This is a genomic window from Cronobacter universalis NCTC 9529 (genome assembly GCF_001277175.1).
Classification (GTDB): Bacteria; Pseudomonadota; Gammaproteobacteria; order Enterobacterales; family Enterobacteriaceae; genus Cronobacter; species Cronobacter universalis.
Map to the genome: position 1 here is coordinate 57,672 of NZ_CP012258.1, position 57,466 is coordinate 115,137.

At 56.9% G+C, this 57,466-nt stretch carries 52 protein-coding genes; 29 read left to right on the top strand and 23 right to left on the bottom strand.

Going from position 1 to position 57,466, the window contains the following annotated elements:
• The first annotated feature begins 174 nt into the window (after positions 1–174).
• The 3 genes from treZ to glgX all read left to right on the top strand — a co-directional run bounded on the left by treZ (position 175) and on the right by glgX (position 6,631).
• On the top strand, positions 175–1,959 hold the full coding sequence (treZ, locus tag AFK65_RS20160) for a malto-oligosyltrehalose trehalohydrolase (RefSeq protein WP_038858819.1): 1,785 nt from the start codon (positions 175–177) through the stop codon (positions 1,957–1,959).
• Complete coding sequence (gene treY / locus AFK65_RS20165; RefSeq protein ID WP_007706011.1) at positions 1,956–4,487, top strand: malto-oligosyltrehalose synthase; 2,532 nt, start codon at positions 1,956–1,958, stop codon at positions 4,485–4,487. The genes treZ and treY overlap by 4 nt, the downstream gene beginning before the upstream one ends.
• A gap of 68 nt (positions 4,488–4,555) precedes the next feature.
• Positions 4,556–6,631: a glycogen debranching protein GlgX gene (glgX, locus tag AFK65_RS20170; protein ID WP_007706008.1), complete on the top strand. Its 2,076-nt coding sequence runs from the start codon at positions 4,556–4,558 to the stop codon at positions 6,629–6,631.
• 61 nt (positions 6,632–6,692) lie between these two features.
• Here glgX and AFK65_RS20175 read toward each other — a convergent pair whose 3' ends face one another.
• The gene (locus tag AFK65_RS20175; protein ID WP_038858820.1) at positions 6,693–9,632 is read right to left on the bottom strand and encodes an autotransporter domain-containing protein; all 2,940 of its coding nucleotides are present in this window, start codon (positions 9,630–9,632) and stop codon (positions 6,693–6,695) included.
• Positions 9,633–9,756: 124 nt separating this feature from the next.
• Positions 9,757–9,924, bottom strand: a complete 168-nt coding sequence (locus AFK65_RS22135) for a hypothetical protein (RefSeq protein WP_007705990.1) — start codon at positions 9,922–9,924, stop codon at positions 9,757–9,759.
• 149 nt (positions 9,925–10,073) lie between these two features.
• Between AFK65_RS22135 and AFK65_RS20180 the strand changes: the two genes are divergently transcribed.
• The 6 genes from AFK65_RS20180 to AFK65_RS20205 all read left to right on the top strand — a co-directional run bounded on the left by AFK65_RS20180 (position 10,074) and on the right by AFK65_RS20205 (position 20,190).
• Entirely contained in the window at positions 10,074–11,195 is a 1,122-nt protein-coding gene (locus AFK65_RS20180; RefSeq protein ID WP_007705973.1) for a ribosomal protein uL16 3-hydroxylase, read from the top strand.
• Between the two features lie 586 nt (positions 11,196–11,781).
• The gene (gene mgtA / locus AFK65_RS20185; protein ID WP_007705968.1) at positions 11,782–14,496 is read left to right on the top strand and encodes a magnesium-translocating P-type ATPase; all 2,715 of its coding nucleotides are present in this window, start codon (positions 11,782–11,784) and stop codon (positions 14,494–14,496) included.
• Positions 14,497–14,702: 206 nt separating this feature from the next.
• On the top strand, positions 14,703–15,959 hold the full coding sequence (locus AFK65_RS20190) for an SLC5/6 family protein (protein ID WP_172461557.1): 1,257 nt from the start codon (positions 14,703–14,705) through the stop codon (positions 15,957–15,959).
• A 566-nt stretch (positions 15,960–16,525) separates the two neighbouring features.
• On the top strand, positions 16,526–17,296 hold the full coding sequence (locus AFK65_RS20195; protein ID WP_007705964.1) for an AAA family ATPase: 771 nt from the start codon (positions 16,526–16,528) through the stop codon (positions 17,294–17,296).
• 370 nt (positions 17,297–17,666) lie between these two features.
• Entirely contained in the window at positions 17,667–19,613 is a 1,947-nt protein-coding gene (locus tag AFK65_RS20200; protein ID WP_038858823.1) for a methyl-accepting chemotaxis protein, read from the top strand.
• Positions 19,614–19,788: 175 nt separating this feature from the next.
• Positions 19,789–20,190, top strand: a complete 402-nt coding sequence (locus AFK65_RS20205; RefSeq protein ID WP_032805197.1) for an Exc2 family lipoprotein — start codon at positions 19,789–19,791, stop codon at positions 20,188–20,190.
• A gap of 67 nt (positions 20,191–20,257) precedes the next feature.
• Here AFK65_RS20205 and AFK65_RS20210 read toward each other — a convergent pair whose 3' ends face one another.
• Both AFK65_RS20210 and AFK65_RS20215 read right to left on the bottom strand, forming a co-directional pair.
• A complete protein-coding gene (locus tag AFK65_RS20210) occupies positions 20,258–20,677 on the bottom strand; it encodes a hypothetical protein (protein ID WP_038858824.1) in 420 nt (139 codons plus the stop codon).
• Between the two features lie 684 nt (positions 20,678–21,361).
• Positions 21,362–22,153 carry an MBL fold hydrolase gene (locus AFK65_RS20215; protein ID WP_007705940.1) on the bottom strand — a complete coding sequence of 264 codons (792 nt, stop codon included), beginning with the start codon at positions 22,151–22,153 and terminating at the stop codon, positions 21,362–21,364.
• 272 nt (positions 22,154–22,425) lie between these two features.
• Here AFK65_RS20215 and AFK65_RS20220 point away from each other — a divergent pair, with 272 nt between their 5' ends.
• The gene (locus tag AFK65_RS20220) at positions 22,426–24,084 is read left to right on the top strand and encodes a methyl-accepting chemotaxis protein (protein ID WP_007705938.1); all 1,659 of its coding nucleotides are present in this window, start codon (positions 22,426–22,428) and stop codon (positions 24,082–24,084) included.
• A gap of 100 nt (positions 24,085–24,184) precedes the next feature.
• Here the strand turns inward: AFK65_RS20220 and AFK65_RS20225 are convergent, their stop codons facing one another.
• Positions 24,185–24,460 (bottom strand): biofilm development regulator YmgB/AriR family protein, encoded by a 276-nt coding sequence (locus AFK65_RS20225; protein ID WP_007705934.1) that lies wholly within the window; start codon positions 24,458–24,460, stop codon positions 24,185–24,187.
• A gap of 210 nt (positions 24,461–24,670) precedes the next feature.
• On the opposite strand from AFK65_RS20225, the gene AFK65_RS20230 reads away from it, so the two are divergent.
• Positions 24,671–25,237, top strand: coding sequence for a YceI family protein (locus tag AFK65_RS20230; RefSeq protein WP_007705932.1), 567 nt, complete (start codon positions 24,671–24,673; stop codon positions 25,235–25,237).
• A gap of 14 nt (positions 25,238–25,251) precedes the next feature.
• Here the strand turns inward: AFK65_RS20230 and AFK65_RS20235 are convergent, their stop codons facing one another.
• The 3 genes from AFK65_RS20235 to AFK65_RS20245 form a co-directional block, all read right to left on the bottom strand.
• On the bottom strand, positions 25,252–26,055 hold the full coding sequence (locus AFK65_RS20235; RefSeq protein ID WP_007705929.1) for an anti-sigma factor family protein: 804 nt from the start codon (positions 26,053–26,055) through the stop codon (positions 25,252–25,254).
• Complete coding sequence (locus tag AFK65_RS20240; RefSeq protein ID WP_236612747.1) at positions 26,052–26,528, bottom strand: RNA polymerase sigma factor; 477 nt, start codon at positions 26,526–26,528, stop codon at positions 26,052–26,054. The genes AFK65_RS20235 and AFK65_RS20240 overlap by 4 nt, the downstream gene beginning before the upstream one ends.
• 63 nt (positions 26,529–26,591) lie before the next feature.
• Complete coding sequence (locus AFK65_RS20245) at positions 26,592–27,176, bottom strand: cytochrome b (RefSeq protein WP_038858839.1); 585 nt, start codon at positions 27,174–27,176, stop codon at positions 26,592–26,594.
• 223 nt (positions 27,177–27,399) lie between these two features.
• On the opposite strand from AFK65_RS20245, the gene AFK65_RS20250 reads away from it, so the two are divergent.
• Genes AFK65_RS20250 through AFK65_RS20260 form a run of 3 tightly spaced genes read left to right on the top strand, consistent with a single transcriptional unit; the run spans position 27,400 to position 28,972 of the window.
• Positions 27,400–27,666 carry a hypothetical protein gene (locus AFK65_RS20250; RefSeq protein WP_007705917.1) on the top strand — a complete coding sequence of 89 codons (267 nt, stop codon included), beginning with the start codon at positions 27,400–27,402 and terminating at the stop codon, positions 27,664–27,666.
• A gap of 25 nt (positions 27,667–27,691) precedes the next feature.
• Positions 27,692–28,252 (top strand): histidine phosphatase family protein, encoded by a 561-nt coding sequence (locus AFK65_RS20255; RefSeq protein ID WP_007705913.1) that lies wholly within the window; start codon positions 27,692–27,694, stop codon positions 28,250–28,252.
• A gap of 45 nt (positions 28,253–28,297) precedes the next feature.
• Positions 28,298–28,972, top strand: coding sequence for an SDR family oxidoreductase (locus AFK65_RS20260; protein WP_038858826.1), 675 nt, complete (start codon positions 28,298–28,300; stop codon positions 28,970–28,972).
• A gap of 29 nt (positions 28,973–29,001) precedes the next feature.
• Here the strand turns inward: AFK65_RS20260 and AFK65_RS20265 are convergent, their stop codons facing one another.
• From AFK65_RS20265 to AFK65_RS20285, 5 genes are all read right to left on the bottom strand, one after another.
• Positions 29,002–29,985, bottom strand: coding sequence for a tyrosine-type recombinase/integrase (locus AFK65_RS20265; RefSeq protein ID WP_032805193.1), 984 nt, complete (start codon positions 29,983–29,985; stop codon positions 29,002–29,004).
• A 1,001-nt stretch (positions 29,986–30,986) separates the two neighbouring features.
• Positions 30,987–32,378: a glycoside hydrolase family 1 protein gene (locus AFK65_RS20270; RefSeq protein WP_007705901.1), complete on the bottom strand. Its 1,392-nt coding sequence runs from the start codon at positions 32,376–32,378 to the stop codon at positions 30,987–30,989.
• Between the two features lie 15 nt (positions 32,379–32,393).
• Positions 32,394–34,232 (bottom strand): PTS beta-glucoside transporter subunit IIABC, encoded by a 1,839-nt coding sequence (gene bglF, locus AFK65_RS20275; protein WP_038858828.1) that lies wholly within the window; start codon positions 34,230–34,232, stop codon positions 32,394–32,396.
• 137 nt (positions 34,233–34,369) lie between these two features.
• A complete protein-coding gene (gene licT, locus AFK65_RS20280) occupies positions 34,370–35,203 on the bottom strand; it encodes a BglG family transcription antiterminator LicT (protein WP_007705894.1) in 834 nt (277 codons plus the stop codon).
• 179 nt (positions 35,204–35,382) lie between these two features.
• Entirely contained in the window at positions 35,383–36,618 is a 1,236-nt protein-coding gene (locus AFK65_RS20285) for an MDR family MFS transporter (RefSeq protein ID WP_038858830.1), read from the bottom strand.
• Positions 36,619–36,858: 240 nt separating this feature from the next.
• Here AFK65_RS20285 and eitA point away from each other — a divergent pair, with 240 nt between their 5' ends.
• Genes eitA through eitC form a run of 3 tightly spaced genes read left to right on the top strand, consistent with a single transcriptional unit; the run spans position 36,859 to position 39,661 of the window.
• Positions 36,859–37,866 (top strand): siderophore ABC transporter substrate-binding protein EitA, encoded by a 1,008-nt coding sequence (gene eitA / locus AFK65_RS20290; protein WP_032805191.1) that lies wholly within the window; start codon positions 36,859–36,861, stop codon positions 37,864–37,866.
• Positions 37,866–38,906 (top strand): FecCD family ABC transporter permease, encoded by a 1,041-nt coding sequence (locus tag AFK65_RS20295; RefSeq protein WP_038858832.1) that lies wholly within the window; start codon positions 37,866–37,868, stop codon positions 38,904–38,906. Before eitA ends, AFK65_RS20295 begins: the two co-directional genes overlap by 1 nt.
• A complete protein-coding gene (gene eitC / locus AFK65_RS20300; RefSeq protein WP_007705877.1) occupies positions 38,903–39,661 on the top strand; it encodes a siderophore ABC transporter ATP-binding protein EitC in 759 nt (252 codons plus the stop codon). Before AFK65_RS20295 ends, eitC begins: the two co-directional genes overlap by 4 nt.
• 66 nt (positions 39,662–39,727) lie before the next feature.
• On the opposite strand, the gene AFK65_RS20305 is transcribed toward eitC, so the two are convergent.
• The 3 genes from AFK65_RS20305 to AFK65_RS20315 form a co-directional block, all read right to left on the bottom strand.
• Positions 39,728–39,973, bottom strand: a complete 246-nt coding sequence (locus tag AFK65_RS20305; RefSeq protein ID WP_007705875.1) for a YmjA family protein — start codon at positions 39,971–39,973, stop codon at positions 39,728–39,730.
• Between the two features lie 116 nt (positions 39,974–40,089).
• Entirely contained in the window at positions 40,090–40,611 is a 522-nt protein-coding gene (locus tag AFK65_RS20310; protein ID WP_007705872.1) for an SMI1/KNR4 family protein, read from the bottom strand.
• A gap of 103 nt (positions 40,612–40,714) precedes the next feature.
• On the bottom strand, positions 40,715–41,104 hold the full coding sequence (locus tag AFK65_RS20315) for a hypothetical protein (RefSeq protein WP_032805190.1): 390 nt from the start codon (positions 41,102–41,104) through the stop codon (positions 40,715–40,717).
• 328 nt (positions 41,105–41,432) lie between these two features.
• On the opposite strand from AFK65_RS20315, the gene AFK65_RS20320 reads away from it, so the two are divergent.
• From AFK65_RS20320 to dsbG, 4 genes are all read left to right on the top strand, one after another.
• Positions 41,433–41,693, top strand: a complete 261-nt coding sequence (locus AFK65_RS20320; protein ID WP_007705870.1) for a DUF2534 family protein — start codon at positions 41,433–41,435, stop codon at positions 41,691–41,693.
• A gap of 113 nt (positions 41,694–41,806) precedes the next feature.
• Positions 41,807–42,196 carry a copper-binding protein gene (locus AFK65_RS20325; protein ID WP_071602587.1) on the top strand — a complete coding sequence of 130 codons (390 nt, stop codon included), beginning with the start codon at positions 41,807–41,809 and terminating at the stop codon, positions 42,194–42,196.
• A gap of 46 nt (positions 42,197–42,242) precedes the next feature.
• Positions 42,243–43,085: a thioredoxin family protein gene (locus AFK65_RS20330; RefSeq protein ID WP_007705866.1), complete on the top strand. Its 843-nt coding sequence runs from the start codon at positions 42,243–42,245 to the stop codon at positions 43,083–43,085.
• On the top strand, positions 43,082–43,831 hold the full coding sequence (dsbG, locus tag AFK65_RS20335; RefSeq protein WP_007705863.1) for a thiol:disulfide interchange protein DsbG: 750 nt from the start codon (positions 43,082–43,084) through the stop codon (positions 43,829–43,831). The genes AFK65_RS20330 and dsbG overlap by 4 nt, the downstream gene beginning before the upstream one ends.
• 61 nt (positions 43,832–43,892) lie before the next feature.
• On the opposite strand, the gene AFK65_RS20340 is transcribed toward dsbG, so the two are convergent.
• Positions 43,893–45,227 carry an aminotransferase-like domain-containing protein gene (locus tag AFK65_RS20340; RefSeq protein ID WP_038858834.1) on the bottom strand — a complete coding sequence of 445 codons (1,335 nt, stop codon included), beginning with the start codon at positions 45,225–45,227 and terminating at the stop codon, positions 43,893–43,895.
• Between the two features lie 92 nt (positions 45,228–45,319).
• Between AFK65_RS20340 and AFK65_RS20345 the strand changes: the two genes are divergently transcribed.
• From AFK65_RS20345 to AFK65_RS21485, 7 genes are all read left to right on the top strand, one after another.
• Complete coding sequence (locus tag AFK65_RS20345; protein ID WP_038858835.1) at positions 45,320–46,198, top strand: DMT family transporter; 879 nt, start codon at positions 45,320–45,322, stop codon at positions 46,196–46,198.
• A gap of 24 nt (positions 46,199–46,222) precedes the next feature.
• Entirely contained in the window at positions 46,223–47,110 is an 888-nt protein-coding gene (locus AFK65_RS20350) for a dihydrodipicolinate synthase family protein (RefSeq protein WP_053531650.1), read from the top strand.
• Positions 47,111–47,199: 89 nt separating this feature from the next.
• The gene (locus AFK65_RS20355) at positions 47,200–47,535 is read left to right on the top strand and encodes a metalloregulator ArsR/SmtB family transcription factor (RefSeq protein WP_007705853.1); all 336 of its coding nucleotides are present in this window, start codon (positions 47,200–47,202) and stop codon (positions 47,533–47,535) included.
• A gap of 86 nt (positions 47,536–47,621) precedes the next feature.
• A complete protein-coding gene (locus AFK65_RS20360) occupies positions 47,622–48,905 on the top strand; it encodes an arsenic transporter (protein ID WP_007705851.1) in 1,284 nt (427 codons plus the stop codon).
• A 44-nt stretch (positions 48,906–48,949) separates the two neighbouring features.
• Positions 48,950–49,363, top strand: coding sequence for an arsenate reductase (glutaredoxin) (gene arsC / locus AFK65_RS20365; protein WP_007705849.1), 414 nt, complete (start codon positions 48,950–48,952; stop codon positions 49,361–49,363).
• A gap of 586 nt (positions 49,364–49,949) precedes the next feature.
• On the top strand, positions 49,950–50,426 hold the full coding sequence (locus AFK65_RS20370) for a porin family protein (RefSeq protein WP_032805189.1): 477 nt from the start codon (positions 49,950–49,952) through the stop codon (positions 50,424–50,426).
• Between the two features lie 39 nt (positions 50,427–50,465).
• A complete protein-coding gene (locus AFK65_RS21485) occupies positions 50,466–51,044 on the top strand; it encodes a response regulator transcription factor (protein WP_071602588.1) in 579 nt (192 codons plus the stop codon).
• 153 nt (positions 51,045–51,197) lie between these two features.
• On the opposite strand, the gene AFK65_RS22465 is transcribed toward AFK65_RS21485, so the two are convergent.
• The 4 genes from AFK65_RS22465 to AFK65_RS20390 form a co-directional block, all read right to left on the bottom strand.
• Positions 51,198–51,386 (bottom strand): helix-turn-helix domain-containing protein, encoded by a 189-nt coding sequence (locus AFK65_RS22465; RefSeq protein WP_081589527.1) that lies wholly within the window; start codon positions 51,384–51,386, stop codon positions 51,198–51,200.
• An 865-nt stretch (positions 51,387–52,251) separates the two neighbouring features.
• Positions 52,252–52,563 (bottom strand): YciI family protein, encoded by a 312-nt coding sequence (locus AFK65_RS20380; protein ID WP_032805187.1) that lies wholly within the window; start codon positions 52,561–52,563, stop codon positions 52,252–52,254.
• A gap of 15 nt (positions 52,564–52,578) precedes the next feature.
• Positions 52,579–53,202: an FMN-dependent NADH-azoreductase gene (locus AFK65_RS20385; protein WP_007705841.1), complete on the bottom strand. Its 624-nt coding sequence runs from the start codon at positions 53,200–53,202 to the stop codon at positions 52,579–52,581.
• Positions 53,183–53,953: an alpha/beta fold hydrolase gene (locus AFK65_RS20390; protein WP_226993492.1), complete on the bottom strand. Its 771-nt coding sequence runs from the start codon at positions 53,951–53,953 to the stop codon at positions 53,183–53,185. The genes AFK65_RS20385 and AFK65_RS20390 overlap by 20 nt, the downstream gene beginning before the upstream one ends.
• A 157-nt stretch (positions 53,954–54,110) precedes the next feature.
• Here AFK65_RS20390 and AFK65_RS20395 point away from each other — a divergent pair, with 157 nt between their 5' ends.
• Positions 54,111–55,109 (top strand): GlxA family transcriptional regulator, encoded by a 999-nt coding sequence (locus tag AFK65_RS20395; RefSeq protein ID WP_007705836.1) that lies wholly within the window; start codon positions 54,111–54,113, stop codon positions 55,107–55,109.
• Positions 55,110–55,499: 390 nt separating this feature from the next.
• Here the strand turns inward: AFK65_RS20395 and AFK65_RS20400 are convergent, their stop codons facing one another.
• Both AFK65_RS20400 and AFK65_RS20405 read right to left on the bottom strand, forming a co-directional pair.
• The gene (locus AFK65_RS20400; RefSeq protein ID WP_007705831.1) at positions 55,500–56,438 is read right to left on the bottom strand and encodes a hypothetical protein; all 939 of its coding nucleotides are present in this window, start codon (positions 56,436–56,438) and stop codon (positions 55,500–55,502) included.
• Between the two features lie 18 nt (positions 56,439–56,456).
• Entirely contained in the window at positions 56,457–56,939 is a 483-nt protein-coding gene (locus AFK65_RS20405) for an Hcp family type VI secretion system effector (RefSeq protein WP_007705829.1), read from the bottom strand.
• Positions 56,940–57,466: the final 527 nt, after the last annotated feature.

The window sequence follows — 57,466 nt, forward strand, 5'->3', positions numbered from 1 at the left end:
GTTATCCATTGTACCCCCCAGCAGAAAACCGCTTTCACACAGGCGGCCTGCGCGCTACCGGCCCGCTGCGGCACCCGGATCATGCTTACACGTTAACGTTCCTCAGGCGCGCCGCAGGAGCGGAAATTGCGCGATCGCGCCACTGCTCACTTCTGGATTAAACGAGGTAACAGAATGGAGTCCACATTCCTGAAAAGTTGGGGTAGCGAATATGTGGCGGACGGCGCCGCTCGCTTCCGTCTCTGGGCGACCGGGCAGAAGCGCGTGACGCTGCGCCTCGCGGGCCAGGATTTGTCCATGACGCCGACAGGCGATGGCTGGTTTGAACTTGAAGTGCCGGGCGTCGCACCCGGAACCGAATACTGTTTTGTGCTGGAAGACGGCATGACCGTGCCGGACCCGGCTTCACGGGCCCAGAAAGCGGACGTCAACGGGCCGTCGCTGGTTGTCGATCCGGCCGCGTATCAGTGGCAAACCACGGACTGGCGCGGCCGCCCGTGGGAAGAGACGGTCGTCTATGAGATGCACATCGGTACGTTCACGCCGGAAGGCACCTTCCGCGCGGCCATTGAAAAGCTGCCGTATCTGGCGCAGCTTGGCGTCACGATGCTGGAAGTGCTGCCGGTGTCGCAGTTCGGCGGTAACCGCGGCTGGGGCTACGACGGCGTGCTGCTTTACGCCCCGCACTCCGCTTACGGCACGCCGGACGATTTTAAAGCGTTTATTGACGCCGCCCACGCGCACGGGCTCTCCGTGGTGCTGGATATCGTGCTCAACCACTTCGGCCCGGAAGGCAACTATCTGCCGCTGCTGGCGCCCGATTTCTTCCACAAAGAGCGCATGACGCCGTGGGGCAACGGCATCGCCTATGACGTCGACGCGGTGCGCCGCTACATCGTTGAAGCGCCGCTCTACTGGCTGAAAGAGTACCGCCTGGACGGCCTGCGTTTTGACGCCATCGACCAGATTGAAGATACCTCGGCGAAACACGCGCTGGTTGAAATCGCCGAGCGCATCCGGGCGGAAATCACCGATCGCCCGGCGCATCTCACCACCGAAGACAGCCGCAACGTCATTTTCCTGCATCCGCGTAACCCGGACGGCAGCGCGCCGCTGTTTACCGGCGAATGGAACGACGATTTTCACAATGCCATCCATGTGTTCGCCACCGGCGAAACGCACGCCTATTACCAGGACTTCGCCGATAAGCCTGAAAAACTCGTCGCCCGCATACTGACGGAAGGTTTTGCCTACCAGGGCGAAGTGTCGCCACAGAGCGGCGAGCCGCGCGGCGTGGACAGCACCGGCCAGCCGCCGGTCGCGTTCGTCGATTTTATCCAGAACCACGATCAGGTCGGCAACCGCGCCTGGGGCGAGCGCCTGATTGAGCTGGCGGGCAGCGGGCGCACCAAAGCGCTGCTCGCCACCCTGCTGCTCTCGCCGCATATTCCGCTGCTGTTTATGGGCGAAGAGTACGGCGAAACCAATCCGTTCCTGTTCTTTACCGATTTCCACGGCGACCTGGCGAAAGCCGTGCGCGAAGGCCGCGCGCGTGAATTTGAAGGCCACGGCGACTGGGACGGCGACAGCGTGCCGGATCCGAACGCGCAGCAGACGTTTGAAATGTCGAAGCTCGACTGGCAGAAGCCGGAGAGCGAAGAGGGGAGGGCATGGCTTGCGCTCACCCGCGAGCTGCTGACGCTGCGCCGTGAGCATATCGTGCCGCTGCTGGCGACGGCGGGCGGCCACAGCGGGCGTGTCGTCGACACCGCGCCGGGCTTTGTGGCGGTGAGCTGGACCTTCCCGAAAGGCACGCTATCGCTGGCGCTCAATATCGGCGAGCGCCCGCAACCGCTGCCGGAAATGCCGGGCGACACGCTGTTCGCCTGGCCGCAGGCAGGCGACGCGCTGCCCCCTGACAGCATTCACGTTCGCCTGGCGAAAGGAGACGCGCAATGAGTATTCCTTCTTCAACGTACCGCATTCAGTTTCGCAACGGCATGACGTTTGACCGCGCGGCGGGCCTGGTGCCTTACCTGAAACGGCTTGGCATCAGCCATCTGTACGCGTCGCCGGTGTTTACCGCCACCACCGGCTCCACACACGGCTATGACGTCACCGACGCCAATGAAATCGAGCCGTCTATCGGCGGGCGCGAAGGCTTTGACCGCATGGTGCAGGCGCTTAAAGCGGCCGGACTGGGGCTGATCCTTGATATCGTGCCCAACCATATGGCGGCGTCGCTGGAAAACCCGTGGTGGCGCGATGTGATTGAACATGGCGAAAAGAGCCGTTACGCCCGCTATTTCGATATCGACTGGACGCGTCGCCTGACGCTGCCGTTTCTGGGCGATACGTTTGAGAACGTGCTGGAGAACGGCGAAATCAGCGTTAAGGCCGATCCGAAAACCGGTAAACCGGCGCTCGCCTATTATGACAGCTACTACCCGCTCAACCCGGAGACCTGGCAGGGACGCGAGGCGGACGTGCTGGCGATAACGGATAAAGGGGCGATTGCGGCGCTGCATGACCGCCAGCCGTACCAGTTAATCTCCTGGCGCGACGCGCCGCGTTCGCTCTCTTACCGCCGCTTTTTTGAGATAACCGGGCTCGCGGGCGTGCGCGTTGAAGATGACGCCGTGTTTGACGACAGCCACCGGCTGATCCTCGAACTGGTGCACTCCGGCGCGGTGGATGGCCTGCGGGTGGATCACGTCGATGGCCTTGCCGATCCGAAAGCGTATCTGGAGCGGCTGCGCGAAAAAGCCGGACCGGATTGCTATATCACCGTCGAAAAAATCCTCGGCAAGGGCGGGCAGATCCCCGACGACTGGCCGATTTCCGGCACGACGGGGTATGAATTTATCGCCGCGCTCTCGGATGTGCTGGTGGATGACGCGAAGCTCGACGATCTCAGCAAGGCGTATCACGACGTGGTCGGCCAGGAAGTGGATATGTCCGCCGAACTGCGCGACGCCAAACTGCTGATGGCCGACCGGAATTTCGAAGGCGAATTTACCACGCTGCTGCGGCTGGCGACCGGCATTGCACAGCAGGAGGGCGTGACCCTGGAAGAGCCGGTACTTCGCGGCGCGCTGCGTGAGCTACTGGTCGCGTTTCCGGTGTATCGCACCTACGGCACTGCGCAGGGGCTGACGCCCGCTGACAGCGCGCTCTTACAAAAAGTGGTCGCGAAAGTGCAGGCTGGCGAACATGCGCCGGATGCGCAGGCGCTCGGGTTTCTCACCGATGTGCTGGCCGGGAAACTTTCCGGCGATTCACACGCCGACGCCGCCACGTTCCGCACCCGTTTTCAGCAGCTTACCGGCCCGCTGATGGCCAAATCGGTGGAAGACACGCTGTTTTTCCGCCAGAACATGCAGCTTGCGCTCAACGAAGTGGGGGCCGAGCCGCTGCCGCGCACCTACTCGGCGGATCGTTTCCATAAAGAGATGAAGCTGCGCCTGGCGCATCAGCCGGACGCGCTCACCAGCACGTCGACGCATGACACCAAACGCGGCGAAGACGCCCGCGCCAGGCTCTATGCGCTCACCGAAGCGCCGCTGTTTTATGCCGAATGCGTCGCGCGCTGGCGTCAGCTCAACCAGACCAAAGTGGTGTTCCTCAATGACGGCACCGCGCCGAAGGGCGCCGATACCTGGATGCTCTATCAGGCGCTGGCGGGCGTCTGGCCCGCCACGCTGAAGCCGGATGACGCCCCAGGCCTGAAGGCGCTCGAAGAGCGCTTCCTCGCCTTTGTGGAGAAAGCGTTGCGTGAAGCGAAGCTGCGTACCGACTGGGCGGACACTAACGACGCCTATGAAAAAGCGGTGCTGGATTACGCAAGCCATATGCTCTCGCCGGACAACCAGGATTTCCTGAAGGATTTCCACGAAGCGTTGCAGCCATTTATCCGCGCGGGGCTGGTCAACAGCCTGACCCAGACGGCGCTTAAACTGACCGCCCCTGGCGTGCCGGATATCTACCAGGGCAGCGAAGCGCTCAACTTCAGCCTGGTGGACCCGGATAACCGCCGCGAGCCGGATTTCATCGCGCTCGACAGTATGCTGGCGCCGCAGGCGAATCTCGCGGCCACGCCGCAGGACTGGATCAGCGGGCGGCTTAAGCAGCACCTGATCGCCCGTGTGCTGCACCTGCGCCAGCAGAATCCGGCGCTGTTCCGCCACGGCGACTATCTGCCGCTTCACGCTGAAGGCGAGTTCGACAGTAACGTCATTGCCTATGCCCGCACGCACGGCGATGACGCCATCATCGTGATAGCGCCGCGGCTGATGTTCACCGCGCTCTATGAAAGCGCGTCGCTACCGGCCCGCGCAGGCTGGCACGACACGCAGATTGTGCTGCCGCCAGCGCTTGCAGCGCGTCGCTGGCGTAACGTGCTGACCGGCGAGACGCTGACGCTCACCGATCGGATAAACCTGGAGACAGCCGACGGCTGCTCGTCTGTGATACTGATAACCGACTGATTCCATGCGAATAAACATCATGAATCGTGGTAGTCCTGACTATGTACGGCCTGGAGGGAGAGGGAGATATGTCAAACGATAAGGCTTTTGAAATCACGGCGGGATGCAGTTATCCCCTCGGCGCAAATTACGACGGCGAGGGGGTAAACTTCGCGATTTTCTCCGCGCACGCCGAGCGCGTGGAGCTGTGTCTCTACGATCCGAGCGGCAAACACGAAATCGCCCGCCTGACGCTGCCGGAATATACGCACGAAGTCTGGCACGGCTATGTGCCGGGCCTGCAACCCGGCGCGCTGTATGGCTACCGCGTACACGGGCCGTACGATCCGGAAAACGGTCATCGCTTTAACCCGAATAAGCTGCTGGTCGACCCGTACGCGCGCGATCTCGTCGGCGATATCGAATGGAACGAGGCGCACTTTGCCTACGACCTGCTGCACGAAGATAAAGATCTCACCTTTGATGAGCGCGACAGCGCGCCGTATATGCCAAAGTGCCGCGTCATCGATCCGAACGAGTTTGACTGGCAGGATCAGAACCGGCCTTCCATCCTCTGGCCGCACGCGGTGGTGTATGAGACGCATGTGAAAGGTTTCACGCAGATGAACCCGGCGGTGCCGCCGGAGCTGCGCGGCACCTATGACGGCATGGCGCATAAAGCGTCGGTGGATTACATCAAAAGCCTTGGCATTACGTCTGTTGAACTGCTGCCGGTGCACTGGTTCCCGGACGATCAGCACCTGCTGGATAAGGGGCTGAAAAACTTCTGGGGCTACAATTCGCTCGGCTTCTTCGCCCCCGCCTCGCGCTACTTCGGGCCGCGCGGTATTCAGGGTTTCCGCGACATGGTGCGCGCCTACCATGACGCCGGTATCGAGGTGATCCTGGATGTGGTCTATAACCACACCGCCGAAGGCAACGAGCTTGGCCCGACGCTCTCGTTCAAGGGCATCGATAACTTCTCTTATTACCGCACCATGCCGGATCAGCACCGCTATTACATTAACGATACCGGCACCGGCAACACGGTGAATACCTCGCACCCGCGCGTGTTGCAGATGGTGATGGATTCGCTGCGCTACTGGGCGGAGTCGATGCATATCGACGGTTTCCGTTTCGATCTCGGCACTATCCTTGGCCGCGAGCCGGAAGGGTTTGACCAGCGCGGCGGCTTCTTTGACGCCATCATGCAGGATCCGGTGCTCTCGAAAGTGAAACTGATTGGCGAACCGTGGGACATCGGCCCTGGCGGCTATCAGGTGGGCGGCTTCCCGCCGGGCTGGGCGGAGTGGAACGACAAATACCGCGATACGGTGCGCGAATACTGGAAGGGCGATAACGTCTCGACCGATTTCGCGGCGCGCCTGCTCGGCTCCGGCGACCTCTACGATCAGCGCGGCCGCCGTCCGTGGGCGAGCGTCAACTTTATTACCGCGCATGACGGCTTCACGCTTAACGATCTCGTCTCCTATAACGGCAAGCACAACGAGGATAACGGCGAGGATAACAACGACGGCCATAACGACAACCGCTCGTACAACTACGGCGCGGAAGGCCCGACCGACGACACAGGCATCAACGCGGTGCGTGAACGCCAGAAACGCAACTTCCTCGCCACGCTCTTTTTCTCCCACGGTACGCCGATGCTGCTGGCAGGCGACGAGTTTGGCCGCAGCCAGATGGGCAATAACAACGGTTACTGCCAGGACAGCGAGATCTCCTGGGTGCACTGGGAAAACCTGCCGGAAAGCGCCGGGGCGCTGCGCGAATTCACCCGTAAGGTGATTAAGCTGCGCGCCGAACAGCCGCTGCTGCGCCGCGAGAACTGGCGCGATGGCATGGTTATCGAGTGGTTCAACGCGGGCGGCGGTTATCAGCAGCCGGAGCAGTGGGACGAAGGCTCAACGCTCGGGGTGTACATCGGCAGGCCCGATCTGGAAACCGAAGAGGGGATCTGGCACGACGTGCTGATGCTGTTCAACCCGTTTGAAGGCAATGTGCCGTTCCGCATTCCGCAGTTTGGCGAAGGCGGCTGGGTGCTGGAGCTGACCACCTCCGATACCGCGAATGAAGGACTGGTGATCACCAAAGAGAAGGATTTCGAGCTGGAAGGGCGCAGCATCGCGCTGTTCAGACGACCATAATGGCTATGCCATAAAACCAACGGCGCAGGGGTTATCTTCTGCGCCGTTTTTTTATGGCAGATTAAAACGCCACGTTCATGCGCGCCATGATGGTCTGAGCGCGTGAGCCTCGGTCATCCAGCCCCAGCGTGCCCTGATACGCAAGACCCGGCGTGACGCCATTCGGTAGTTGCACATCCAGGCCGACGCCGAGCGCCAGCGTCTGCCGGTTCTGCTCATACAGCGACATGCGCCAGGTGTCGTTACCGGTATCGGCATAACCAACGCGCGCGCTGCCGGTATCATTCATCAGGCGTGAATACTCCACGCGGCTTTGCAGACGAATATCGCCCCAGCTGACCGGAACGCGGTGCTCGGCGCGCAGGCCCGCGCTGCCCGTGAGCTGGGAAAAGCGCTGCGGGGCAAACGCCAGGTTATACATGCCCGCGTCCGATTCGGTGTAGCGCTCCAGATGCGTCTGTGAAACCTGCACGCGGCCATAGGGCGAGACGAGACTCTGCGGCAGGCGGAACTCGTAGCCTGAGGTGAGCGCGCCAAAGACCTGGCTTCCGGCGCGGCTGCCGCGCGCATACGCATCCGTTTCGCTCACATGGCGTTTGCTGTCGAAATCAAGGCGGCTGTAGCCTAACAGCCCGTCGATGAAAACCGCGTCCGGGTGGTAGCTCGCATAGAACGCGGCGCTCAGCGAACGGCCATTGCTGCGGGTGCCGGTGTCGCCGATATCGCTGACGTCGCGCCCGAAGCCCATCCCCACACCTGCCGTCACGGTGGGCGTGAAGCGGTAATCCACACCCGTGCTGACGCCCACCAGCGTATGGCTTAAGCGCATCGTCGCATCTTTATCGCGCCCGAAATCGACATAGCCGCCCGTCCAGTACGAGAGCCGCTGGCCGGGCGCCTGCTCGCCGAACGGTAGCGCGGGCGGCAGACTGTTCTGCGCGTCCAGCTGCGCCTGCTGTTGCAGCGCGGCGTTCCAGAGATCGGTGTCCAGCCCGCGCTCCGCGTGGGAAGAGGGCAGGGCGAAATGCACGCCGTTCAGGCTGGACGGCACATTTTCGTTGCCGTGGAGCTGTTCGAGACGATCGTTGAAGTTGCGGATCTGCGCGCGGGCGAAGTTTTGCGCCGCCTGGTACTGCGCGCTGATGGTGCCCGTCACGCTGGCGTCTTTCGACGGATCGGGGCGTGAGGCAATGGAGAACGTAATGGTCGCAGGCGGCGTGATGCCAGAAGCGCTTAACAGTACATAGCGCAGCACAACGGTGCCGCTGGCCTGCGGCGCGGCGGTAAATGTCAGTTCGTAATCGCTACCCTGCGGCTGGATGCTGGCCGTGCCCTGGCGTTTATCCGGGGCTGCCAGCAGACGCGCGCCGGTGAACGGGCCGCCGGTGGCACCACGCGTGAGCGACACGCGAGTCACGCGCCCGGCAGAGAGCGACGCGTTCTGATCCACCGCCTGCGCGGCGGCGGCGTTAATGCGCAGCGTGTAGGCAGTGTGAACCGTGGCGCCGTTCGCATCGGTGGCTGAAAGCGTCAGGGCGCTGTCGCCTGCCAAGCCCGGCGTGCCTTTCAGGATGCCGTCCGAGAAGGTGAGCCCCGCGGGCAGCGAGCCGCTCAGCTGCCAGCGATATGGCGCAACGCCGCCGCTCACCGCGAATGTCTGCGATAAGGCCGTGCCAACGGTGCCGGACGGGAGCGCGCCCGCAGCCGGGGTCATCGCGAGCGTGGCGGCAGGTGGCGCGCCGTTCGATACCACCAGCGTATAGGTTACAGTGGAAGAAACGCCCGCGGCGTCCTGCGCGGTCAGCGAAATGCTGAAACTGCCTGACGTTGTAGGTGTACCGGAGAGCGCGCCGGTCGCGCTGTTGTGCGTGATGCCTGCCGGCAGGCCATGCGCTGTCCAGGTATAAGGTGCCGTGCCGCCGGCAACGGAAACGTTCTGCGACCAGGCGCTGCCCACGGTGGCAGGCGCGAGCGCGCCGCTGGCGGGCGATATCGTCACGGCAGCGGGCGCGGTAATGGTCAGCGATGCTGTGGCGTTCGCCGAGGTGCCCGCACTGTTGCTGGCGTTATACGTGAAGCTGTCGCTGCCGCTATACCCGGCCAGCGGCGTGTACGTAACCGACGTCCCGGAGATAATCAGCGTGCCGTGCTGCGGCGCGGTAACCAGATTCACCGCCGTCGCGGTGCCGCCGGAGAGCGCGAGCGCAATGGGGTTATCCTGACTGTTGGCCGCCACCTGCGCGCTGACGTTGCCCGCCACGGGCGTCTGCTCGTTGCGCTGGATAACAACGCTGTAGTTTTTGGTGGTGCCATCTTCGGCGGTCACGATAATCGTGATGGTATTTACGCCCACGCTCAGGTTGACGGAGGGCGATGCGGAGCCGGAAGACACAACGTTGCCATTCACGGTGACGGTGGCGGCGGCGTGGGTCGTGACCGGCGTCAGCGTCACCGAAGTGACGGCGTAATCGACCGTCGCGTGGTAGCTGGTGGTGCCGGCCGAGAAGCCGGGCGAGAGCGCGCCGCCGGAAAACGAGAGCCCGCTCAGCGTGGCGTCTGAGGAGAGCGTGACTGCGGCGGTACAGGAGACGGTCACCGGGCTGATAAAGCCGTTGGCCGTTGATACTTTTAACCAGAGTCCGCCCGCAGTGAGCTGTGCGCCGGTCACCGTGGTGCTGAAACTCCCCGCATTGCCGTCTGAGCTGTAATGCACCAGATAATGCTGGGATAAGTCACGGGAATGCATGATAACGTTATCCGCATTCATTGGCGGGCCGCCTGCGCCCGCGCCGCTGTCGGTAAACGAGACGGTGAGGGTTTCATCTTCGCTGAAACTGCTGGCGTTGTACGTGCTGAGGCCAGAACTCACCGGGCTCGCCGCGTTCAGGGCCATACACGCCGATGAGAGCGCGCGGGCGGGCGATATCGTTATCGCAAAGAGTACGAGAAGCACAACGAAAAAAGTGACCGCTTTCAGCAGCCCGGAAACGTGACGCGCCATCATTCACCCGCAGTGAAATTATTAAAATGATCTGATTGTTACGCAGCGTAACATTGAGTGGGCGGTAACGATGGGCCGATATAACCAGGTTTTCAGGGACAATTAGCGGCGTAGCGGCAGAGGTTTACTCGGGATCTTTTTTCTGTTCGTCTTTTTTCAGGGGATCGCCTGCCGGCATGCGAAATAGCGGCTTGTGTTTAAGCGAAGGAATGGCGTTTCTTCCCTCAGGGGGCGGATTACGGGACGGCCAGTACAAAATAAGATCGGAAATCAGTTCCAGCAGATAATGCATACGCCCTCCTGCGGTGAATAATGCTTTCCATCATAGCGAAAAACAGGGCGCATTGATAATGCGCGGATACGGCGCTTGACCCATGACAAGGCGGCGCGCCGGTCACCCTTCATATAATCACGCCCTCAATTCTTCACGGATGTGATGCTATGGCTTACCAACTCAACCTCAACTGGCCGGAATTTTTAGAAAAATACTGGCAGAAAAAACCTGTCGTGCTGAAACAGGCGTTTGCGAATTTTATTGACCCGATCACGCCGGATGAGCTGGCCGGGCTGGCGATGGAGCCGGAGGTCGACAGCCGTCTGGTGAGCCACAAAAACGGCAAATGGCACGCCAGCAACGGCCCGTTTGAGCATTTCGACGGGCTGGGTGAAACGGGCTGGTCGCTGCTGGCGCAGGCGGTTAACCACTGGCACGCGCCCTCCGCCGAACTGGTGCGACCGTTTCGCGTACTGCCGGACTGGCGCCTGGACGATTTAATGATTTCATTTTCCGTACCGGGCGGCGGCGTCGGCCCGCATATCGACCAGTACGACGTGTTTATTATTCAGGGCATGGGTAGCCGCCGCTGGCGCGTGGGCGATAAGCTGCCGATGCGTCAGTTCTGCCCGCACCCGGCGCTGCTGCATGTCGACCCGTTCGAGCCGATTATCGATGAAGATCTCGAACCGGGGGATATTCTCTATATTCCACCCGGATTCCCGCATGACGGCTTTACCCACGAAACGGCGCTGAACTACTCCGTCGGTTTTCGTGGGCCAAACGGGCGCGATTTGATCAGCAGCTTTGCGGATTATGCGCTGGAAAACGATCTGGGCGGCGAGCACTACAGCGACCCGGATCTGACCTGCCGCGACCATCCGGGCCGCGTTGAGGCGTATGAGCTTGAGCGCATTCGCCAGATGATGCGGGCGATGATTAACCAGCCGGACGATTTTACCCGCTGGTTTGGCTCGTTCGTCACCACGCCGCGCCACGAGCTGGATATCGCCGCCGCCGAACCGCCTTACACGGCCGAAGAGGTGCGCGAGGCGCTGCTTGGCGGCGAAACGCTGACACGCCTTGCCGGCCTGCGGGTGCTGAACGTCAACGGCCGCTTTTTCATTAACAGCGAGCAGTACGACACCGTCGATCCGCGCGCGGCGGATGCGCTGTGCCGCTATACCGACATCAGCCAGAGTGAGCTTGGCGACGCGCTGCATCATCCGGCATTTATTGATGAGCTGACCGCGCTGATAAACCAGGGCTACTGGTTCTTCGACGAATAATATTTTCCCTCACGGCCTTCGTCTCTCGCGAAGGCCAATTCTGTTTATCAATAAACCGGGCAGTCGTTAATAAAATAGTGACTGGCGATTTGACCTGATCCATACATTGCGGTTTTCACTCTTAAATTAATTTGCCCCTGTAAATTCATCTTCAGTAAACCACGCGCCAGAATCGAAAGCTAAACGCTCTGTAAACTGAATGCCGTTAGGCGTTTACTTTAAGCGGCGCCGTTTTATACTGCGGGAAAATTATTGATGGAGATTCCCCTTCTGAACAGCGATACCGGATTTTATTAACGGGCAAACTCGCGACAACCCCTGCGCTGTTTGCCTCTCATGGCGGGCAGCAATGCTTTATTTCATCTGATTGCACCCCGAGCCTTTATCCTTTTTTATTAAGGAGTGCTTACCTATGTTTTTTATTCACACAGCCCTGTTTCCTCCGCCTCTGCGTTAATTCCTTTCTGTTTTTAACAATATGCTTTAGCACGCCTTTACTTTTTTAAAGGTGAAACTGCGTGCGCGTTTTAAAACCTGCGGTAAGACGCCGGCGCGTTTTGCCGCACCCTGAATAACAGGTGCCGGTATGGCAAAGCTCAATTCCAGAAACATGAATAACGCCGCAAAAAAACAGGCGGCGACGTTTTGCATCGAAACGGCGTCAGCGGAGCGCCACCAGGAGACATTAGCGCGGCTGGAAAGCAGCGAAAAAGGGCTGCTGGAAAAAGAGGCGCAGGCGCGCCTTGCCGCTTACGGCCCGAATGAAGTGGCGCATGACAACGCGCCGCCTGCGCTGGTGCAGCTGCTCCAGGCGTTCAATAACCCGTTTATCTATGTGCTGATGGCGCTGGCGCTGATCAGCTTCTTTACCGATTACTGGTATCCGCTGCGCGCAGGGCAGGAGACCGATCTGACCGGCGTGATTATCATCGTCACGATGGTGATGCTGAGCGGCCTGCTGCGCTTCTGGCAGGAGTTTCGCACCAATAAAGCGGCGCAGGCGCTGAAGTCGATGGTAAGCACCACGGCGACGGTGCTGCGCCGTACCGTCAGCAACCGCGACGGCGAGAAGCGCGAAATCCCGGTCGAAGATCTGGTGCCGGGCGATATCGTGTACCTCTCGGCAGGCGATCTCATCCCGGCGGATTTACGGCTTATCGCCTCACGGGATCTGTTCATCAGCCAGGCGATACTGAGCGGCGAGTCGCTGCCGGTGGAGAAATATGACGTCACCGGCCATGTGCAGGGTAAAGGCGCCGCCGCAGATGATATTCCCGACGACAACGCCAGCCTGCTGGAGCGGGGCAATATCTGCCTGATGGGCACCAATGTCGCGAGCGGAACCGCCTGCGGCGTGGTGGTGGCGACCGGCGCGAAAACGTATTTCGGATCGCTTGCGAAATCGCTTGTCGGCAACCGCACCCAGACGGCTTTTGATAAAGGCGTGAACAGCGTCAGCTGGCTGCTGATCCGCTTTATGCTGGTGATGGTGCCGGTAGTGCTGCTCATTAACGGCTTCACCAAAGGCGACTGGCTGGACGCCACGTTTTTCGCGCTGGCCGTCGCGGTGGGCCTGACGCCTGAAATGCTGCCGATGATTGTCAGCTCTAATCTGGCGAAGGGCGCCATTGTCATGGCCCGTCGCAAGGTGATTGTAAAGCGCCTGAACGCCATACAGAATTTCGGCGCGATGGATGTGCTCTGCACCGATAAAACCGGCACGCTTACCCTGGACACCATCGTTCTGGAAAAACATCTGGACTGCCACGGCCGCGACAGTCTGCATGTGCTGTCACTCGCCTGGCTGAACAGCGTCAACCTGAGCGGCTCGCGAAACCTGATGGACCAGGCGGTGCTGGCCTCCGGGCAGGCCACGCTTCCGGCGTCGGTGCACACCGGCTATTTCAAGATAGACGAACTGCCGTTTGATTTTGTGCGCCGCCGCGTCTCTGTGGTCGTGGAGCGCTATGGCGAGCATCAGCAGACGCTTATCTGCAAGGGCGCCGTTGAAGAGATGCTCTCTGTTTCGACGCATATTCGCGAGGGCGACACGGTTTATGCGCTCGATGACGCGCGCCGCGACGCGTACCTGCGCTTAACGCGTCAGTACAATGCGCGGGGCTTCCGGGTGCTGGTGGTGGCGACCCGCGAACTGCCACAGACAGGGCTGGATCATCCGCTCTGCGTGGCGGACGAAAACGGGCTGATTATCGAAGGGATGCTGACATTTCTCGACCCGCCGAAAGCGAGCGCGGCGCAGGCGATCGCTGCGCTCCATGAGCACGGCGTGACCGTGAAAGTCCTTACCGGCGATAACCCCCTGGTGGCGGCCTGTATCTGCGAGGAGGTGGGGATCGCCCGTCGCGAGACCCTCACAGGCGATCAAATTGACGACATGGACGAGACGCAGCTTGCTGAGGCGGTTGAGCGCTGCGCGATTTTCGCGAAGCTGACGCCGCTGCAGAAATCCCGCATTCTGCGGGCGCTGCAAAATAACGGTCACACGGTCGGGTTTCTGGGCGACGGCATTAATGATGCGCCCGCCCTGCGGGATGCGGATGTCGGGATTTCAGTCGACAGCGCGGCGGATATCGCCAAAGAGTCGTCGGACATCATTTTGCTGGAAAAAGATCTGATGGTGCTGGAGCAGGGGGTGCTGACCGGGCGCGAGACCTTCGGCAATATCATCAAATACCTGAACATGACCGCCAGCTCTAACTTCGGCAATGTCTTTTCGGTGCTGGTGGCGAGCGCGTTTCTGCCGTTCCTGCCGATGCTGGCCATTCATCTGCTGGTGCAGAACCTGATGTACGACATTTCGCAGCTTTCGCTGCCGTGGGATCGCATGGATAAGGAGTTTCTGCGTCAGCCGCGTAAATGGGATGCGCAGAATATTAAGCGCTTTATGATCTGGATGGGGCCGACCTCGTCGCTGTTCGATATGGCGACCTTTGCGGTGATGTGGTTTGTGTTTGCCGCCAACTCGCCCGCGGCGCAGTCGCTCTTTCAGTCCGGCTGGTTTGTGGAGGGCCTGCTGTCGCAGACGCTGGTGGTGCATATGCTGCGTACCCGGAAAATCCCGTTTATCCAGAGCCGCGCCGCGCTGCCGGTGCTGATAACCACAGGGATCGTGATGGCGATCGGCATCGCCATTCCGTTCTCGCCGCTCGGCCATATGATTGGCCTGGTGCCGCTGCCGTGGGCGTATTTCCCGTGGCTGGCGGGGATTCTTTTCACCTATTGCGTGGTCGTGCAGGCCATGAAACGGTTGTACATCCGCAAATTCGGACAGTGGTTCTGACCTATCAACCAACAAAGGGGCCCTGGCCCCTTTGTCGTTATCCGCGCGTCGTTGCGTTTATTTACGTTTTATCTCCCGCGAACTTCGAATTCAGCGCCTGATTTCTATATCATTCAGCCCCTGTTTGCGCCCTGTGCGTTTTCTCTTAACCGGCCTGCGAAAACGGCTTCGGTACATTCTTAATCCATTAAGCTGAAATATAAACAATGACAATATCAACCACCACGGACAGCGGCCTGCCGGCCCGTACCGCCTGGACATTCAGAGATACCCTCTGGATGCTGGGCGTCTACGGCGCCACCGTCGGCGCGGGAACCCTGTTTCTTCCTGTTGAAATCGGCACGCGCGGCCCGCTGGTTTTTCTTCTGCTGCTGGTGCTGGGCATTCCCCTCTCGCTGGTGCCGCATGTCCTGATCTGCCGCGTGTTTATGCGCGACAACCAGCCGGATGACGGCACGCTGCCACTGTTTGGCGCGTTTTTCGGCGCGAAGGGCAGAGCGGCAATTCGAGTTTTCTTCTGCGTCGCGCATTTTCCGGTCACGCTGGTTTATGCCATCTCACTGGTCAACGCGCTCTCAGATTATCTGGTCAATCGCCTGCATGTCGCCCCGGTGAACCGCGCGCTGCTGGCGTTTATCGTGGTGGCGGGACTCTTCCTGGCGCTCAGTAAAGGCCGCGATAAAGTGGTCAGCATGATGGGCGCGCTGGCGCTGCCGTTTGCGCTGTCGCTGCTGCTGATAGCGGTTATCCAGATCCCCGCCTGGAGCCTGGCGAATTTCAGCCTGCCGCTGATCCCGGCAGGCGAGCCTGCGGGTGACGCGTTTAAAAATATCTGGCTGACGCTGCCGCTTATCTCCTTCGCGCTCTGCTCCGCGCCGCTGATTGCGCCGCTGGCGTCGTACTATCGTGAAAGCGGCCACGGCGGCGAAGTGAAATCGGTGCGGGTGGTACGTGTGGCGTATGCGCTGATTATTTTCAGCATCGTGTTCTTTGTGCTGAGCTGTCTTCTGGCGAATCCGCCGGCCGTCTTTGCCAGAGCGAAAGCGGAAAACCTCAATATGCTCTCGGTGATGCAGAGCCAGGGCGGCCTGGATCTGCTGTTTATCCTCGCGCCGTTTATCGCCATCGTCGGGATGACCAAATCGTTCCTCGGCGTGTGCCTGCCGGTGGCGGAAACCATCACGGCGCTGGTGGCCGAGCGCGCTGGCATGAAGAAACATGCGAAGACGCTCGCGTTCCTGGCGATGTTTGTGGTGACATTTGGCGTGGTGGATCTTAACCCGGACGTGATCACGCTGATTGAAACCGTCTGCGGGCCGCTGACCGCCATCTTCCTGTTCCTGATCCCGACGTACCTGATTTACACCCGCGATGCGCTGCGCTCGCTGCGCGGCCCTACGGCTATCGTGGTGGCCACCGGCGGCCTGTTGACGGTTTCCGCGCTGCTTTACAGTACGTTCTGATACCGCGCTTTTGCCTTCTTTCCTCTGACAACCCTGCTCCGGCAGGGTTTTTTCCGTTTGGCGCACGTTGCCGTTTACGTCGACATGAATCACTTTAAAAAAATAACCGAACAAATTACCTCTTTATTGTGGTAATTAATACTAAGGAAAATCTTAATTCAACGCTTCAGGGTATGAGGAATAACTTATTTATCGATAAATATTTCGACAGTTGACGACATTAAGATTTTTGCCTATCTTCACACTTAATTAAATTTTAGCACCGCTTAACTATTAATGGTTTCTGATGTTAAGCGCGCCACACTTTCTTGTTATGTCTGAAAGGCGGCGTGAGATCCAGAAACATAACGGGGTAGTCAACGAGACGCTGTTGTAATCGTAACGTGCAGAAAGAAAAGATAAAAACGCCGGGATGTGACTCCCGCGGCGTCGGGTAAGCCGTGCCCGTTAACTGACATCACTATTATTCCCGTGCCCATTTTACCGCAGCGTTATTCAACGCCTTTTTCAGCGATGAATGAGGGCGGGATTATTACATTCGTAATTACACGCTTAAGGAAAATAAAATGACACCACCTAACAATTTGTTCACGATTGAGCCGCAACATGACAGAAAAGCGTTTTATTCACAGTTAAAAGAGCACGGCATTCATGCCAGCGATTTGATGGGGATGCTCGCCTGCGGCAATATTCCGCCAGTGATGTACCGGGAATCAGAAATCCTCTCTGCGCTGGCGATCCTGTCATGCCGTAATACCAACAGTCTGGTGGTATCCGGCAATGAGGGCGTCGGAAAGTCCTGTTTTGTACGCAATCTTTCCCGCTATCTGTTACAGATCCAGCCGGGCTGCCATCTGGCGGAAATTAATATGGTGTCGCTGTATGCCGGTAATACCAGTCAGGAAGAGGTCGGAAAAAAGCTGGCGCTGGCGGTTGAGCTGGCCGAGCGGCATAAGGTCATTCTGTATCTCGATGGCACGCACGCGTTCACTGGGGAAAATGGTCAGTTGTCGCCGGGGATGCGTGTTCTCAACTCGCTCAGGCCGTATCTGATGACGCCATTCCGCTGCATTATTTCCGCCCCGTGCGAGGCGACGGAAACCCTGAAAAGTGACGCTACCTATAAAAAACGCTTCCGGTTTATTACGCTCTGCTCGCTCAATGACATGCAAAAGAAAAACGTGATCCTGCAACGTTTCGGGAATTCGCCTTTTATTGAGGACGCCCTGGCGGAGTCGGGCGGCGAAACGCGGGAATTACATCAGCTGATTGAAAATATCGATTATCTTCAGTCGCTGGAGCGCGTGAAAGCGAAGCTGGAATTTGCCGAAGCCTGATCGCGCCGCGCCTCTTTTCGTGGCCGTTTTTATTGCGCAATGATGCCGCCATCACATAACCGTTTAAGATTTAACTTATCTCTTAAGTTTGCCTTAAGGTTCATGCGCTACGATAGCATCATCAGGAAAAGGGGCACGTTCGCCATTATTCTGTTTACGGGTCGCCACGATGTCGGGCGGCCCTCTTTTTTTGCCTGGATTCCTGCCCATTCTCCCTTCGCTTTGATCTTACTGCCATTACTCGTTTCGCTTATCCCGCTCCGTTTGCGTTAAGAAAATTTAATGAAGGGCACGCATAAGGCTTCCTGGATAGTTGCCGATAGTTAGCAAATATATCCCGCCTTTCTGGCGGCGTCTGGAGATAAACATAATGACCAGTAAGCTCTCTCCCGGAAGAAAGCTTAAGACCAAAACCCTGATGCTGTTATCTATTTTCATTACGATAACCGCAGGTTTTGGCATTACGATGGGTTTACTGCTCTGGCAATCGATGTCGCAGCAGGAATATGTCGCGAAAAAACACCTGCAACAAATTGCGCAAACGGAAACCCTTGAGGTGAGCCGTCGCCTGGATTCGGCGTTAACCGCCGCGCGCGATGTCGGCATCAGCGCCTGGGCGCTGCATGAGTCCGGGCTTAAGGATCGCAAAGGGCTGGAGCAGTTGTTAGTCAGCTTCTTGCGCGCGCATGATGATTTTTTATCGATGTCGCTGACTTTCGAGCCCAACGCGTTTGACGGAAGCGACGCCACATTTGCCGGGCAGGCGGGCCAGGATCCGAACGGACGCTACGCGCGTTATGTGGACCGCGACAGCGCAGGCAACCCGGCGCTGCATAATCTGGTGGATTATGAAACTCCCGGCAGCGGTGATTATTACGTGCTTCCGCGCCAGCGGCAGAAAGATGTCATCCTCGAGCCTTATATCTACCCCTACAACGGCGTGGATGTGATGCTCACGTCGATTGCGGCGCCTGTCGTACGCGACGGTAAATTCCAGGGCTCGGTGACCGCTGATTTCTCGCTCGAAACGCTGCAAAAAATGGTGGGCGCGATCAAACCCTGGGATGGCGTTGGCTATGCGCTGCTCCTCTCGGCTGACAATAAAGTGATCTCCGCGCCGGATAAAGCGACCATCGGCAAGCCTTATAAGGGCACCGTGACGGGCCGCGAGGTGATTCGCTATGACGATCCGGTGCTGGGCGAACCGGCGTTTATCACCTGGAACACGATTGCCGTGGGCAACAGCGGCACGCCGTGGAAGCTGGCGGTGGTCACGCCGGTGAGCGTGGTGATGGCCGAAGCCTGGCAGGGGCTTATCAATGCCCTTATTCTGATGGTGCTGAGCATCGCGGTCGTGAGCCTGGTGGTGGCGCTGGTCTTCACCCGTAAGGTGGCGCGCCCGGTGGGCGGCGAACCGCTGGAGGCGTCGGAAATCGCGCTCTCTGTCGCGCATGGCAACCTGAATAACGCGATTCCGGTACAGCAGGGCGATACCAGCAGCATCTTCTATGCGTTAAGTGCGATGCAGGCGCGGCTGCGCGACATTGTCGGCGATATCAGCGATGCCAGTCATTCCGTGCGCGCCGGCAGCAGTGAAATCGCCGCGGGCAATACCGATCTGGCATCCCGCACCGAAGAGCAGGCAGCCGCGATTGTCGAGACGGCCGCCAGCATGGAAGAGATTTCCGCGACGGTGAAAAACAACGCCGAGAGCGCCGGCCGCGCGATTGTGCTGACGGAGAAAGCGAAGGATATCGCGGGCGCGGGTGAAGCGCTGGTGGAGCGCGTGGTGCATGTGATGTCGCAGGTGGATGAGAGCTCGCAGAAAATCAGCGACATCACCAGCATCATCGACAGCATCGCCTTCCAGACCAACATCCTGGCGCTGAACGCCGCGGTGGAAGCGGCGCGCGCCGGTGAGCAGGGGCGCGGCTTCGCGGTCGTCGCCGGTGAAGTGCGCACGCTCGCCAGCCGCAGCGCGAACGCGGCGAAAGAGATCTCTCAGCTTATTACGGAATCGACCGGCCGCGTCGGGCAGGGCGTGACGCTGGTGAACGAAACCGGCGCCACGATGAAACAGATCATCGACGCGGTGACCAGCGTACACCTGGCGATTAACGAAATCGTGCGGGCGCTGGATGAGCAGACCCGCGGGGTGGATCAGATAAGCGTGGCGGTGAATCAGATGGACAGCGTGACCCAGCAGAACGCCTCGCTGGTGCAGCAGGTTTCCGCGGCGGCGATGTCGCTTGAGGAGCAGGCGAAGGCGCTGGAAACCGCGCTGGCGTTCTTCAGTACCCGCCAGCAGATGGCCTGACGGCGGAACGCCACAGACCCGCCGCGCAGGGTTCGCCCTGTGCGGTTTTTTTACTTCCGTTTGCCCTGCTTAATGCACGCCCGCACTGCCTGCGCAACCCCTTGATCTGGTATGTATTAACCCTGTATAGCGAGGGGTAATATTCATACGTTCAATACACTTTCAGGAAGAACCCATGATGCGTTATGGAGTTGTAGTGGTGGCTGTGGCCGCGGTATTAACCGGGTGTGCGACCCGAACGTCGCCGGAAATACATGCGCGGCACTATGTCCTGCAGGGAATGGAGTCGCACGACGCGAATTTGAGAGTGGATAAAGCCGGGAGCATCGCCGCGTTTATGCCTGCCTTTACCAGCGTCTACAATCAGGGCAAAGCGGATAAAGCGCAGGGGCGTGATGCCGCCTGGGCAGAGCGTCAGGCTAAAGCTTACCGCGAGAACGCCTGCGGCATACAAACCACCAGCGAATTCGCGAACCATCGCGGCCAGTTCTCAGATGACAACACCAGCCCGCGCGAAAAGCGGATGCTGGGCGACGATCTGGCGCAGACCTATCTGGATGGGTTTTACGGCCGGTAGGGTTTATGCGCTGCGGCGGGATTGATAAGCAGGCCGGTTCTCCGGCCTGTTTTGACGGCGCCTGAGATCAGTAAGCGGTCACCGAAATCATACATCCGAAATCTTTGGAGATATTGGTGATGGTGCCATCCACTTTCAGTCGCTGCCCTTCATTCAGGGCATTCATATCCGGATAACCGCTGACGGCCACCGTATTGCTGCCGACCTTCAGCAGGAAAAATTCCTCAGTGACAAAGTTATTGTCATGCAGATGGACTATCCCTTCTGTTGTCATGCCCAGCCCGTTAAAGGTCTGATTTGCGCGGCCAGGGTTTTTATTGGCTTCGGCGCAAATCTGGCTGACGGATTTGTCCGTCTTCTGAAGCGGAGTTTTTAACCCTTTGTTAATGCTGGCGAGGCCTGAGTTTAACGCGCCCAGACCATCGTTAAGCTGCGCGCAGCCTGAGAGAAGAAGGGCAGAAAGCAGTACGGCATATCCGGTTTTCATAATCGTCACTCTTCGAAACTATTTTCCATAAATATCAACCGGATAATAACATATTCATCACCTTTTAAGGGCGGAGTGCCATTTCTGGTAGGGGAGAGCGATTCTGGCAACAGCAGCGACACCCTCACGGTTAACAGGCGATACAGAACCCGTAATCCGGCATGACGGAAGCGTTAAAGATGAGCAAGGCGATCGTGGTAGCTATTAGTTTTGTATTTCTTTAGATAAGGCGAACGCGCCGCTACGTAAGTGGCCTTTTCTGTACTGCTCTTTGTGGGGTGAAAGCTATTAAAAAAACCACTACTAGTTACAACATACATATGGGCGACGTGCTTTTGCACCGGCAGCCGCCACGCGGTTCTGAACCATTACAGTCCCTTCCGGCCGTGGTTGCGGCGTCAGATTCGTTCCTGAAACCACAGAGCGCGTAACTACCCATTGCCGGGCCGCCCGCGCCCGCCCGGAGGGCGGGTAAACCTGATTCGCTTTATTGTATGTTGTAACTACACCGCCAGGCGGCTCCTGCGGATCCGCAGGCCGGAGATACGGGCTGACTGCGTCAGCCCCACTCCGCAGGTGTAGACAATCGCTGTAGCCGCTGTGAGGGGCGGTCTGGCAGAGGTAAAACGCGTTAACCTGCGCGGTCAGCCATGACAGTGAGCCTCGTTATCATTTGATAATCGCTTAACCCGCGTTATTCAGACACGCCACATACTTTTCGCACGAGAGACGTACCCGCTCGCTGGCCCCGGCGGTGATTTCCCGGCCTTCAAACGCGCCCCAGAGCGTCGAGAATGTCACGCCTCGCAACCTGTCGATCATCGCGCTGACGGTCGCCGCCGGGAGCGGCAGCATATTCGGGTAACTCCACATAAAAGAGACGCTGTTCGCACCCGGCGTCACCTGCAAAATATCGCCGGTCAGCAGCAGGCCGTCGCCACGCGCGTCATGCAACACGGCGCCGCCCGCGAAATGCCCGCCCAGGCGTAGTAGCCGGATATCACCGGTAAGCGTTAGTTCGTCGCCCTCCCAGAGCCGGATAAACGGGCTCTCGCGCATGATCCACTCGCGGTCGCTGGCATGCAGGTAAACCGGCGCGTCAAAGGCGGCCGCCCAGTCCTGCATGGTGGTGTAAAAATGCGGATGCGAAATGGCGACAGCCATCAACCCGCCGAGCGCGGAAACCAGGGTTTTGGTCGCGTCATCCAGCGTGGCGACGCAGTCCCAGAGAATATTTCCCTGCGGCGTGCGCAGCAGAAACGCGCGCTGGCCAATGGCGAAATCCGGTACGGTCCGGATGCTGAAAAGGTCGGGAGCATGCTGTTTCCACTTATTCGAATGGGAAGCGAGCAGGGCGTCGGCATCCACCCACTGCTGGCCCGTCACCGGCACAAACTGCCGCTCATCGTCGCAAATTTTGCACCGCGGCGGAGAGAACGCATAAGACGTGCCGCAGGCTTTACAGAGGGTGATCACAATGGCCTCCAGGAGTGTACTGGCTATCGCCTTCTGACATAAACCATAGAGCAAACCGGTGTGATGAACATGTAAAAGCAGCCATTTTTATTCCCGCACAATTCACAGGCCATTTACTTAAATAAATTTAATATTTTGTGAATCATGGGCCTACGAAAAAGCGTATGAACAGCGCTAATTATTCATTGCCTGGCTGCCGATATTCGTTGTGCCGGTTTGATTTAAGCACTGGCTCCATACAGCAAAAATAAGCATCACCGAGGAAACACTTCATGTCCATTACACAACGTCTTATGCTGACGTTCTCACTACTCTCCGCCGCGCTGATCGCCATGGTGATCACATCGGTAGTGGTCGTCAGCAATTTTCAGGCACGGTTTCAGTACGTCCAGGAAAACACGCTTCCGTCGGTGCTTGATATCGGCAAAATGATTGATGGCAGTAATACATTGATTATCTGGCTCTATCGTCACCAGAATACGGCTGACGCGTCAGGTCAGGCCAGAATTGAAAAAGAGATCGATACGGTGCTTAACCGTATCACTACGCTGAACCAGTATTACCTGCAGAATGAAACCTCAAACGAAGAAGACAGGCAGATTTCTGAAAGTATTGGCACTGTCATTCAGACAGTCCAGGCCCGCTTACCCGCGTTCCTTGAAAGCTCCCGTACGCACGACAGCGCCACCGCGCTGGCGGCATTGCGCGATGATAATGGCGTCGGCGGCGCGGCGCGTCAGCTGATCGCCCTGTATCAGAAACAGCTCGGGGTTAACGAAGCTGTCGGCAAAACGCTGCGTCAGGAAAATGATCGTTCCTATAATCAGACGCTCTGGGGGCTTATCGGCACCTCTGCGGCCGTCATCATTATCCTCGGCTTTTTCACGCTGAAGACCATTTTCGCTATCCGCAACCAGCTCAACAGCATGCGCCAGACGCTGGAAACCGCGAGCGAGCGTCTCGATCTCACGCTGCGCGCCGACGACTCGCGCAATGATGAAATTGGGCAGACGGCGAAAGCATATAACGCGCTGGCGGCCAATGTGGCTTCATCGCTCGCTGCCGTGGAATCGTCTGCGCAGTCGGTCAGTTCCGCCTCCGGGCAGATTTCAGCCGGTAACGAAGATCTCTCGTCGCGTACGGAAGAGCAGGCCGCCTCGCTGGAACAGACCGCCGCCAGCATGTCTGAGCTGAGCGAAACCGTGCGTCAGACCGCGGAAAACACCCAGCTTGCCAGCCAGCTGGCGAAAAACGCGCGCGATATCTCGGAAGACAGCCAGTCACGCGTCAACACTATGCTGAGCACCATGAGCAGCATTCGCGACAGCTCGTCGAAAATTACCGATATTATCGCCATGATCGAAGGCATTGCCTTCCAGACCAATATCCTGGCGCTTAACGCGGCGGTGGAAGCCGCGCGTGCGGGTGAGCAGGGCAGAGGCTTTGCCGTGGTCGCGGGCGAAGTTCGCACGCTGGCGCAGCGCTCATCGTCTTCCGCGCGTGAAATCAAAGAGCTGATTGAGAACTCGATGCAGTTCGTGGAAGCGGGTTCATCGCAGGCGGAAGGCGTTGGCCAGAACATCGGCAAGATGACCGAGGCCGTCCGTCAGGTAACGGATATTGTCGATGAAATTTCCGTGGCCGCTCAGGAGCAGGCGCAGGGCATTAATCAGGTTCATCTGGCCGTCAACCAGATGGATGATGTGACCCAGCAGAACGCCGCGCTGGTTGAGCAGGCATCGGCCGCCTCACAGTCGCTCATGGAGCAGGCCGCGTCCCTGAACCAGCTGGTCGGCGCGTTTACCATCGCCGCCAACAGCCACGCGAAAAGCGCGGCACGTCAGGCCGCCGCCCCGGTAACGCCGATCAAAACGCTGCGTCCGGTACCCGCCGCCGCGGCCGTATCGGATAACGACTGGCAGAGCTTCTGATTCGCCGCCTTGATGGTATAAGCGGGTGATATAACAGCCCGGACTGCCGTTATCTTATAAGCCACGCCCGGTACCTGTACCGGGCGTTTTTACAGGCTGGTTACCGATCATCCAGCGTATGATCGACCACAATCCCAAGCGTGCGTCGAATAACGTCCCCCATCGCCACATCTTTCGTCGTTTCAAGCTCGTCCAGCAGCTGCTGAATAATCGTTTTATGCGTCAGCGCCGCGCCGTCGGATACCATGCTTTGCACGATCTGCCCAAGCAGGGCCGCCTCCTGCGCCAGTTTATCGCCGGCACGATGAAAGTAATCAGCGAGTGCCGCGTCAGGCAACGCGACGGATATGGCAGTTTCAGACGTGATCGGGCTCATCGGGGTCGCCTTCATGGTTAAGAAACAACATGCTGTGGTTCATCAGTACGATACTGATGAGGAAGTCGAAATTCTGTCATGCACGACTTAGCGCAACCGGCGCCGCGCCTGGTTCTGAATACTCTGAATAAAAGGCAGAGATAAAATCTGTAATGAATAAACAGGCGCTGCCGGACGTATACAGAGCATATTTCTCCGGAGTTATTCATCATGAATCTTCCTGCGTGCGCTGTCATCCTGCTGGCCGCCTTTTTCTCTGCTTTTATTTCTGCCGCACCGGTCTCTTATGTCATCCTGCCGTCACACACTGTCGTGGCGCTATCGTGGCGTGCGTTCGGCGGGCTCTCGCAGGCGCAGATCCGTGGCGCGACCGGCGACGTCACGCTCGATAACGACAATCAACACAACAGCCGGGTAAATGTCGTGATACCGCTGGCATCGCTTAACGCCTCAAACGATCTACTGACGTACCAGATGAAAAGCCCGTTGTTTTTCGATGCCGCCCGCTACCGGGTGATTTCGTTTGTCAGCGATCGGGTGACCGCTGCCGGCAACGGGCGTCTTCAGGTGTCAGGAACGCTGGTCGTCAAAGGTATCCGCCGCCCGGTGGTGCTGGAGGTCACAGGCGGGCAGAACAGGTTCCTTCACCCGGCCGCGTCGCCACTGTCGCTGCGCGCGACGACGGCTATCTCCCGATCCGCCTTTGGTATGGGCGGGTTTTCCTCTTTCGTCGATGACCGCGTACAGATTGATATCCTGATCGCGGCGAAATCATAACAACGGGCAGAGGTTTACCGTGACGCCGCCAGCATATGCTTTAACTGGCGCGCCGTTTTCGCCAGCAGCGACGACGGATGACGCCCGATAAAGACAAACTGGTAACCGTGACGACGCCACCAGATCAGATTCATGCCGTGGCGGTTTTCTGCGAAAAAATCGGTATCGCTTTGCAACGCTTCGCGGGAGATACAGAGCGCCATCGGGCCATATTCCGGATGCAGCCAGGCGACCTGCGCGATAGGCTGCGTGTCGTAACGCAGCATACGCACCATCTTCAGCTCCGCATCATGCAGCGTGAGCTGATCCGCGCGCAGGGTAAGCGCCAGATCCTGTCCGGCACGCTGTAACCCCCGCGCAAGCGCGGCAGGGGAGGCATCGGCATCAAGCAGCGTTTCGGCGCTGTAGAGCGACATATACTGCGCTTCGAGATCGCGAATTTTTTCGCTGCCGTCAGGTAACGCCGCCGCTTTATTCAGCCAGTAGCCAAGCCCGGTCCCCAGCGTCATAAACCCTACGGAGGCCGCAATCAGCGCGCGACGGCTGATACCGGAAGCACGCTGGTTTTCAGCCTGCGTGGAGGCGGCGTCATCAAGCCGCTGCTGCATCCGCGACAGCGGCGCGTCATCCAGCAGCGGGGCAAACGCCTGACGAAGGGCGCTGGTGTTTAACGATAACGCGCCGACGCGCCCGGTCAGCGCCGGATCTTCCGCCATCTGTGCCTGAAAACGCTGCGCATCGGTCTCATTCATCTCGCCGTCCAGCCAGGCGACAATGGCCTCATCGCTGTAAGGCGGCGTAAAAGTTTCGGATTTCACACTCGTCTCTCCTCAGCCACAGAGGGCGCGGCCAGCGTCCGGGATAAACTGGCTCGCGCCGTCGCCAGCCTGCTCATTACCGTGCCGACAGGCACTGACAGCGTCTGCGCCGCCTCCTGACAGGTAAAGCCTTCGACATACACCAGAAATACGGTATTGCGCTGGGCTTCGGGAAGCGCGCTGACATGGCGCATCACTTTATGGAAATACAGCCTGGCCTCATCCTGCGTACGGGTATCCGGCGCGATCAGTTCATCGCTGTCGATAAAGCCCTGTCCCTGGCGCACCCGACGCGCGCGCAAATCGGAGACCCAGATGGAATGCAGGATCGCAAACAGCCAGCTGTCCACACGAGTGCCGGGAATAAACTGCGCGCTTTTTTCGAGCGCGCGCAGACAGGTGGCCTGCACCAGCTCCTCTGCGGTATCGCGGTTACGTGAAAGCACCAGCCCATAGCGCCACAGGCGGCTCAGATGGGCGGTAAGCTGCTGGCGAACATCGCTGGTGGTGATTTTTCAGTCCTCAGCCGGAAGGGATTATTTTTGATGCCCGTCGCCGGTGAACGCGCGGCCGGGCATCATACGCCGCAAGGTATCGTCTTTCAGCACATAATGATGCGCCAGCGCCGCCAGCGCGTGCATAAAGACCAGCGCGATAATCGCCCAGGCCACACCGTTATGCCATGTCGCAAGCGTGTGTTTTATCGCAGGATCGACGTTAAACCAGCCGGTGAGATCGATTATCCCGAAGAACGTAAACGGCTCGTGCTGCGCCCAGCGGAACAGAAATCCCAGCACAATTTGCGCCGCTAACAGCAGATACAGCGCGGCGTGTACGCTGCCGGCAAGAAATCGTGCGGCCGGAGACGTTGCTTCCCGGGACGGCGCGCGCCGCCCTGAAAAGCGCCAGGCCAGCCGTACGATAACAATGACCGTCAGTAAAATCCCACACGAGATATGCACCGCCTGGAGCCCTTTTCGCAGCGGCGTGCCGCGCTCCAGCCATTCCCAGATATGCGCGCTGGCAAAGAGAAAAAGCACGCCCGCCGCCGTCAGCCAGTGCAGCGACAGGGTAACGCCATCGTAACGCCGGCGCGTTACAGAGAGATTCATTTCAGCCATGATAAAGTCCATCAGTCAGTCACTGACGGGTTAACGCATCAGTCACCGTTTCTATTCGATATTTTTTGTTTTTTTATCATGCCCCGTAAGAGGGCCGGGATTCGCTCCGGCTTTCTGCACGGCTAAAATGTTCGATGAATCAAAACCGTAAAGGTATTCATGTACAAAATGTATTCCGCTCCGGTATGTTAGGCAGAGCGTGTCACCACGACAGGAGTCCACTATGACCACGTTCGTCTTCTTTAAAAAAGGCAGCCAGCTTTTTGCGCTCGATAAAACCGATACCGAAAAAGCGTCACGGCTGAAAGCGAAAGGTTATGAAAAGCAGTTCGAAGAAATTGACGCGGCCGGGGCAGATCAGGCGCTAACGCGTTATGCGGATATCAAAAAAGAAGAGGAGATCGCGCCCTTCGCCTGGGCCAGTGGCGCGATTTTTTCCGGCGCGATCGTGGTGGTGCTGGCGCTGGCGGGCTATTTTTTCTCTCAGTAGGTATCCCACCTGTGGAAAGGAAGATATGGAAATTATTCTGATGCGCCACGGCAGGCCTGATATAGTCCGTTCAGACGCGCTCGGTTCCCGCGATATGCCAGGCTGGATAAGCCGTTATGACGAGGCCGATACGGGAACCGATTTACCGCCTGAGGCAAGCCGTGAGTTAGCAGCCAGGGCAGGCATTGTCATCAGCAGCGATTTACCCCGCGCGCTTTCTTCGCTAAAAGCCCTTGGTTGTGAGCCAGTGCAAATCGATGCGTTATACCGGGAGGCAGAACTGCCGGTGCATCACGTTGGCAGGCTACGTTTGTCGCCGCTGGCCTGGAGCGGCATCTTTCGCGTGTTATGGCTGTGCGGATTATCAGGCCACGCTGAAACGCTGCGCACCGCAAAACAGCGCGCGGCGAAGGCGGCGGAGAATCTGGCAACGCTTGCCGGCAACACCCAAAACCCGGTGCTGCTGATGGGGCATGGCATGATGAATCGTTTAATTGCCCGAACGCTTATCCGTCACGGCTGGCGTGAAATCCGCAAACCGGATAAAGGCTACTGGGGGGCGGGGGTCTATCGTCGTGCGGACTAGCCAGGCTCATCTGTACGGGCCATTATTATTGCAGGTAAAAACACCATGACTGTACAGCATTTACTGATTATTGGCGCATCGCGCGGGATTGGCCGCGGCCTTGCCGGGGCGTTCGCTGACGCAGGCGCCGATGTGATTGCGACCGTGCGCGGGAAAAAGCGAGAGGACGCGCATCCGCGGATCACGACGCACATTGTGGATATGACCGACCCGGCGAGCTGCACCCGCCTTAAGGAAACACTCAGCGCGGTAACCTTCGACGCGCTGGTCGTCAACGCCGGTATTTTTGGCCCCGATCATCAGAGCGTGTCGCAAGCCACGCAAGATGAGATCGCCTCGTTATTCCTGACCAACGCCATCGCGCCGGTGCGCCTGGCGCAGGCGATGCTGCCGCAGGTCCGCGAAGGCGGCGTCATCGCCTTTATGTCCTCCGGTACCGCGAGCTTTACGAATAACGATACCGGCGATATGGCGCTGTACCGCGCCAGTAAAAGCGCGCTGAATTCGCTGGCGCGCTCGTTTGCCGTGACCGAAGCGCTGCCGGGAAAACGCAGCGTGCTGTTGCTGCACCCCGGCTGGGTACAAACCGATATGGGCGGCGAGCGCGCGCCGGTGACGGTGGATGAGAGCGCGGCAGGGCTGAAAGAGGTCATCAACGCCGCGCTGGATAATCCACAGTGCCGGTTTATCGATTATCTCGGGCGGGAGATTGCGCCGTAAGGCGATATCCCCCATCGCGGGCGGCATTTTTAAAGCCGAATTTTACTCGCCGCGCGGCGCAGACGGGCATCGCCGCGACGGTCATATTTCTGGGTCGTTGTGACGCTCGCATGGCCCATCGCGTCACGCACCGTGATCAGATCTTCGCCGTTATCGAGCATCATGGAGGCGAACGTGCGGCGAAGATCGTGCGGCGCGCAGTCATCGATGCCGCACTGGGTGCGGCGTTCGTTCAGAATATGGTATACCGCCTGCGGGGTCAGACGTTCAGAGGTGACATCGTCACCGGCCCGAATGCGGGTGAACAGCGGGCCGGGATGCTCGCCGCGTATGGTGTCAGTCCAGTACCGGATCCGCTGCCAGACGGCGTCCGGCATAAACGCCAGCCGCTCTTTATTGCCTTTTCCGAGCACGCGCAGCGCCTGGTCTGACTCCAGGATGCTCTCATAGTCCAGCCCGACCACTTCCGAACGGCGCAATCCGCAGCCGAGCATTACGGCCAGCATGGCCGCGTCGCGCGGGCCTTTACAGCTTTTATCCTGCTCACAAAAAGCAAACAGCGCGCCGACCTCTTCCGTTGTGAGCGCTCGCCCACGGGTGAGACGGCTGCCGCGCACGGCGCGCACCGCCAGGATCTGCTGATAGCTGTCGGTGTCCATCAGCTTCATCATCCACGCCTCGCGGGCGGTGCCTTTCAGCGCGGAAAGATAGGTATTGATCGTGGCGGGCGCGCGGCCGGATGCCGAGAGCATCTCCAGCAGCCCCTGCACATGATGACGACGCAGGCTGCCCCAGGGGCAGTGCTGCAGAGTGCCTGCACCGAGCATCCCGGCCACAATGTGTAAAAACGATCGCATGGTCTGCCGGCTCGCGGCAGAAGGCAGGCTTAAAAGGTACGCCATCGCCGGGTTGAGGGGCCGCGCCTCGCCACCCGCGGAAAGCGGCGTGGGGGCGCTGAACGCTGCGCCCGACAACGGGCCTGGCAGCAAAATGTCATCAGGCAGTCCGGTCATCATCACCCCATAAAATTCACGCAAAAAGAACTCAGCGTCTCGTGAAAAGTAGCAGGATTATCCCCTGAAGCTCGCCTGACGGTAAAGCTACTTTTTCAAAGGTACATTTTAATAAGTAGCCATCATTATGCCCGGCGCGACAGGGAAATCACCGGCGTAGCTGTCAGAAAAGCGCGATGTCGCGTCATCCATTTAAACTATGACGCCGAACGTAGCGGTTATGATAGCGTGAAGCGGCAGGCGAAATTTTCACCGCTTACCAATACGTGTCGCCGCTAACCCGAGATGAAACTGAAGCAGGTTTAACGTGCTATCGATAACGGATTGTGGAATAGAATATTATTAAACGCCGGCTAAACGGCCGCAAAAATAATAAAGATGCATCTGTAATATAGATTCATGTATGATATACCGTCATTATTAAAATAGTCACACCATCAGGAAGGTTATCGTCAATATGACCATAGCATTGATCGTCTTTTTGGTTGCCATCATTGCCTATGCTTTTTATAAGCATACGGTTCTGGTGAAATCGCGTTCGCTGCCCACCCGCGGCGGCAAACGCCGTTAAACATATCTCCCGGAAGCGTTATCAGGGCTGACGACGCTTCCGCCTCTCCAAAAAAACCTCTTAATTCATGCGCTTAAATGATGATATTTTCACCACTATGGTGAAATATCTGGCAGCGTTAATGAATCTCTTTGTTTATTCCTTTTATTTAAAACACCGTTTTAAAGCCTGATGAAAAGCGCTTTTATTAATCTGAGTTAAGCAATTATGAAGATATTGTCAGGATAGTATCAGTAAATGTAAGCAGAAAAAGAGACGATAAAATAATGAAAGAAACCGATTTAAAGAGTGAGACCGGTTACAGAAACCAAGAAAATTCTTAAGCGATGCTAATATTATTTTTCTCTTTTTTAACCAACCGCTAAAAAAACCAGCCCCGTTGAAAGTGAGAAAACGGCGGGCATACCAGCCCGCCAGAGTCTTGGGTGATTCAGCGCAGCGACCCACCGTTGCTGGCAATCACGTCTTTATACCAGTAGAAGCTTTTCTTACGGCTGCGGGCGAGGGTGCCGCTGCCGTCGTCGTGGCGGTCCACGTAGATAAATCCGTAACGTTTCGACAGCTCGGCTTTCGAGGCGCTTACCAGATCAATCGGCCCCCAGCTGGTGTAGCCCATGACGTCCACGCCGTCCTCAATCGCCTCGCGCACCTGCACCAGATGATCGTTCAGATAATTGATGCGGTAGTCGTCGTTAATGGCGCCATCCGCCTCCACGCGGTCTTTCGCGCCAAGGCCGTTCTCGACGATAAACAGCGGCTTCTGATAGCGATCCCAGAGCACGTTCAGCAGCGTGCGCAGCCCGACAGGATCGATTTGCCAGCCCCACTCGGAGCTTTGCAGATGCGGGTTCGGCACCATATTCAGGATGTTGCCGCGCGCCTGCTGATTCAGCGCCTCGTCAGTCGTCACGCAGCCGGTCATATAGTAACTGAAGGAGATGAAATCGACCGTCGAGCGCAGGGCCGCGCGATCTTCATCAGTGATGTCGAGGGAGATACCGTTATCGCGGAAATAACGCAGCATGTAGCCGGGGTAGGCGCCGCGACACTGGATATCGCCGAAGAACTGCCAGGTGCGGTTCTCCTGCAATGCCGCGAAGACATCGTCCGGCTTGCAGGTAAGCGGATACATCAGGCCGCCAAGCAGCATATTGCCGATTTTCGCATCCGGGATAATCTCGTGGCACGCCTTCACCGCCAGCGCGCTCGCTACCAGCTGATGGTGGATAGCCTGATAAATCTGCGCCTGCGTACTCTCTTCCGGCAGGCCGACGCCGGTCATCGGCGCGTGCAACGACATATTAATTTCGTTAAAGGTCAGCCACAGTTTGACCTTATTCCGGTAACGGGTGAACACGGTGCGCGCGTAACGTTCGAAAAAGCCGATCGTCTCGCGGTTCCCCCAGCCGCCATACTGCGTCACCAGCCCCCAGGGCATCTCATAATGTGACAACGTCACCAGAGGCGTAATGTTATGCGCCGCCAGTTCGTCAAAGAGCTTGTCGTAGAACGCCAGTCCCGCCTCGTTGGGCTCATGCTCGTCGCCATTCGGGAAGATACGCGTCCAGCCGATGGAAACGCGCAGGCAGCTGAACCCCATTTCGGCAAACAGCGCGATATCCTCCGGGTAGCGGTGATAAAAATCGATCGCCACGTCTTTAATACCGCTGTCGCCTGCCGCACGCTCAACCACCGGGCCTAAAATGCCTTCAGGCTGCACGTCAGAGGTGGAAAGCCCTTTGCCATCCGTAAGATAAGCGCCTTCCACCTGGTTTGCGGCAACCGCGCCGCCCCACAGAAAGCCGTCCGGAAATGTTTTCATGGTGTTCTCCTTTGATTAAGCCGGTTCAGCGGCCAGCAGCGGCATGCCTGCACTGACGGCCGTGGCCGCCACCGTGGTGACCGCGCGGTAGCTGTCGCTGTTGCTGATAATAATCGGGGTGGTTAAATCATAGCCTGCATCGAGAATGGCCTGACGATCGAAAGTAATCAGCACGTCGCCGGGCTGCACGCGATCGCCCACGCGCACATGGGCGGTAAACAGTTTGCCTTCCAGCTTGACGGTGTTGATGCCGACATGGATCAGCAGCTCCATGCCGTTATCGCCCTGTAAACCAATGGCGTGGCGCGTCTCGAACAGCGACGCCACGCTGCCCGCGAACGGCGCGCGCACCTCATTATCAGAAGGGATAATGGCAACGCCCGCGCCCAGCAGGCCGCTGGCGAACGTCGGGTCCGGCACGTCGGCGAGCGCCAGCACCGTACCGCTGAGCGGCGCCAGCGCGGCATTCTGCGGCGCGGTTTCCGAAGCGCAGGCGGCCTCTTCTGTACGCCCCGGCAGCCCGGCGACCAGCGTTAACCCGCAGGCGAGCGCCAGCGCCGTCAGCGTGCCGAATACGCCTCCCCAGAGCGTCGCATCCACGCCGCCCGGCGGGATCATCTGCGCCAGCGTAAAGATACTGGCGAACCCGAACGAGTAAACGTGACTGTGGCTGAAGCCGACAATCGCGCCGCCGACCGCGCCCGCCACGCAGCCGAAAATAAACGGCCGGCGCAGCGGCAGGTTAACGCCATACACCGCAGGCTCGGTAATGCCGAAAATTCCGGCGGTGACGGCCGAACCGGCCAGCGTTTTCTGGCGCGCGTCGCGGCTGCGTAAAAAGATGGCGAGCGCCGCGCCCACCTGGCCCATAATCGCCGGCAGCAGCATCGGCAACAGCGAATCCTGCCCGAGCACCGCCAGGTTATTGACCATCAGCGGCACCAGCCCCCAGTGCAGCCCGAAAATCACGCACACCTGCCATAACGCGCCCGCCGCCGCGCCCGCCAGCCACGGCGCGAAGGCGTAGATAAACTGATAGCCGTTCGCGAGTATCTGGCTGAGCCAGGTGGCGACCGGGCCGATAATCAGAAAGGTGAGCGGCACAGTGGCCCCCAGGCAGAGCAGGGGAGTGAAGAAATTTTTAACGGCGGAGGGCAGCAGCCGGTTGCCCTGTTTCTCCAGCCAGCAGCTTACCCAGGCGGCGAAAATAATCGGGATAACCGAGGCGCTGTAGTTGAACCAGATAACCGGCACGCCGAGAAACGTCTCCGTTATCGCGCCCGCCTGCTGGCTCGCCTGGAAGGCGGCGATCATTGTCGGGTGCGTCAGCGCGCCGCCGATGGTCATGGTGATAAACGGATTGCCGCCGAACTTTTTCCCGGCGGTGTAGCCCAGCACCAGCGGAAAGAAAAAGAACAGCGCGTCGCTCGCGGCGAACCAGATTTTATAGGTGGCGCTGGTGGTGTTGAGCCAGCCGCAGACAACCGCGATCGCCAGCAATCCTTTCAGAATACCCGAGGCCGCCAGCACGCCGATAAACGGCGTAAAGATACCGGAAACAATATCGATAAGGCGCGCCAGCAGGCTGCCGCGTGGCGCGTCTTCGGTAATGCCCGCCTCGCGGCAGACCGCCAGCCAGACGTCATGCACATGATTGCCGATCACCACCTGGAACTGGCCGCCGCTCTCCACCACCATGATGACGCCCGGATGCGCTTTCAGACCCTGCGCATCGGCCCTGCCGTTATCTTTAAGCCTGAAGCGCAGACGCGTGGCGCAATGGATAACGCTGCTGATATTCTCTCTGCCGCCCACGCGGGCGAGAATATCCTGTGCTAATGCCTGATAGTCCATTCCGTTTTCCTTCAATGCGTTAACTGAGTTTTAGACATAAAAAAACCCGAGAACGGCGCCCGTTTACCGGACACCGCGCTCAGGTTTTGCCTGCCGAGGCAGTCACAATCCTTTTTATATGGCCCAGAGGCCGGGGCTTAACGCCCTTCTTTTCTTACCCGCTCGATATGAATCGCCAGAAACATCATCTCTTCCGCCGTCAGCTCGCGCTGGTAGCTTTTACTGAGATAACCGGAAATCTTCTCCGCGCAGCGCCAGGCCTGCGGATAGTTATCTTTCACCGCCGAATGCAGCGAGAGATCGTCATCCGCCACCACGGTGCGGGTGAGCATTCGCTGCGCGAAAAACTTCAGATGGGTGACAAAACGCTGATAACTCAGCGACTCTTCATCGTATTCCAGCTGAAGCTGATACTTCACCAGTTGCAGGATCTCCTGCATCACGCGGGTGACGTGCATCACCTCGGGCATTTCGCTGTTGAGCTGCGCCGTCACCAGGTGCAGCGCGATAAACCCCGCTTCATCCTCGGGCAGTTCCACATTGAGCCGCCGGGCTATTATGGCCCGCGCCTCCTGACCCAGCGCATACTCTTTCGGGTAGAGCCGTTTTATCTCCCACAGCAGCACGTTTTTGATCGCCAGGCCCTTTTTCTGGCGTTCGATGGCGTAGTGGCAGTGGTCGGTCAGCGTCACATAGAGACTGTCCTGCAACCGGCCGAGCCGCTCCGTGGCCAGCGCGATGATGCGATCGCAGGTGGTCATGACCTCAAGCGGGATCTGGCCCAGCAGTTCGCCGAGGCGGCGCACCAGTTCATCACTTTGCAGCGCGAACACCTTTTCAATGCGCGTGGCGTCGAGCTCATCGCCTGTACGCTTCTGAAAAGCCAGGCCGCGGCCCATCACGACCTGCTCGCGCCCCTGCGCATCCAGCACAAACACGGCATTGTTATTAAGAATTTTGGCGATCTTCATCCGAACCCCGGAAACAAAAAAACCTGACCTCCGGCACGCGCCAGAAATCAGGTTTTGCCTGCCGCAGCAGTGACAATCCAGTCATCTCACCTTAGCACTTTTATTCACCAGCTCAATATATCCTCCTGAAAAACGTGAGCCAGCGCGGCTATGGACATTTAATAACCAGACGACGCGCCTTACCCCTTTGGCGCGTAAAAGCGACACAACACGGCCATCGCCAGCGCGCTGCACAGCGGGAACACCGCCAGCAGGAGCCACGGCACCGCTGCCTGCGGGCCCGGCGTCAGCGCGTTATCCAGCGCGTCGCCCAGTATGAAATTCCCGGCCAGCACCGCCACGCCGCCCATCGAGGCCAGCGCGCCGTAGTGCGCGCCCAGATTACGGCCTGCGGCAAAGCGGGGAACCAGATCCATGCCCACCGGGACAATAATCATCTGCCCCAGCGTCAGGAGCGTCACCATACACGCCGCGGGCAGCAGCCGCAGCCAGCCGGCGAAGGGCGGGGACGGGGCAAACAGCGCCACGCTGACAAACGAGGCCGCCAGCAGCGCGAAACCCAGCGGTAACATGCGCGCGGCCCCGAAACGGCGCGAAACGCGCGCGAGCGGCAGTTGCAGCGTAATGATCAGCAGCGACGCGAGAATAAAGAGCGGCCCGAGCGCGGCATCGCTGCTGCCGGCGCGGCGCAGCTCCACCGGCAGCGCCAGGTACAGCTGGTTGTAGCTGAAAAGATAGGCGCTGTAAGCGAGGATAAACGCCACGAAGCGCGGCTGCTGAAAGGTTTGCCACCAGGGCGCGATGTGCAGCGGCCCGTCGCGATGCGGCGTGCGGGGCAGCAGCATAAACAGCGCCGCCAGCGCGACGATAAACACGCCCGCGCCCGCGAGCGCCATCGTTTTAAAACCAAAACCGGCCATCAGCGAGCCAAGCACCGGGCCGAGCACCGCGCCCAGCTCGCCGCATACCGCAAAGAGCGCGAACCACTCGGCGCGGCTGCGTTTGCCTTCCGCCTCGCTGCGCGTACCGGCCTGCGCCATCAGCGATTCAATCGACGGCGAAAACAGCGCGCCGCCGACGCCCGTCAGACACGCGCCGGGCACCACCGTCCACAGGGAGTCGCCCAGCGCCAGCAGCAGATAGCCCGTAATGCGCACCACGCAGCCGCACAGAATAATGGCGCGCGCGCCGTAGCGGTCGGAAAGCGCGCCGCCCAGCAGAAACATGCCCTGTTGCGAAAACGTGCGCAGCCCGATAATGGCGCCGATAAGCCCGCCGGAGAGCAGCATATCGTCGCGCAGATAAATCGCCAGAAACGGCACTACCGCATAAAAACCGATGTTAAACACCAGCTGGCTGGCGGAGAGCAGATAAGGAGAGGTGTGCCTCGCGGCATGGGGTGCATGAGTGGACATGAAGACCGCATAACTGTTCAGAAAAAGTGAGGGCTCACTTAAAACATATTTGCGCCGTCTCTGGCAACTTTCGCCTGACGAAAACCGTCAGTGAGACGATATTGACTTCCCGCAGGCGCCCCGGTATAAGACCTCCTCTTAAGAATGATTTTCATTTACATAATACAAATTCTAATTTGTCCGGCCCGTAACCATTTCCGTGCGGCATGCGGCGATAAATCCACGTTAAGGTTGATGTTGATGAATGCTTTAGTAAAGAACGCGCTGGCGCTCGGCCTGCTTTGCGCCGCTTCGGCGCCCGTCCTGGCCACGCAATACCCGCTGACCCTTGATAACTGCGGGATGAAAGTCACCTTCACCCAGGCGCCGGAGCGCGTGGTGGCGCTCGGGCAGAACACCGCCGAAATCATGCTGCTGCTGGGTCTGGAAGACAAAATGGCCGCCAGCGCCTTCTGGCCCACGAAAGTCCTGCCGCAGCTCGCAAAACAGAATGAGAAAGTTAAACTGCTGACGGTGGAGATCCCGACGCTGGAGTCGATCCTCGCGCAGAACCCGGATTTTGTCGCCGCACAGCTCCCGCTGCTGCTGGGCCCGGACAGCAAAGTGGCGAAGCGTGAAGATTTCGCGGCGGTGGGCGTGAACAGTTATCTGTCGCCCGGCGTCTGCGCCACCACCAAAGATACCCGCGATATCTACGGCAGCCGTAAACAGCTGTGGGATATGACGCTGCTGTATAAAGAGATAGACGATCTGGCGAAGATTTTTAACGTCGAGGCGCGCGGCGAAGCATTGACCAAAGATTTCAAAGCCCGCGAAGCGGCCCTGAAAGCGAAATTCGGCAAAAATCACAAGAACCTCTCGTATCTCTTCTGGTTCTCCAGCGCATCGCCGTCGGCGGACGCCTACGTCGGCGGCAAAAACAGCGCCTCAGGCTACATCGCGCACCTGCTGGGCGGTCATAACGCGATTACCTCTGAAAGCGAGTGGCCGACGCTGAGCTGGGAGAGCATCATCGCCGCCAACCCGGATGTGATTGTTGTTTCCAGCCTCGACCGCAACCGCTGGGCGCTGGATAACGCCGACGCGAAAATCCAGTTCCTGAAAACCGATCCGGCGGTCAGCCAGCTCGACGCGGTGAAAAAGGGGCATATCGTGGTGATGGACGGACAGGCGATGAACCCGACCATCCGCACGCTCTATGGCGCGGAGCAGGTGGCGGCACAGCTTGAGAAGCTCGGACTGAACTGATGGCGGACGTCTCTTTAACCGTCACCCGGCGTCTGCCGGCGCTCCTCCTGCTGGCGCTCTCTGTGGTCGTGCTGGCGCTGGTGATCGCGCTGAGCGTGGGCATCGGCGAACTCTCCATTCCGCTGCAAACCACCTTTGCGGCGGTGACCAATAAGCTCGGACTGACGGCCGTGCCGCTTAACCGCATCCATGAGACGGTTATCTGGGATTTTCGTCTCAGCCGGGCGCTGGTGGCCGCGTGTAGCGGCGCGGGCCTCGCCATTTGCGGCGCGGTGCTGCAAAGCCTGCTGAAAAACGCGCTGGCGGAACCCTACGTGCTCGGCGTTTCCGCCGGCGCGTCGACCGGCGCGGTGTCGGTCGTGGTGCTCGGCATCGGCAGCGGGGCGGTATCGCTCTCCGCGGGCGCGTTTACCGGCGCGTTCGCCGCGTTCGCGTTCGTGGCGCTCCTGACCAACGGCGCGCGAGGCGGCAATGAGCGCACCATCCTGGCGGGCGTCGCCGCCTCCCAGCTTTTCAACGCGATTACCGCCTATACCATCAGTACCGCCGCCAGCGCCCAGCAGGCGCGCGACGTGATGTTCTGGCTGCTCGGCAGCTTCAGCGGCGTGCGCTGGCCGGAATTTCAGCTGGTGCTGGCGGTTGTCGTCCTTGGGCTGGCGGTCTGCCTGTGGCACGCCAAAGCGCTGGACGCCTTTACCTTTGGCGATGACGCCGCGGCGTCGCTCGGCATTCCGGTCGGTTACGTGCGCCTGATCCTCTTCGCGGTGACGGCGCTGATGACGGCGGCCATCGTCAGCATGGCGGGCTCGATTGGTTTTGTCGGGCTGGTGGTGCCGCACGTGATGCGCTATTTCTTCGGGCCGCTGCATCGCCGGTTGCTTATCGCCTGCGCGATGATGGGCGCTATCCTGATGGTGCTGGCGGATATCGCCTCGCGTACGCTGATAGCGCCGCAGAGCCTGCCGGTGGGCGTGGTCACCGCGCTGGTCGGCGTACCGTTCTTTGCGGTGATCCTGTATCGCTCAAGGAGATTCTCATGAGCATCCGCGCGGAAAACATCAGCTGGTCGGCAGGCAAAAAACGCATCGTGAATAACGTGTCGCTGAGCGTGCCGACCGGGCAGACGCTCGGCCTGCTCGGCCCCAACGGCTCCGGGAAATCGTCGCTGCTGCGCATTCTCGCCGGGCTTCGCCGCCCGGATGCGGGCAGAGTGCTGCTGGATGAGGGCGATATCGCGCGGTTGTCCAGGAAAAAGCTGGCGCAGCGCGTGGCGTTCGTTGAACAGCACGCGATGACCGACGCCAACATTCGCGTGCGCGACGTGGTGAAGCTTGGGCGGATCCCGCACCATTCGCCGCTCTCGTCCTGGACTCACCAGGATGACGAAATAGTGCGCCAGGCGCTGGAGCGCGTGGACATGTTCGACCGTCGCGACGACGGATGGCAGCATCTTTCCGGCGGCGAGCGGCAGCGCGTACATATCGCCCGCGCGCTGGCGCAGTCGCCCGGCGAGATTCTGCTGGATGAGCCGACCAACCATCTCGATATTCATCACCAGATGCACCTGATGCGCCTCATCAGCGAGCTGCCGGTGACGAGCATTGTGGCGCTGCACGATCTCAACCACGCCGCGATGTTCTGCGATGCGCTGATTGTGATGCAGGGCGGCCAGGTGGTGGCGAGCGGCACGCCGGATGAGGTGCTGACGGAGGCGATGCTGCGCCAGGTCTTCAAGGTGGATGCGCGTATTGAGGTTTCACCCCATCACGGCAAGAAGCACATCCACTTTGTGTAACCAGAAACCGTAACGTAAAACGGCCCCGTAAAGGGGCCGTTTTGTTTTCGCAGAGGCGCAGGGACGTTACTCGTTGCCCCACTGATTCAGGAAGTTCGCAATCTCATCGATATGCGCTTCAGGGATCCCCGCTTCGCGGGCCATCTCATGCTGCGCTTCTTCGCTGATCTCTTCGTTGTTCATCAGTCGGGTGATTAACAGCTGAAAGTAGTGCGCCAGGCGATCGCGCTCCGCATCGCTTACCGGCAGCTCTGTTTCCGTCGCGTACTCGTCAGCGATGTCATAAAACTTGATAGGAATATCATTACTCATAGGGCGTTCCTGATGGTGGTGTTTATGCCTGTCAGTACAGGGCGTTATGAGTAAGATAGTACCATTTCTGGCTGCGCGCTGGCGCGGAAAATGGCGAAGCGGGGTCAGTAATAATCTTACAAATCGCGATTGACCTTCATGCCCTGAGCAAGCGTTTGTTCGGAAATCATTTCAAAAAATGCTGTAAATGTGTCGCTTAGCCTGTAAAGGTTTCCGCACTCATCTTGCTCGGGTATTTCAAACTGTTGAAGGGTATCTTCCGCATGCAGATGCGTTCTGTCCCAGTAAAACAGGCCTTTCTGGTGTTCCCCATTCAGCAGCAAAAAATAGTTGCCGCCCGGATCGTCGCCGATGATTAATTTGCTGTCGATAAAATCCAGTTCGCTTAATAGCTCATCGTTATTATAAATGACATCATAATAATCGTTTTTCGTTTGCATCCCAAACAGGGCATTAAAAGCAATCGCGCCCTCATCGACACCGCGATACGCTAAATTACAGTAATCCGGGCTTTTAACCACAAAGCCATTATTTAACAGAAGGAACGTTTTATAATCTTCTGGCAAGCTGATGCGGTATGTCTTTTCCAGGCGCTGGATGTCGGCTTCTGTAATCATTTTCCCACAGGAGACTGGCATGGTTTTTCCTTCTCTGAATTAGGGTTACTGGCAGAGTCAATCTACCAGGAAAGATTTTATCTTGACGGATAAAAATAATTTCACGCCAGATAGCTTTAAAATACTATAAAAATGCCGTTTCGCTACTGCCTGTTTTCATCAACTGCAACCCATTGAATTTCAATCCCAATCCGTGTTCGGGATCCACATCGACAGAAAACATAAATCCAAAGCTTTTTTCCGTCTCGGGAGAAAGATAAATTTTTATCAGGAGCAGATTTTTTGCAGCGCAACCATACACTCGCTGACAGTATTCCCTGGCTTCCTCAGTAATCTTCACAAGAAAACTATTTTGCTTCTCAATAAGAAAATCAATATCAGCTTGGTATTTTTTATCGACTGTATCAGCATCCAGATTTATGCACTGGACAGGGCTTTCGCCGAACGCCGACAACACCAGGTCAACGGAAATTCCTTCATCATCCTCATAAAATGTCAGTTCTGGAGCTGCCATAAAATGCCTTTCTCTTTATCGTTTACGCTGTTGATAAGCGCAGGACCCGGATTTGTGATAAACGTTTCATAGTAAGCATCACACGGAGAAGAGTGGCAACTGAAAACCTGAAATTATCGGCCATAATATATATATTTAACATAAGATAGATTGCGCGCACTAATAAAAAACCCTTTGCGCGCCGCCACATCTCCCTCCAGACCGTAACATTCGCCTGCCATTTACGATACACTTGCGCCACTTTTCATTCCCGCTGTCTATGCAACCACATGGCGTCGCCAGCCGGTACAAACGCCAAAACACCGCGGGAAAACAAACCGGAGAGATCATGCTTGAAAAACTGCGTACCCGTGACGGGAAAAAATTTCTGACGGCGCTGGTGATCGTCTTCATCACCGTACTGACGGTCGTCTCCCGCGTCACGTTTGAAGGTGTTGAAGAGCAGTACAACATGCCGATGGAGCACTGGAGCGCGTCGATGTTTATCATACAGGGCGCGTGGGTGCTGATTTACAGCGTGCCGTTCTCGTTTATCATCTCGCTTCCCTTCGCGTTCTACTTTCTGGGGCCAAAGGACGATCGCGGCTGAGTTTGCGTTCGGGCGGGTTTTATTGCCGCGCTGAATGGACTGGCGCGAATTGTCATGATCATTTTACAAAACAGCGCTTGCCCGATAACCGGGCGCTCACTATTCTTTTGCCGATGATAACGACCGCAGGCTCCGCTTACACAAAAAACCGGCAACTGAAAGCAACCCTGCTTTTGGTCATTGCCTGTTGCGTGATGCTGATTTGCCTGACCCAGCGCGCCAGCATTCTGCACCAGATGCAGGTCAAAGCGGCCGCGCTCAGTCTCAGCGCGCCAGACAGCGGCCCGGAGGCGACCACGCCGTCGCTCTCCCCCTGTGAACTCAGCGCGCACTCGCTGCTTGCCGCGCAGCCGCTCCACTTCGACACTATCCTTCTCTGGCCCGGCCTGCTGGTTATCCTGCTTGCCGTGCTGATCGCGGTGAACGTCCGCGCCCTGCCGGATGCGATCCCCCGCCCTCCACAACGGCGAATACACCTTAAAAACTGCGTGTTCCGTGAATGACTGACCGGGTTCGTCCTGTTCGGTTAATTATTCATGGAGAAAACAGATGAAAATGCTTTTCAGGAGCCTGTGGCTTCTGGTGCTTAGCGTGTCTGCGGCCTGGGCTGCGGACAGCGGCTGGCTGCCACCGGCGCAGCCTTCACATGCCCATATTCAGCTACGCAGCGGCGCGCCCGCCGACGGCAAAGTGCGTCTGCTGCTGGCTATCACGCTCGATAAAGGCTGGAAAACCTACTGGCGCACGCCCGGGGACGGCGGGTTCCGGCCCGTTATCGACTGGTCAACACCAGCGCAGACCACCTGGCACTGGCCGCAACCGGCGCTGTTTGCCGATAAACCTGACAACGTGTCGCTTTCGGTTCCGCAACTGGAAACGGACGGCGACACGCTCACGGCGCATTTCACGGCCCTCAACGATCGTGGCGAGCCTGCGGACGCCCACCGTATTCAGGCGGTTTCGCTGGTCCTCAGTAGTGGGGCCACCAGCCAGCAGATGACGGTAAAACCTGACGGCGCGCCGCTGTTCTGGCAGGCCGTCGCGGTGGCGCTGCTCGGCGGGCATAAACGGGTGCTGGTGGATATCACCGCGGACTGGTGCCGGAACTGTAAGGTCAATGAAGTCATGGTACTGCGCCGCCCGGATGTTGTAAAAGCGCTGCAACAGAGTGACGTTGTGCTGCTACAGGGCAACTGGAGCAAGCCATCTTCGGAAATTGAAACATTTTTGCGCCGCCACGGCGCAGGCGGCATTCCGTTTAACGCCGTTTTCGGCACCACGACACCTGATGGCGAGGCGCTCTCTTCGCTGCTGAATAAAACGGAACTGCTGGGCGCGCTGGATAACGCCGGCGCAGCCCTCTCTCAGACGATGAATAAGGACAGACAATGAAAAAGTTACTGATGGCGGGCGCGCTGCTCGCCGCGTTCCATGCGCAGGCTGATGATTTACCGGAGCCAGTAAAACAGATGGAGAAACAGGGCATTACGATTATCAAACCTTTCACCGCGCCGGGCGGCGTTCAGGCGTGGCTTGGTAAATATCAGGACACCGGCGTGACGCTCTACCTGACGCCGGACAAAAAGCATGTCATCACCGGCTATATGTATGACGCGCAGGGCAATAATCTCAGCGAAAAGCTGATTAACGACGAGCTGTACATCCCGGCGGGCCGCGAAATGTGGAAAACGCTGGATCAGGCGAAGGGCATTCAGGAAGGCAGCGAGCAGGCCGCCTGCAAGGTAGTGGTGTTCGCCGATCCGTTCTGCCCTTACTGCCATAAGTTCTGGGAGCAGGCGCAGCCGTATCTCAAAGATAAGAGCATCAGCCTGAAAACGCTGCTGGTAGGCGTGATCCGCCCGGAGAGCGGGCGCTATGCCGCGGCGGTGCTGGCCTCCGACGACCCGCAAAAAACCTGGCAGGATCTTGAAAGCTCAGCCGGTAAGACCAAACCGGCGCTGCCGGAGAAAACCTCCCCCACGGCTTTTAAGCAGATCCAGTATAACCAGCAGTTAATGGCGCAACTGGGCGCGAACGGGACGCCGGCCATTTACTATCTCAATAAAGACCGGCTGCTCCAGCAGATTGTCGGCCTGCCGAACGCGGAGCAGATGGCCGATCTGGTGGCGTGTAAGTAATGAAAAAGGGCCGCCTTTACGGGTGGCCCTTCACCGCAACGCTAAGCCCGGCTTCGTGGCGCTACAAATTCTCCTCATAAAGGATAGTTTCCCGGATCGTTTCGAGCGCCTTGCGCAGGGTCTCCAGCGGTAGAGAGCCGAGCGCGAGCCGTATCGCGTGGGGCGTATGGAATGAAGCGCTGAACGGCTCACCGGTGGACACCGAAATCTTTTTCTGCAGCAGTTTTTGCGCCACCTGCTCGGCCCGCACGCCTTCCCTGAGCGGCAGCCAGAGAAAATAGGACGACGGGTGGCTCATCACCTCCAGCGGGGCCAGCGCCTCTCTGGCGATACGCTGGCGCGTCCGCGCGTCGCGCCTTTTCAGCACTTCAAACCGGTTCGCCGTGCCGTCACGCAGCCAGTCGCATACCAGCGTCGTCATCAGCGCAGGCGTATTCCAGGCAGTGGCGCGAATGGTGCGCTCGAACGCGCTCAGATATAGCGACGGACAGACCACCGCCCCCACGCGCAGGCCCGTCGCGATATTTTTGGAAAACCCCGTCACATACACCGTTCTTTCGGGCGCCAGCGCCGCGAGCGGCACCGGCGCGGGCTTAACCAGCCAGGCGTACGGCGCGTCTTCAATCAGCAACAGATCGTGCTGCCGGGCCATCGCCACCAGCGCGCGTCGCTGGCGCGGCGTCAGTACCCAGCCGAGAGGGTTATGCAGCGTCGGCATCGTGTAAACCGCCCGCACGCGACGCTTTTCGCAGAGCGCCTGCAACGCCGCGAGATCGGGCCCCTGCGGCGTGCACGGCACCGCCACCAGTTCAAGATGACAAAGTTGGGCGACCACTTTAAAACCAGGGTAAGTGAGCGCGTCCACCGCCACGACATCGCCGGGCCGCAGCAGGCTCATTGCCGTCACGGCGAGGCCATGCTGCGCGCCGCTCACCACCAGCACATTCTCCGGCGCAGTATTCAGCCCTGTGCCCGCCAGATACGCGGCGATAGTCTCTCTGTCTTTCGCGCGCCCGGCGTGAGGCTGATAACGTAACAGCGCCTCGATATCCCCGGCCGAAGCAAGCTGGCGCAACGCGTCGCGCAGCCGCTCTGCCTGCCCTGGCAGCGCGGGATAGTTAAAACTCAAATCCAGCGCATCGGCCGCCACGGCATGCTGATCGATACCCAGCCCCGGCGGCAGCGCGATATCCCGCACAAAAGTGCCCCGCCCCGTTTCACCGCTCACCAGCCCCATCGCCTCCAGCTCGGCGTAAACGCGCGTCGCCGTCGCAAGCGAGACATGGTGTTCGGCCGCCAGCCGCCGGTGCGTCGGCAGCTGAGCGCCTGCGATTAATTCGCCGCTGCGGATCGCCGCGGCATAGCGATCGACCAAGGTTTTGTAGCGCGCTTTCACAGCAATGTATCCATGACAATATTTTGATTGTCCTGAATCTAGCGCTCTACACTGGCTGCCGTCAACGTGAGCGATCTGATCAGGAGAGTGTTATGGAAAATCCGCCCCGTCCGGGCCCGTGGGCAGGCTGGCTGAATGGCCTGCTGGGGGTTATTATTTTCAGCGGTTCGCTGCCGGCCACGCGCGTCGCTGTGGTAGATTTCTCGCCGTTTTTTCTGACGTTCGCCCGCGCCACCATCGCGGGCGGCCTGGCGCTGCTGCTGATTATGTTGCGCCGGGAAACGCGCCCGACGCGACGACAGGCGGCGTCGCTTGCCATCGTCTGCGCAGGCGTGGTGGTGGGCTTTCCGCTGCTGACCGCGCTGGCGCTTCAGCATGTGACCTCCGCGCATTCGATGGTGTTTATCGGTCTGCTGCCGCTGGCGACGGCGCTCTTTGGCGTGCTGCGCGGCGGCGAACGCCCCCGTCCGATCTTCTGGGTTTTCTCGATACTGGGCAGCCTGCTGGTAGCGGGTTTTGCCCTCTCTGGCGATGTGCGGGTCTCGTTACAGGGCGACCTGCTGATGCTGGCCGCCGTGGCGTTGTGCGGGTTAGGGTATGCGGAAGGCGCGGCGTTGTCGCGCCAGCTCGGCGGCTGGCAGGTGATCGGCTGGGCGCTGATCCTCGCGCTGCCGCTGATGCTGTGCGCCGCCTGGGTGACGCGGCCCGCCACGTTCAGCGCGGTGGCGCCTGCCGCCTGGGTGTCGCTGGGATATGTGTCGCTGTTCAGTATGCTGGTCGGCTTTATATTCTGGTACCGGGGGCTTGCCGCGGGCGGGATCGCCGCCGTCGGGCAGCTTCAGCTCTTACAGCCGTTTCTCGGCCTCGCGCTCGCCGCGACGCTGCTTAATGAACATGTCAGCCCGCTGATGCTGGCCGTGACGCTGGGGGTGATCCTCTGCGTGGCGGGCTCGAAGAAATTCGCGCGCTGATGGGCGCTTTAATAAGGAAATACCATGTTTAAGGGTCTCGCCGCTTTTCCGCTGACGCCGCTTATTAACGGCAAGCCGCATGAAAAAACTTTTGTGTCGCTGATTGAAAATCTGACGGCGGCGCAGGTGGATATTATTGCCCCGCTCGGCTCCACCGGCAGCTACGCCTACCTTTCCCGTGAGCAACGCGCCCGCATCACGGCGCTGACGACGGACGCGGCAGGCGACATTCCGGTTATTACCAGCATCGGCGCGCTGCGTCTGGAGGAGATGCTGGATCTCGCCGATGACGCCCAGCGCGCCGGCGTGCGTGGGCTGCTGGTCTCGCCGCTCTCCTATCAGCCGCTCAGCCAGGAAGAGGCATACCGGCTCTATGAGCGTGTCGCGCACGCGGTTTCGGTACCGCTGTGCATTTATGATAATCCGGCCACCACGGGCTTCACCTTTACCCGGGAGTTACTCTGCGCCGTGGCGCGCCTGCCCAATATCGGCTCGATTAAACTCAGCCCGTTCAGCGATGCCGCCCAGGCGGCCGCGAAAATCCCCGCCCTGCGTCGCGAGATCCCCGCCACCGTCACCCTGGGCACCAGCGGCGATCCGCAGGCCGCCGGGGCGCTGCTGGCCGGGGCCGACGTGTTCTATTCGGTCGCCGCCGGGCTCTGGCCACGCGATATCCGCGCGCTGACTGACGCCGCGCTGGCGGGCGACGAGACTCAGGCCGCCGCGCTCAATGAGAAGTTTGAGCCGCTGTGGGCCTTGTTTCGCCGTTACGGCAGTTTGCGGGTGATCGCGGCGGCCGCGGAGCTGTCCGGGCGCGCCGCCGCGCCCTGCCTGCCGGAGCCGCTGCTGAGCCTGCAGGGCGAGGCGCGCGCGCAACTGCAGACGGCGCTGGCGCAACGGGACTATCGCTGAGTCGTCAGACATATTCGTAAAAAAGAATATGTTATTGACGCCACACGTTGAGCGATCCACACTGCCCTCCACGATTCAGGGAGGGCTACATGACGTCATTCACACCGCTACAGCTGTTTAAACTGCTCGCTGACGACACCCGGCTGCATCTGACGCTGCTGCTGCGCGCCCAGGGCGAGCTGTGCGTTTGCGAGCTTTCGGCCACGTTAAACCTCTCCCAGCCCAAGATCTCCCGTCACCTGGCGTTGCTGCGCGACAGCGGTCTTCTCTGCGATCGCCGCGACGGCAAATGGATCCACTACCGGCTTTCGCCGCACATGCCCGCCTGGGCTGCCGCAGTGATTGAGCAGGCGTTTTTATGCCAGCGGGAGAGCATCGCGTCTCTGGTCGCGCAGAGCGCATCACACGACAGACGTTGCGGCTAAAATTCCTTTTTACACATATGTATTAGCATATTTGTTAAGTATTTTTCCGGCGCAAAAGCCGTAGTTTTTCAGTCAAGGAGAGCGGTATGTTTCTGGCAGGTGCGATTTTCATCCTGACCCTGGTTCTGGTTATCTGGCAGCCGAAAGGACTCGGCATCGGCTGGAGCGCGTCGGCGGGCGCGGCGCTGGCGCTGCTCACCGGCGTGGTGCAGATCAGCGATATTCCCGCGGTGTGGGATATCGTCTGGAACGCCACTGCGACGTTTATCGCCGTGATTATCATTAGTCTGCTGCTGGATGAGTGCGGCTTCTTCCGCTGGGCGGCGCTGCACGTAGCGCGCTGGGGCAACGGTAAAGGAACCCGGCTGTTTACCTGGATAATTTTACTGGGCGCCATGGTGGCGGCGCTGTTCGCCAATGACGGCGCGGCGCTGATCCTGACGCCCATCGTTATCGCGATGCTGCTGGCGCTGGGCTTCAGCCGCGGCGCGACGCTGGCGTTTGTGATGGCGGCAGGCTTTATCGCCGATACCGCCAGCCTGCCGTTGATGGTCTCGAATCTGGTGAATATCGTGACGGCGGATTTTTTCTCGCTCGGCTTCAGCGATTATGCCGCCGTGATGGTGCCGGTGAACCTCGCCTCGGTAGCGGCTTCACTGGTGATGCTGCGCCTCGTTTTCCGCAAAGGCATTCCGGCGACATACGATCGTGAAAAAATCAGCGCGCCGCAGACGGCGATCCGCGATCGGCGCACCTTCATGACCGGCTGGCTGGTGCTGGTGTTGCTGCTGGTGGGCTTTTTCGCGCTGGAGCCGCTCGGCGTGCCGGTGAGTCTGGTCGCCGCCGTGGCGGCGGCATTACTCTGGCTGGTCGCGCGTCAGGGACACGTTATCGATACGCGCAAGGTGCTGAAAGGCGCGCCGTGGCAAATCGTCATTTTCTCGCTGGGCATGTATCTGGTGGTGTATGGCCTGCGCAACGCCGGGCTGACCGGTTATCTCTCCGCCCTGCTTAACGTCTTCGCGCAGCACGGGATCTGGGGGGCGACGCTCGGGACGGGCGTTCTGACCGCCGCGCTCTCTTCAGTGATGAATAATATGCCGACGGTGCTGGTCGGCGCGCTCTCCATCGACGGCAGCGCCGCCACGGGCCTCGTTAAGGACGCCATGATTTACGCGAATATCATCGGCTGCGATTTAGGCCCGAAAATAACGCCAATCGGCAGCCTCGCCACGCTGCTGTGGCTGCATGTGCTGGCGCAGAAAAATATTGTGATTAGCTGGGGCTATTACTTCCGGGTGGGCATTGTCATGACCCTGCCGGTACTGCTGGTGACGCTTGCCGCCCTCGCCCTGCGCCTTTCCTTTTAACCTGGTCCAGGGCGCGGCAAAACGCGCCCTGACGGAGAACCCTGATGACACCGATTACGATTTACCATAACCCGGCCTGCGGCACCTCACGCAATACGCTTGGCCTTATCCGCAACAGCGGCGTGGAGCCGACCATTATTCTTTATCTGGAAACGCCGCCGACGCGCGACGAGCTGAAGACACTGATTACGGAGATGGGAATTAGCGTGCGGGCGCTGCTGCGCAAAAATGTCGAGCCGTATCAGGCGCTCGGGCTGGACGATGAGAAAATCAGTGACGAGGCGCTACTGGACGCGATGCTGGCGCACCCGATTCTTATCAACCGCCCGATTGTGGTAACGCCGCTCGGTACCCGGCTGTGCCGTCCGTCAGAAGCGGTGCTGGCTCTTCTGCCCGATCCGCAGCAAGGCCCGTTTACCAAAGAAGATGGCGACGTTGTCATTCCGCCTGCGCCCTGATGCAATTGGGCCTTTAGCAACCTGGCAACAGCCACCGCCCAGTCGCGATGCCTTTCCGACGTCTTCTTCGTTTAACGTTCAGTTCACTCAGGTGACAAATGCGGTAAACAGTTCAGTAAGGCGCCGGATAAATGCGTACAGCCGCCAGACGCTGCGCCTCATAATGACCGGCTGACCTGCTGAATCGCACATCACCCTCACCGTTTCCTGCTTCTGGTCGGTCGGCGTCATATCGGCCCGGAGCCAGCTGTAAAGCTTCTTTGTCGGGTATGGCTTCTGACGCCCTGACTGCTTCAATTTTAAATGCTTAAAAGCAACGCTTATTACGCTTTTGCACACCCCGAGTAAATCGCCACCAATGCATTCTCGTTGTTTGTTGATCCAGTGGCAGTTTAAAATGTACGCATTTGAATTAATAAATATCCTTACTCTCTTTAATAAACCTGACAAGATACAAAAACAAACACTGGATTGTATATTAATACATATTTTTAACCCCTCTAATACACAGGCGTTTATATATTAGTGATCTGGAGCTTCAATAGCAGGATCGTATACTAATGGAAATTATGAAAGGGAGGGTTATATGAAAATGAATATTTTGAAAGCCTTTATTGGGTTAAGCGTCTTATCATCAGCATATGCATTCTCCGCAAATACAATTTCTTTGAATTTTGCCCAGGGCGCCATTCCTGGCGCTGACCACATAAGAGGGGGGAACATTCAATTAATGCATGATATTGACAGCATCGGTGTGGCTGGCGCGTTTACCTGGATTGAGAAAACGAAAAGCGACAATTACGGAAAGATAAAATATGCTTCCGCTTCTCTGGGGCCAACGTTTAAGCTTTCAGACGCGATCACCAGTTACGGCCAGGCAGGCATCGCATGTGGTTCAAAATTCAAGGGAAGCCAGACAGAGCAAACTTATGGCCCCTCGCTAAGCGCAGGGATTAACGTACGGGCGAATAGCTACTTATCTTTCAATGCAGGCTATGAAGCGGGCTGGATCGAACATAAACAAATTAATATTCTTTATACTGGCTTTGGGTTCTCATTTTAATAAACCATATATCACCATTAATTTTAATAAGCTCTCAAAATGTACGACGCCAAAGCGATAATCACCATGAAAGATAAAATAATATCAAAACCCAGCCGCAAATCTATAACCAAAGTATATGTTGTTACTGAAAACTATTATTTTTATTATGGTGTAAAGTGTCTGATTGAGGGCCATGTGCATTTGAGAGACAATTTAAAATTAGCAGAAAAATCATCAAAAATGCCGGATTTGATTTTTCTCGTGAGCGCTACAGAAAAAAAGATATTAATAACCGATAACTACCTGCATTGTTACATAATATCTCAGTGCTGCTTAAAAAACACTCTGGTGCTACCATCAAATTATAATGCCCCAACGTACCTTGAATGTTTCGGGGAGTTTTACGATAAAAAATCAGAACATTACGAAAAGGTTTTAAAAAGATTATCCCCAAGAGAAACGATGCTTTTATCTTTATTTTCCTCAGGAATAACAGATGATACCATTTCTACCAAACTACAAATACATAAAAAAACAATCAGCGCTCACCGTCAAAGTATTTTAAGCAAACTTAATCTAAAAAACCGGCATGAGCTTTATTTATTCGCATTTGCATCCAAAGGCGATTCCTTATGATACTTAAAGCCTTAGTTCTTATTATCACGGCGATTGTTCTTGCGTTCATGATTGTGCTTATGTTTTATTTAAACTATAAGCACAATGAAAAAAAAGATATCAGCGCCAATAAGAAAAGTTTTTTAAGAAAGCTTTTGCTCCCGCCTGAATAATCTAAAACTTACTGGGAAGGTTTTTCATGTCGATTAACCTTCCTCTGTTTATCTTAATATACCCACCATTACATAACTCCTTGAGGATCTTATTTAACGAACTGCGGGAAATGCTGCTCCTCGACAAAATAAATTTAAATATAGATATTTCACTCCTCTCTCCGACTGGATAGCCCCAGATTATCTCCAGATTATCTCCAGATTATTTTTTATTATATTATAGGAGCTTTTAGAGCTAAATCTGGTATCGCGACAAAAGAAATCCATTGCGTAATCACATACCAGGAAATACATTTCTTTCCATAACGAATTATTATCAATTATTTGAATAAACGTGTTTCCGCTCATCTCCAGGAGCACTGACTCCGTCGATGTTTTGAAATAATGAAAGGAGCGATAATCAATAACTGACATCGCGCCAATCACTGTTGGCTCCTCAATAGATAATATAAGAATATCATCCACAATCCTGTACAGATCTAATTTACCTTCAAGAAGTATATAGACATATTTTTTATCATGTACGTCAATGTTAATCCGTTGATTAGCAGCAGCCAAAACTTTTTTGCACCCATTCACGTTTTCAGTACAGGTGACAATAACATCAATTAATGTTTTATTTGTATAAATTCTCATCGCCATTACACTAAGTAAGCTATGCGGATTAGCGTCTCATGATATGTTTTTAATTCATGCAGACAAGTCCAAATTTACACAAAATAACACTCAAAATAGTACAAATATAGAGACACTTATTTTAATGCCACTACTAATATTGGTAGTAAAAATTTCACCCTTACGCTCACCCAGGGCATGGCAATAAAATAACCCCTACGATAGCGTCAGGGGTTGCAAGTAAAGAATTTTTACCTTTTTTTGCTGGAAAAGTTTCTGACAAATGGAATAGAGTGACGGCTCAGGTATGCCTGCACATTGAGGTCAACATGGTATATCTAAAAAATGACGCAATGCACACCTGGGTAGCGCATTGCGTCTCTCTTAAAATTATTTATTTGCAAACCTTTATATCCATCTCACCGCTATTAAACTGTTAATTACCCAATTCGATTAGCAGCAGGAGCCCATTGCAGAGGAAAATCTTTTGAGCATAAAGCCGGTTCTGTACTGACGATATCAATCTGCACGAGCCCATATTTAACAAAAGGATCTGAGCTTAAAAATTCCTCAACCACCTGGATGTCTTCTGAATTGAAAAGGATATACCCGCCGCCCCCGTTTTTCAGAGGCCCTGCAAGGATGATCAATCCTTGAGCAAAGCCTTCAACAAGCCATGCTTTATGCTCGTCAAAATGCATTTTAATTTCATCAGGCGTGTATAAATACGATAACGTTACTGAATGCAACATATTATAACCCTATAATTAATTGAGGTTTTCAATAATCAATGGAATCTGCGAGAAAGCACTGTCTATCTGGTCCTGCCTAATTTCGGCGCCGCGCGACATGCCTTCCGCCCGTATATACTGCACAGACTTGACCCCCAGAAAGTTAAAGAAACTTTCCAGATACCGCTCCTGAAAATCCATATCTTCAAGAGGAAGATCTTTGTAAAACCCCCCACGGCAGGATGCAATAATCACCGTTTTATCTTTTACTAATCCGATCGGGCCATGTTCGGTATAGCGAAAGGTTTTACCTGGCTGAGCAATCCGGTCAAGCCAGGATTTAAGTTGACTGGCAACAGAGAAGTTGTACATTGGCGCACCAATAACAACGACATCGCTGGCAAGAAACTCATTCACTAACATGTCAGAAAACTGATGTTCTTTCGTGACGTTTTCGGAAAAAAAGATATCGCCCGAATCAGGCCGAAACCCCATTGCAATATCCCAGTTCATTTGCTGAATTTCGTCTTTAATTAAATCACGATAAGATACCTTTTCGACCCAAAAAGCTTCCCTGATGCTACGCACGATTTCCTGAGATAACTGTCGAGAAATTGAGTCTTCGCCTGCGATACTTGAATCAATATGTAGTATTTTCATGACGCACCAGCTTCTTATTGGATGAAAGTTCCTCAGCCGCATCGCTAATGACTCGGACAATATCATCAGGATGTGAGATCATAGACAGATGTCCGGCATTTATCTGTTTTGTAGTAGCATGACTTTCTTTTGCAAATTGTCGCTGGACATCCGGGCTTAATGCCTGGTCATTTTCAGTTAATACATACCAGACAGGCTTTTCATGCCAGGCCGCATGAATTATTTTTTCGCTAAAAGCGGATGCAGCAATGGGTTGCTGGACTGAAGCCAGTATTCGGGCCTGAGATTGCGGTATATCATTGGCCATTACTTGCTGGAATATTTCTGGTTCATCCAGCCAAATCAGACCATTTTCATCCGGCCGAAACGCGGGAGGTGAGTTATGATGGCGCGCCAGCGCATCTGCTGCTGACTCGCCGCTGTCAGGTAATATTGCAGACAGATAAACCAGCCCTTTAACCCTGGGATCATTTCCGGCTTGCGTTATTACCGCGCCGCCCCAGGAATGACCTACAAGCAGGACATTGCCTTTTTGCCTGGCCAGAACTCGTTCCGTTATTGTTACATCTTCTTTCAAAGACGTAAGTGAATTTTGTACAGCCGTAACGTGATAGCCCAGCGCCTGCAACTTTCCTGTCACTGCGTTCCAGCACGAACCATCAGTAAAAGCCCCATGCACGAGCACGATATTATTAATTTTCACATCACCCTCCTGAGCGTGAGTGACTGATGCGATGCATAAACCAGCCATCAGGAAACTCCTGCGTAATAGCTGTCGCAAAACGTGATTCATCAGAGAACTCCATGAATGATTTACCGCCTGAGTCTATCTGAGTGCACAAATGCGTATGAAGTGTCCGGAGTGACATATAAGATGTAAAATCAGACATTATTAAGAGTGGAACACAATGCGTATTGCTCTTGTTGCCGTGCCGGGTAGCATGCGTTCAGCGCTGGCTGGATTAACAGACATATTCTGGCTTGCCAGCCATGTGGTGATGAACAACCCTGTGTTGAACCGTAATGCGGATGCGTCAGCTCCGCTGTTTTCAACCCACATCGTTACCGCGGATGGGCTACCCGTGGAAGACGCGCAAGGCCGTCTGATTCAGGCTGACGCCGCTTTCTCGATGGATAAGGAATTTGACCTTATCGTCGCTACCGGAATGCGGCTTGATGAGCACCGCTATCCCGTTGATGTGGAAGCAATCAATGTAGCGGCGAAATGGATAAAACGTCACCACTCTTGCGGGGGGCGTGTCGCCGGTGTGTGTGCCGGCGGATTTATTCTCGCAGAGGCTGGGCTGCTCAATGGTCGAAACTGCGCCACAACCTGGTGGTTGTTCCATACGTTTAGAGAACGGTATCCGGCTGCAAAGCCTGCATGGGGTAAAACGCTTGTAGAAGATGGTACTGTTATCACTTCCGGCGGACCGCTTTCATGGATAGACCTCGCATTAAATGTGGTTAGCGCTTTTGCGGGGCCGGAGGCCGCAAAGCTCACCACGGATATGGCAATAGCGGATGGCCAGCCGCTGTCACAGCATTTATATGCTCCCAGGGGATTCCTTAATTCGGTGCATCCGTTGCTGATGCAGGCTGAACATCTGGTGCGTTATGGCAACCCATCGATTACCGTTGAACAGCTGGCAGCGGCGCTTAATATGACCACCCGAACTCTTCATCGAAAAATTCGCGACCTGTTACATGAGAGCCCTAAAAATTTCATTATCAGAGTTCGTATCGAGATGGCGACAAGGATGCTGGAAGACTCGGCGAAGACCGTACAGCAGATAGCTATTGAGTGCGGTTATAGCGATGAAGGCGCGTTTCGTCGCGCTTTTAACGCCGTAACGGGCATGTCGCCCATGCTGTATAAAAAATGGTTTAAAAATCGCAGCCTGTGACTTCGGTGCGGTTGGATACGCGTTTTATCATTCCCCCCCATTCGCCCGGCAGTGCAAAATATTCCCCTCTCTGGTTTACCCGCACCGGCAAAGATATCCGTGACGGGCCACAGGCGAAACAGGGCCTCATCGACTGCGTATAAGTGGTTTTCACGGTATGCCGCGGCGCCATCGGGAACGTCAGCCGCCATCAAGGATGTACTCCACGAAAATATGGGTTACAACGAATCGTTATGCCGTGTGTCAGACGGTGTGCTGGCTCTGTGCCCAATCCGCAGCCAGGCCCGCTTACCTGAGAAAAGGACAAAGTTGTGCGTGGGTATAAGTAAGAACGACAGGCGGTGGATGAGACCGCCGTCGGAGAGTGGCGCAGCGCCGCGAAATGCAGTTTTACAACCGGCTTGCGATATTCTGCAGAACGGTCATCTCTTCCTGAGAAAACTGCTTAGTGCCGCCGCGCAGCGTATTGAGCGTGATGTGCCACGGATTACCACGACTGATAACCACTTTTGAGCGGATATCATAGTGCTGCGTCGCGAAATCCTCAGTGAGGAGCTTTTCCACCGGCGACAAATCGGCGTAGACCGTTGAGCCGCCAGGCCCTGCCGCGAAGCGGGCCGGGTGCGAGGCAAGACCGGATTCCAGCTGTGTTTTCGCCTTCGCCGGATCTTTCACCACCTTGTTATTGGTCTCTTCGAAAAACTTATTCACTTTATTACGCACTTTCACGGCTTTTTTGACGGTTTCCAGAAAGCGTTTGTTGTTCGCCGTCTGTCTGTCCGACAACGTATTGCGCAGGAGCACCAGCACCCCGCCCACGACGCCGCAAACACCCCCTGCGGCCAGAAATGCGGTGCGCACGCCCAGAGACGAAGCCGCGTTTGCCGCGGCGCTACCGGATGTGACCGTCGCGGCGACACCGGCGGACGCGCCAAACATCCCGCCGAGCCCTGTGATAATTTTACCGGCAAAATCATAGCTGATTTTAGTGGCTTCATTATAAATGTTGCCCCCGCGCCCGCCCATGCGAGGAACGCGGGTATTATACCGGTCAAAGAACTGGCGGTTATTCTGAATAGTATTATTCGGTCCGGAATTGAGTAATCCCATTTCCAGATCGCGCCCGCCGTTATTGACGCCAACAGGGCGGGAGCTGGCCAGTAATTGCTCATAGCTATACATCACGCTGCGTTCTTCAGCATTTTCAAACTGATACAGCATGTCATCATCGAGTTCATTCACGAAGTCGATAATGGTATGTATTTCTTGTTCATTAAAGTGGGACCGATCGGAAAGAAGGGCATTTATCATGGAGTTAATTTCTGCCATCTTGCCACTCCTTTTTTATCAGAGTTCTTTATTCTGTTTAATATCCCAGCCAGCTTTAGTTTCAGCGCCTTTGGTGCCCTGATTCGACTGTTCCCAGTAATGGAAATTCACTTTCGCGGCCTGGAAGTAGTAATTTACCAGTACCGTATCGGTTTGACCGACGCCGGTAAATTCCGTCCGGGTGACCAGCACATCTTCAAGAACGATTTTTGAATATTCCACCTGCTGACCACCGGCTTTACAGACAGAAAGCTCAACCTTATTGACGTGCTTACCGCTGGCGCAGAACTTAAGGATCGCGGGTGTGCCTTTATCCACAATGGCCTGCACGGCTAAATCCTGAAAGTTAACTTTACCGGCACCGCCGCCGCCACCCACAGCCATATTACCCGGCTGCGCTGCGCCCCAGTTAAAAGAGAGCACATCGATCCAGCTGGAATGGTTAGCATCTTTAGATTCGCCAGTAACGCCTTCCACTTTCAGGAACATATCAATAGCCATGTAATACTCCTTGTTATCAGATAGCAGGTGAGAATTAAGCAGAGCCCGGAGGCAAATAATGCGGTTTCACTGTAAATTTATTCAAAAGGCTAAACAATACCGCCCCGGAAATTAAGACGAATCTCATTCGAATTATTTCCGCGTATATCCTGTATTTGTTTCATTTTTATTGCCGGAGCATTGCCGCTGCAAAAAAAATTAAATGTGCCGTAGCTCACAAAAAAACGCGGCTTGAGCAACAGCAAACGCATAATGACATTGATTAACATTAATAAGGAAAAATTATCATAGCGTTTACCGCTGCGTTTTATTTGAAATAATACGTTATAAAACAATCTTGTTTTACGTCTGGTTTGCCGGGTGAAAAAAATCGCACCTGCGATTTATCTTAAATCCCTTTCTTACTTAGAAAATGAAATATTAACAATGTTATTAGTTACCTTCAAAAATACCGTTTCGTTAATTCAGCAAAATCTTAAATTCGCTGCTATTCCGTCTCCCCCCTAAAAAAGGGGGGAAACTGATAT

Excerpts from the sequence above, each read along its gene's own strand:
- treZ (WP_038858819.1), top strand. The coding sequence starts at position 175 with ATGGAGTCCACATTCCTGAAAAGTTGGGGTAGCGAATATGTGGCGGAC.
- treY (WP_007706011.1), top strand. The coding sequence starts at position 1,956 with ATGAGTATTCCTTCTTCAACGTACCGCATTCAGTTTCGCAACGGCATG.
- glgX (WP_007706008.1), top strand. The coding sequence starts at position 4,556 with ATGTCAAACGATAAGGCTTTTGAAATCACGGCGGGATGCAGTTATCCC.
- AFK65_RS20175 (WP_038858820.1), bottom strand. The coding sequence starts at position 9,632 with ATGGCGCGTCACGTTTCCGGGCTGCTGAAAGCGGTCACTTTTTTCGTT.
- AFK65_RS22135 (WP_007705990.1), bottom strand. The coding sequence starts at position 9,924 with ATGCATTATCTGCTGGAACTGATTTCCGATCTTATTTTGTACTGGCCG.
- AFK65_RS20180 (WP_007705973.1), top strand. The coding sequence starts at position 10,074 with ATGGCTTACCAACTCAACCTCAACTGGCCGGAATTTTTAGAAAAATAC.
- mgtA (WP_007705968.1), top strand. The coding sequence starts at position 11,782 with ATGGCAAAGCTCAATTCCAGAAACATGAATAACGCCGCAAAAAAACAG.
- AFK65_RS20190 (WP_172461557.1), top strand. The coding sequence starts at position 14,703 with ATGACAATATCAACCACCACGGACAGCGGCCTGCCGGCCCGTACCGCC.
- AFK65_RS20195 (WP_007705964.1), top strand. The coding sequence starts at position 16,526 with ATGACACCACCTAACAATTTGTTCACGATTGAGCCGCAACATGACAGA.
- AFK65_RS20200 (WP_038858823.1), top strand. The coding sequence starts at position 17,667 with ATGACCAGTAAGCTCTCTCCCGGAAGAAAGCTTAAGACCAAAACCCTG.
- AFK65_RS20205 (WP_032805197.1), top strand. The coding sequence starts at position 19,789 with ATGATGCGTTATGGAGTTGTAGTGGTGGCTGTGGCCGCGGTATTAACC.
- AFK65_RS20210 (WP_038858824.1), bottom strand. The coding sequence starts at position 20,677 with ATGAAAACCGGATATGCCGTACTGCTTTCTGCCCTTCTTCTCTCAGGC.
- AFK65_RS20220 (WP_007705938.1), top strand. The coding sequence starts at position 22,426 with ATGTCCATTACACAACGTCTTATGCTGACGTTCTCACTACTCTCCGCC.
- AFK65_RS20225 (WP_007705934.1), bottom strand. The coding sequence starts at position 24,460 with ATGAGCCCGATCACGTCTGAAACTGCCATATCCGTCGCGTTGCCTGAC.
- AFK65_RS20230 (WP_007705932.1), top strand. The coding sequence starts at position 24,671 with ATGAATCTTCCTGCGTGCGCTGTCATCCTGCTGGCCGCCTTTTTCTCT.
- AFK65_RS20245 (WP_038858839.1), bottom strand. The coding sequence starts at position 27,176 with ATGGCTGAAATGAATCTCTCTGTAACGCGCCGGCGTTACGATGGCGTT.
- AFK65_RS20250 (WP_007705917.1), top strand. The coding sequence starts at position 27,400 with ATGACCACGTTCGTCTTCTTTAAAAAAGGCAGCCAGCTTTTTGCGCTC.
- AFK65_RS20255 (WP_007705913.1), top strand. The coding sequence starts at position 27,692 with ATGGAAATTATTCTGATGCGCCACGGCAGGCCTGATATAGTCCGTTCA.
- AFK65_RS20260 (WP_038858826.1), top strand. The coding sequence starts at position 28,298 with ATGACTGTACAGCATTTACTGATTATTGGCGCATCGCGCGGGATTGGC.
- AFK65_RS20265 (WP_032805193.1), bottom strand. The coding sequence starts at position 29,985 with ATGACCGGACTGCCTGATGACATTTTGCTGCCAGGCCCGTTGTCGGGC.
- AFK65_RS20270 (WP_007705901.1), bottom strand. The coding sequence starts at position 32,378 with ATGAAAACATTTCCGGACGGCTTTCTGTGGGGCGGCGCGGTTGCCGCA.
- bglF (WP_038858828.1), bottom strand. The coding sequence starts at position 34,232 with ATGGACTATCAGGCATTAGCACAGGATATTCTCGCCCGCGTGGGCGGC.
- licT (WP_007705894.1), bottom strand. The coding sequence starts at position 35,203 with ATGAAGATCGCCAAAATTCTTAATAACAATGCCGTGTTTGTGCTGGAT.
- AFK65_RS20285 (WP_038858830.1), bottom strand. The coding sequence starts at position 36,618 with ATGTCCACTCATGCACCCCATGCCGCGAGGCACACCTCTCCTTATCTG.
- eitA (WP_032805191.1), top strand. The coding sequence starts at position 36,859 with ATGAATGCTTTAGTAAAGAACGCGCTGGCGCTCGGCCTGCTTTGCGCC.
- AFK65_RS20295 (WP_038858832.1), top strand. The coding sequence starts at position 37,866 with ATGGCGGACGTCTCTTTAACCGTCACCCGGCGTCTGCCGGCGCTCCTC.
- eitC (WP_007705877.1), top strand. The coding sequence starts at position 38,903 with ATGAGCATCCGCGCGGAAAACATCAGCTGGTCGGCAGGCAAAAAACGC.
- AFK65_RS20305 (WP_007705875.1), bottom strand. The coding sequence starts at position 39,973 with ATGAGTAATGATATTCCTATCAAGTTTTATGACATCGCTGACGAGTAC.
- AFK65_RS20310 (WP_007705872.1), bottom strand. The coding sequence starts at position 40,611 with ATGCCAGTCTCCTGTGGGAAAATGATTACAGAAGCCGACATCCAGCGC.
- AFK65_RS20315 (WP_032805190.1), bottom strand. The coding sequence starts at position 41,104 with ATGGCAGCTCCAGAACTGACATTTTATGAGGATGATGAAGGAATTTCC.
- AFK65_RS20320 (WP_007705870.1), top strand. The coding sequence starts at position 41,433 with ATGCTTGAAAAACTGCGTACCCGTGACGGGAAAAAATTTCTGACGGCG.
- AFK65_RS20325 (WP_071602587.1), top strand. The coding sequence starts at position 41,807 with ATGATAACGACCGCAGGCTCCGCTTACACAAAAAACCGGCAACTGAAA.
- AFK65_RS20330 (WP_007705866.1), top strand. The coding sequence starts at position 42,243 with ATGAAAATGCTTTTCAGGAGCCTGTGGCTTCTGGTGCTTAGCGTGTCT.
- dsbG (WP_007705863.1), top strand. The coding sequence starts at position 43,082 with ATGAAAAAGTTACTGATGGCGGGCGCGCTGCTCGCCGCGTTCCATGCG.
- AFK65_RS20345 (WP_038858835.1), top strand. The coding sequence starts at position 45,320 with ATGGAAAATCCGCCCCGTCCGGGCCCGTGGGCAGGCTGGCTGAATGGC.
- AFK65_RS20350 (WP_053531650.1), top strand. The coding sequence starts at position 46,223 with ATGTTTAAGGGTCTCGCCGCTTTTCCGCTGACGCCGCTTATTAACGGC.
- AFK65_RS20355 (WP_007705853.1), top strand. The coding sequence starts at position 47,200 with ATGACGTCATTCACACCGCTACAGCTGTTTAAACTGCTCGCTGACGAC.
- AFK65_RS20360 (WP_007705851.1), top strand. The coding sequence starts at position 47,622 with ATGTTTCTGGCAGGTGCGATTTTCATCCTGACCCTGGTTCTGGTTATC.
- arsC (WP_007705849.1), top strand. The coding sequence starts at position 48,950 with ATGACACCGATTACGATTTACCATAACCCGGCCTGCGGCACCTCACGC.
- AFK65_RS20370 (WP_032805189.1), top strand. The coding sequence starts at position 49,950 with ATGAAAATGAATATTTTGAAAGCCTTTATTGGGTTAAGCGTCTTATCA.
- AFK65_RS21485 (WP_071602588.1), top strand. The coding sequence starts at position 50,466 with ATGTACGACGCCAAAGCGATAATCACCATGAAAGATAAAATAATATCA.
- AFK65_RS20380 (WP_032805187.1), bottom strand. The coding sequence starts at position 52,563 with ATGTTGCATTCAGTAACGTTATCGTATTTATACACGCCTGATGAAATT.
- AFK65_RS20385 (WP_007705841.1), bottom strand. The coding sequence starts at position 53,202 with ATGAAAATACTACATATTGATTCAAGTATCGCAGGCGAAGACTCAATT.
- AFK65_RS20390 (WP_226993492.1), bottom strand. The coding sequence starts at position 53,953 with ATGGCTGGTTTATGCATCGCATCAGTCACTCACGCTCAGGAGGGTGAT.
- AFK65_RS20395 (WP_007705836.1), top strand. The coding sequence starts at position 54,111 with ATGCGTATTGCTCTTGTTGCCGTGCCGGGTAGCATGCGTTCAGCGCTG.
- AFK65_RS20400 (WP_007705831.1), bottom strand. The coding sequence starts at position 56,438 with ATGGCAGAAATTAACTCCATGATAAATGCCCTTCTTTCCGATCGGTCC.
- AFK65_RS20405 (WP_007705829.1), bottom strand. The coding sequence starts at position 56,939 with ATGGCTATTGATATGTTCCTGAAAGTGGAAGGCGTTACTGGCGAATCT.